Annotated in this window: 43 protein-coding genes (1 of these 43 running past the window's edge); 26 read left to right on the top strand and 17 right to left on the bottom strand. The window is 43.1% G+C overall.

Translation table 11 applies throughout. The features are described 5' to 3' along the window. Nucleotides 1–2,024, bottom strand: the 5' portion of a protein-coding gene (locus G563_RS0128305) for a hypothetical protein (protein ID WP_037328440.1). 112 nt of this gene lie to the left of the window's left edge; the window shows 2,024 of its 2,136 coding nt (coding positions 1–2,024); its start codon is at nt 2,022–2,024; the stop codon falls past the left edge of the window. 31 nt (nt 2,025–2,055) lie between these two features. Further along, the gene (locus G563_RS0128300; RefSeq protein WP_028668296.1) at nt 2,056–2,859 is read right to left on the bottom strand and encodes an HpcH/HpaI aldolase family protein; all 804 of its coding nucleotides are present in this window, start codon (nt 2,857–2,859) and stop codon (nt 2,056–2,058) included. 353 nt (nt 2,860–3,212) lie between these two features. Here G563_RS0128300 and G563_RS0128295 point away from each other — a divergent pair, with 353 nt between their 5' ends. The 9 genes from G563_RS0128295 to G563_RS36095 all read left to right on the top strand — a co-directional run bounded on the left by G563_RS0128295 (nt 3,213) and on the right by G563_RS36095 (nt 15,330). Beyond that, complete coding sequence (locus tag G563_RS0128295; protein WP_028668295.1) at nt 3,213–4,184, top strand: glycosyltransferase family 2 protein; 972 nt, start codon at nt 3,213–3,215, stop codon at nt 4,182–4,184. A 146-nt stretch (nt 4,185–4,330) separates the two neighbouring features. Beyond that, entirely contained in the window at nt 4,331–5,149 is an 819-nt protein-coding gene (locus tag G563_RS0128290; protein WP_028668294.1) for a helix-turn-helix domain-containing protein, read from the top strand. Between the two features lie 120 nt (nt 5,150–5,269). Further along, nucleotides 5,270–7,732, top strand: a complete 2,463-nt coding sequence (locus tag G563_RS0128285; protein WP_028668293.1) for a TonB-dependent receptor — start codon at nt 5,270–5,272, stop codon at nt 7,730–7,732. A gap of 151 nt (nt 7,733–7,883) precedes the next feature. After that, nucleotides 7,884–8,258: a hypothetical protein gene (locus G563_RS0128280; RefSeq protein WP_028668292.1), complete on the top strand. Its 375-nt coding sequence runs from the start codon at nt 7,884–7,886 to the stop codon at nt 8,256–8,258. A gap of 50 nt (nt 8,259–8,308) precedes the next feature. Continuing rightward, nucleotides 8,309–8,926, top strand: a complete 618-nt coding sequence (locus tag G563_RS0128275) for a 3-keto-disaccharide hydrolase (RefSeq protein WP_028668291.1) — start codon at nt 8,309–8,311, stop codon at nt 8,924–8,926. A 30-nt stretch (nt 8,927–8,956) separates the two neighbouring features. Next, nucleotides 8,957–10,066, top strand: coding sequence for an acyltransferase family protein (locus tag G563_RS0128270; RefSeq protein ID WP_028668290.1), 1,110 nt, complete (start codon nt 8,957–8,959; stop codon nt 10,064–10,066). Between the two features lie 66 nt (nt 10,067–10,132). After that, entirely contained in the window at nt 10,133–12,013 is a 1,881-nt protein-coding gene (locus G563_RS0128265) for a hypothetical protein (RefSeq protein WP_028668289.1), read from the top strand. 171 nt (nt 12,014–12,184) lie between these two features. Beyond that, nucleotides 12,185–13,633 (top strand): Gfo/Idh/MocA family protein, encoded by a 1,449-nt coding sequence (locus G563_RS0128260; protein WP_028668288.1) that lies wholly within the window; start codon nt 12,185–12,187, stop codon nt 13,631–13,633. Nucleotides 13,634–13,725: 92 nt separating this feature from the next. Beyond that, nucleotides 13,726–15,330, top strand: a complete 1,605-nt coding sequence (locus tag G563_RS36095; protein WP_051211259.1) for a glycoside hydrolase family 28 protein — start codon at nt 13,726–13,728, stop codon at nt 15,328–15,330. 56 nt (nt 15,331–15,386) lie between these two features. Here G563_RS36095 and kdgD read toward each other — a convergent pair whose 3' ends face one another. From kdgD to G563_RS0128235, 4 genes are all read right to left on the bottom strand, one after another. Then, nucleotides 15,387–16,292, bottom strand: a complete 906-nt coding sequence (gene kdgD, locus G563_RS0128250; RefSeq protein WP_028668287.1) for a 5-dehydro-4-deoxyglucarate dehydratase — start codon at nt 16,290–16,292, stop codon at nt 15,387–15,389. A 42-nt stretch (nt 16,293–16,334) separates the two neighbouring features. Continuing rightward, nucleotides 16,335–17,237 carry an NAD(P)-dependent oxidoreductase gene (locus G563_RS0128245; protein ID WP_028668286.1) on the bottom strand — a complete coding sequence of 301 codons (903 nt, stop codon included), beginning with the start codon at nt 17,235–17,237 and terminating at the stop codon, nt 16,335–16,337. A gap of 132 nt (nt 17,238–17,369) precedes the next feature. Next, nucleotides 17,370–18,902, bottom strand: a complete 1,533-nt coding sequence (gene garD / locus G563_RS0128240) for a galactarate dehydratase (RefSeq protein WP_028668285.1) — start codon at nt 18,900–18,902, stop codon at nt 17,370–17,372. Between the two features lie 20 nt (nt 18,903–18,922). Beyond that, a complete protein-coding gene (locus G563_RS0128235) occupies nt 18,923–20,368 on the bottom strand; it encodes a GntP family permease (RefSeq protein ID WP_028668284.1) in 1,446 nt (481 codons plus the stop codon). Nucleotides 20,369–20,960: 592 nt separating this feature from the next. Between G563_RS0128235 and G563_RS0128230 the strand changes: the two genes are divergently transcribed. After that, nucleotides 20,961–21,989, top strand: coding sequence for a zinc-binding dehydrogenase (locus G563_RS0128230; protein WP_229598579.1), 1,029 nt, complete (start codon nt 20,961–20,963; stop codon nt 21,987–21,989). Nucleotides 21,990–21,998: 9 nt separating this feature from the next. Then, nucleotides 21,999–23,231: an MFS transporter gene (locus G563_RS0128225; RefSeq protein ID WP_028668282.1), complete on the top strand. Its 1,233-nt coding sequence runs from the start codon at nt 21,999–22,001 to the stop codon at nt 23,229–23,231. A 71-nt stretch (nt 23,232–23,302) separates the two neighbouring features. On the opposite strand, the gene G563_RS0128220 is transcribed toward G563_RS0128225, so the two are convergent. Both G563_RS0128220 and G563_RS0128215 read right to left on the bottom strand, forming a co-directional pair. After that, entirely contained in the window at nt 23,303–25,537 is a 2,235-nt protein-coding gene (locus G563_RS0128220) for a ligand-binding sensor domain-containing protein (RefSeq protein ID WP_028668281.1), read from the bottom strand. Nucleotides 25,538–25,591: 54 nt separating this feature from the next. Next, nucleotides 25,592–27,841, bottom strand: coding sequence for a ligand-binding sensor domain-containing protein (locus G563_RS0128215; RefSeq protein WP_229598578.1), 2,250 nt, complete (start codon nt 27,839–27,841; stop codon nt 25,592–25,594). A gap of 280 nt (nt 27,842–28,121) precedes the next feature. Between G563_RS0128215 and G563_RS0128210 the strand changes: the two genes are divergently transcribed. The 9 genes from G563_RS0128210 (at nt 28,122) to G563_RS0128170 (ending at nt 47,399) form a co-directional block, all read left to right on the top strand. After that, entirely contained in the window at nt 28,122–28,664 is a 543-nt protein-coding gene (locus G563_RS0128210; protein WP_028668279.1) for an RNA polymerase sigma factor, read from the top strand. Between the two features lie 255 nt (nt 28,665–28,919). Beyond that, nucleotides 28,920–32,315, top strand: a complete 3,396-nt coding sequence (locus G563_RS0128205; RefSeq protein WP_028668278.1) for a SusC/RagA family TonB-linked outer membrane protein — start codon at nt 28,920–28,922, stop codon at nt 32,313–32,315. Between the two features lie 24 nt (nt 32,316–32,339). Then, nucleotides 32,340–33,980 (top strand): SusD/RagB family nutrient-binding outer membrane lipoprotein, encoded by a 1,641-nt coding sequence (locus G563_RS0128200; protein ID WP_028668277.1) that lies wholly within the window; start codon nt 32,340–32,342, stop codon nt 33,978–33,980. A 205-nt stretch (nt 33,981–34,185) separates the two neighbouring features. Beyond that, the gene (locus G563_RS0128195; RefSeq protein ID WP_028668276.1) at nt 34,186–37,467 is read left to right on the top strand and encodes a SusC/RagA family TonB-linked outer membrane protein; all 3,282 of its coding nucleotides are present in this window, start codon (nt 34,186–34,188) and stop codon (nt 37,465–37,467) included. 29 nt (nt 37,468–37,496) lie between these two features. Continuing rightward, entirely contained in the window at nt 37,497–39,185 is a 1,689-nt protein-coding gene (locus tag G563_RS0128190) for a SusD/RagB family nutrient-binding outer membrane lipoprotein (RefSeq protein WP_211235320.1), read from the top strand. 317 nt (nt 39,186–39,502) lie between these two features. Next, nucleotides 39,503–42,916, top strand: a complete 3,414-nt coding sequence (locus G563_RS0128185; RefSeq protein ID WP_028668274.1) for a SusC/RagA family TonB-linked outer membrane protein — start codon at nt 39,503–39,505, stop codon at nt 42,914–42,916. 38 nt (nt 42,917–42,954) lie between these two features. Continuing rightward, nucleotides 42,955–44,592: a SusD/RagB family nutrient-binding outer membrane lipoprotein gene (locus G563_RS0128180; protein ID WP_028668273.1), complete on the top strand. Its 1,638-nt coding sequence runs from the start codon at nt 42,955–42,957 to the stop codon at nt 44,590–44,592. Nucleotides 44,593–44,698: 106 nt separating this feature from the next. Next, nucleotides 44,699–45,943 carry a hypothetical protein gene (locus G563_RS0128175; RefSeq protein WP_028668272.1) on the top strand — a complete coding sequence of 415 codons (1,245 nt, stop codon included), beginning with the start codon at nt 44,699–44,701 and terminating at the stop codon, nt 45,941–45,943. 109 nt (nt 45,944–46,052) lie between these two features. Continuing rightward, entirely contained in the window at nt 46,053–47,399 is a 1,347-nt protein-coding gene (locus G563_RS0128170; protein WP_028668271.1) for a PhoPQ-activated pathogenicity-related family protein, read from the top strand. A gap of 115 nt (nt 47,400–47,514) precedes the next feature. Here G563_RS0128170 and G563_RS39320 read toward each other — a convergent pair whose 3' ends face one another. From G563_RS39320 to G563_RS0128160, 3 genes are all read right to left on the bottom strand, one after another. Further along, nucleotides 47,515–47,625, bottom strand: a complete 111-nt coding sequence (locus G563_RS39320) for a T9SS type A sorting domain-containing protein (protein WP_510186888.1) — start codon at nt 47,623–47,625, stop codon at nt 47,515–47,517. A 167-nt stretch (nt 47,626–47,792) separates the two neighbouring features. Then, entirely contained in the window at nt 47,793–48,026 is a 234-nt protein-coding gene (locus G563_RS0128165; protein WP_157585680.1) for a hypothetical protein, read from the bottom strand. A 13-nt stretch (nt 48,027–48,039) separates the two neighbouring features. Further along, a complete protein-coding gene (locus tag G563_RS0128160; protein ID WP_028668269.1) occupies nt 48,040–48,507 on the bottom strand; it encodes a hypothetical protein in 468 nt (155 codons plus the stop codon). Between the two features lie 368 nt (nt 48,508–48,875). Here G563_RS0128160 and G563_RS36090 point away from each other — a divergent pair, with 368 nt between their 5' ends. The 3 genes from G563_RS36090 (at nt 48,876) to G563_RS0128145 (ending at nt 51,948) form a co-directional block, all read left to right on the top strand. Further along, nucleotides 48,876–49,724, top strand: coding sequence for a glycerophosphodiester phosphodiesterase family protein (locus G563_RS36090; protein ID WP_037328436.1), 849 nt, complete (start codon nt 48,876–48,878; stop codon nt 49,722–49,724). Between the two features lie 212 nt (nt 49,725–49,936). Further along, complete coding sequence (locus G563_RS0128150; protein WP_028668268.1) at nt 49,937–50,128, top strand: hypothetical protein; 192 nt, start codon at nt 49,937–49,939, stop codon at nt 50,126–50,128. Nucleotides 50,129–50,151: 23 nt separating this feature from the next. Next, complete coding sequence (locus tag G563_RS0128145; RefSeq protein ID WP_028668267.1) at nt 50,152–51,948, top strand: purple acid phosphatase family protein; 1,797 nt, start codon at nt 50,152–50,154, stop codon at nt 51,946–51,948. Nucleotides 51,949–52,092: 144 nt separating this feature from the next. Here G563_RS0128145 and G563_RS0128140 read toward each other — a convergent pair whose 3' ends face one another. After that, nucleotides 52,093–53,313, bottom strand: a complete 1,221-nt coding sequence (locus tag G563_RS0128140) for a DUF4272 domain-containing protein (RefSeq protein ID WP_028668266.1) — start codon at nt 53,311–53,313, stop codon at nt 52,093–52,095. A gap of 6 nt (nt 53,314–53,319) precedes the next feature. Between G563_RS0128140 and G563_RS39095 the strand changes: the two genes are divergently transcribed. Continuing rightward, nucleotides 53,320–53,442 carry a hypothetical protein gene (locus G563_RS39095; RefSeq protein WP_262506133.1) on the top strand — a complete coding sequence of 41 codons (123 nt, stop codon included), beginning with the start codon at nt 53,320–53,322 and terminating at the stop codon, nt 53,440–53,442. Between the two features lie 10 nt (nt 53,443–53,452). Here G563_RS39095 and G563_RS37320 read toward each other — a convergent pair whose 3' ends face one another. From G563_RS37320 to G563_RS0128120, 4 genes are all read right to left on the bottom strand, one after another. Then, entirely contained in the window at nt 53,453–54,112 is a 660-nt protein-coding gene (locus G563_RS37320; protein ID WP_051211256.1) for a hypothetical protein, read from the bottom strand. A gap of 141 nt (nt 54,113–54,253) precedes the next feature. Next, nucleotides 54,254–54,652 (bottom strand): VOC family protein, encoded by a 399-nt coding sequence (locus tag G563_RS0128130; RefSeq protein WP_028668265.1) that lies wholly within the window; start codon nt 54,650–54,652, stop codon nt 54,254–54,256. Between the two features lie 190 nt (nt 54,653–54,842). After that, entirely contained in the window at nt 54,843–55,157 is a 315-nt protein-coding gene (locus G563_RS0128125) for a hypothetical protein (protein WP_028668264.1), read from the bottom strand. 20 nt (nt 55,158–55,177) lie between these two features. Further along, nucleotides 55,178–55,963 carry an SDR family oxidoreductase gene (locus G563_RS0128120; protein ID WP_028668263.1) on the bottom strand — a complete coding sequence of 262 codons (786 nt, stop codon included), beginning with the start codon at nt 55,961–55,963 and terminating at the stop codon, nt 55,178–55,180. A gap of 124 nt (nt 55,964–56,087) precedes the next feature. Between G563_RS0128120 and G563_RS0128115 the strand changes: the two genes are divergently transcribed. Further along, entirely contained in the window at nt 56,088–56,456 is a 369-nt protein-coding gene (locus tag G563_RS0128115; protein ID WP_028668262.1) for a winged helix-turn-helix transcriptional regulator, read from the top strand. Between the two features lie 214 nt (nt 56,457–56,670). Here G563_RS0128115 and G563_RS0128110 read toward each other — a convergent pair whose 3' ends face one another. Next, nucleotides 56,671–57,381, bottom strand: a complete 711-nt coding sequence (locus tag G563_RS0128110) for a HEPN domain-containing protein (protein WP_028668261.1) — start codon at nt 57,379–57,381, stop codon at nt 56,671–56,673. A gap of 45 nt (nt 57,382–57,426) precedes the next feature. Between G563_RS0128110 and G563_RS38740 the strand changes: the two genes are divergently transcribed. Beyond that, nucleotides 57,427–57,671: hypothetical protein (locus G563_RS38740; protein WP_037328433.1), on the top strand; the 245-nt coding region annotated here is incomplete at its 3' end.

Genomic DNA, 57,671 nt, shown 5'->3' with positions numbered 1-57,671 from the left:
AGAGCGCGATTGGTCAACAAGAAAAAAGTACTTGCCGCTACAACCGTAGCAAGCGTAACAAACCACGTCTTTTTGTATAAAGCCTGAAAAGACATCGTACTACCAATCTTGACGGTTTCTTTTTCGTGAGGTAAAGTCAATACTAAAAGAGTTGCCACGATGGCATTGAAAGTAATGACCCATTCGGTCAATAAACGTTCGGGACTCCAACCTACCAAAGCGCGTTCAAAATTCCCGATGATCATCACCCACAACAACACCAAAAACACAAGCTGCCCTTTGCCCAACCAAGTAGAAGGAATCAGCGCTAAGGGTTCCTTAAAATGCCGCCGTATGATTAGAATAGCCATTGTTAACAATAAAATCCAAGTTAGATTAAACCATCCTTCGGGGGTCAGATGCAAGAAATCTATTTGGGGCAACCTTCCTACATACGGCACATCCCACTGGGCAGACGCAACTATTTTTTCGCCGTTTGCACCGAAAGTAGTCTGAGTCCATACCTCAGGATTGAGTCTTTCGCCCCATTCTTTGACATTTTTAAAAAGGTTGACATAAGGAATTCCCAACAACACAAAAACGGACATTATTCCCAAAGCCCAGCGGTCGGTAGACGTCTTGGGCGAAGGGGGAGTATTATCTAGCGGCACTCGCCGACTCAACACCGCCAACGCCACCGCAATCGCTATTCCATTGACAAACCCATAGCTTTGTTCTAGAAAACTATGCCAATTTTGCTGCTGCCAATGACTCCAAAAAGCTACACTACTTTCATAAGCTTCGGAGCCAGGCAGTAAGCCTTTTGAGATAAGAACCCGAGGATTGCCCGGCATCATCAAGAGTTGTTTAATCCACTGAATCCCCGAAAATCCTAATCCCCCTATCAACCCGCTAAGCAGAGACGCATAGGCGACGGCCCAATAGCCTTTGTGGCGCATCCAAAGACTCATTCCTACAAAAGCACCCGTGATACCCGCCCAATCGTCAGACCTCGGGGGAGTCATACGAAGACCTCCAAATTTTGTAAAAAACAAGCTTCCCAATACTGGAAATAACAAAAAAACGATGAGCCATCCCGCCGCCATGTACACAATCAAAGAAGCCCCATCACGAAATTTTCCAAAACGTACAAAGTAGGCCGAGATACCCAACACAGCTCCCACTACCCAACCTACATGCTGAGGGTAATCGCCAAACCATTGAGGCCAATTGTTGAGGAAGTTGTGGGCTTCAAAAGCCGCTTTATCCGTGGCGGGGTCAATATAAGTGGCATCGCCCAAAGAGTAGGTGAGTAAAGAAGCCAAGGGCGTTTCTAAACTTGTGACACGAAGAACACTTTGTACACTCCACCCCAAACCTGCGCCTATTGCCAAATAAACCAATAGCCAAACGGCATTTTTTTCTTTTCTTTCCCAAATGTCATACAGGCCTGCTGCGAGTAAAGCAAAAAAAGCCGGAAGATAATCTGCATCAAACCAATACAAGGGGCTTTTGTGCCTAGACCATGTATGGTCAAAACCGACGCCCGATTGGAGCCAATTGGCGATGGGGTCTTCGATTAAATCCAACACAAACCACACTCCAAACAGCCAAGCAATGGGCCTAGTGATACGATTGAGGAGTTTTATATCTCCTACCGCTGCCAAAGCCGTACCCGCTCCGCCAAGACCAGCCCACAAAAAACCAATATAAAAAAGAGCAACATACCCATACCATTGCGAAGCCAAATGGCCGCTTTCGGTAGCCGAGATGACTTGCATATACGAAATAGAGCCTCCAAATCCCCAACCTATGGCTCCCAAAAAACCAAAGTGAAGTACCCTACTACGCCAATCTGCCCTGCCAGACAATAAACAGGCCGTGAGCGCCGCCAAACAGCCCGCAAAAGCAGCCCCGTATTCATGTCCAAAGTTTCCTCTAATACCCCAACCAATCGACAATGAAACCCCCACCAAAAAGTAAGTGCTCAGTCGCATACTTGGTGATTTTGGAAGAATCACAAAAGAAGAATTGTCGGCAGTCATAAAAGAGGAAAGATTTGGGATAGAATAATACTTAGACAATCAAATTTTCGACGGTGTTAGAGGCAACTACCTCCCCCGCCGCTTGTTTGATAATAGAAAGGTCATGTTTTAAACGTTGAGTAAAGAGTGCTATATCAAAACTGTGAACCACTATGTTGGCTCCTTCTTTCATCCATTGAATTTGGCGTTCGGGTTCGAGCGAAAAGTGAATTCCAATCGACAAACCATGCCGACGCGTTTTGTGAATAATCTCACGCACTACTTTCTCAAATTCGGGATGGTCGTATTGCTCTGGCAAACCTAAACTGACCGACAAGTCATGCGGCCCAATAAAAACCGCATCCAATCCCTGCACCGACAACAAATCATCTAAACGCTCTACGGCGGGCACACTTTCGATGTTGGCAATACAGATATTTTGAGCGTTGAAATTCGTAATATACTGCGCCAATTCAGCGGGCATTTCTTCGTGTCCGTACAGGTACTGATGGAGCTTTTCGCCTTTGAGAGGACGAAACTTGGTAGCCCCTACTAGCTCCCGTATTTGCGCCACCGACTCCAAATAGGGAGCCACTACTCCTAGCGCCCCTCCGTCTATCACCTGACAAGCCACGAAAGGGTCAGGACTCGGAATACGCACGATAGGCGTAATCTCTAATGCCCGAAAAATCTGACACAACTTGGCCAACTCCGACCTGTCTAACGGAATATGCTCAGTATCAATAAACACAAAATTTACTCCCGTTCGCTTTATGGCTGCGGGCCACATAGGAGAAATAGAGGTGATACATGTACCATACACATTCTGTCCGTTTTTTAATTTTTGGAGGAACATTGAGATCGTTTTTCGGATTAATTGTATTTTCTTTTGGGTATAAAATATTACTCTTTTAAGCTCCAATAGGGCTATTTGTTTCTTCATATTTTATGGACAACACAAAAAAATGTAAGCTATCGGTATAGCCTACAGGTTCGTATTCATTTCAAAACTCTTCAAAGGCAAAAGGAGGCATCTGAGAAGATAAAACTCAGTTGGCTGAGAAAGCGAAGGTTTCTTGAAATTTATTGAACCTTTGGCACGTTTGTTGAGCAGGGGTTTTTACATCGTACCCTAATCCGCAAAATACCATGGAAGCACCAAAAGAATTTGTAGCTTTGCTGCGCGATACGCAATTGATTTTGGATACTATGCCCGGCGAAGCTCTCGATATATCAGTCGTTATACCTCTCTTCAATGAAGAAGAGTCATTGCCCGAACTAACCGCTTGGATAAAGCGTGTTATGGATGAGCATCAGTTTAGTTATGAAGTACTTCTTATTGATGACGGAAGCAACGACGACTCTTGGAAAGTCATTCAAAAACTTGCCGTAAGCGACCCTCACATCAAAGGCATTCGATTTAATCGTAACTATGGCAAAACCCCTGCCTTACAGACAGGTTTTCAGGTAGTAAGAGGAAGTGTGGTGATTACGATGGATGCCGACTTACAAGACAGTCCCGACGAAATCCCCGAACTCTACCGCATGATAGTCGAAGACGGCTACGATTTGGTGTCGGGCTGGAAACAAAAACGCTACGACCCTCTCAGCAAAACCTTACCCACGAAGCTTTTCAACGCCGTTACTCGCAGTATCTCGGGAGTGCATTTGCATGATTTCAACTGTGGTCTCAAAGCGTACAAGCAGCGTGTGGTCAAAAATATCACCCTTTACGGCGAAATGCACCGCTACATCCCCGTCGTAGCCAAATGGAATGGTTTTCAGAAAATCGGCGAAAAGATAGTCCAACACCAAGCCCGCAAATACGGTAGCTCTAAATTTGGACTTGAGCGTTTTGTCAATGGTTTTCTTGATTTGCTTTCGATTACGTTTGTACACCGTTTTAGCAAAGCACCCATGCACTTTTTTGGGCTTTGGGGTACGCTTTCTTTCTTAGTGGGTTTTGCGATTACGTTCTCATTGATTATCAAGAAAGTCTATCTCATCTACGTCAACGAGCCCTACCGTAATGTCACCGAAAATCCTCTTTTCTATATGGCATTGGTGGCAATTATTCTGGGCGTACAACTATTTTTAGCGGGATTTTTGGGCGAAATGATGGTCAAACAGCATACGGTCAAACAAGCCGATTATTTGGTTACGGAAAAAATAGGAGTTTAATTCAAAAAGCCCTATCAAAAAGCGCTCCTTGAGTCACTGACTTGAGGAGCGCTTTTTTTTGATACAAGCACCATAGGTAAAATTAAAGAAGCCACCACTTTGAATAGCGTTCTGAAATAAAATCGAAAGCGAGAATAGTCGTACCAATGAACACTTCTATCCAAACAAAAAACAAACTCGAACCTCACCTTTTATTTAAGATAGCTCGTTTTCGCAAAGAAATTAGAAAAACCAACCCTCATAAGCACAACAGTTATTTTGAGATCATCTATCTCTCCAAAGGAAGTGGCACCCACGCGATTGACCATCAATCTTATGCAGTAAAGCCTTTTACGCTATTTACAGTGAGGAAAGAGCAAGTTCATCACTGGGAACTCAACGATGAACCCGACGGGTTTGTATTGATTTTCAAAAAAGGGCTCGTAGATAATAGTTTGGATAAAGACCTCAAAAAACTACTGGGTCAAGTCAGTGCTTATCCTTGTATCTATCTCGAAAGCGACGAAGCCGTCGAGCCATTCTTTGAATTATTGCTTCGTGAATACCGCCCCGAGACTATGCCTAATCTTTTGGTAGTTGAAGGACTCCTAAAGGCATTATTGGCTAAAATCCAAGAAAATGCCCACTCCATTACACATGTACACAGAAATAAATCAGACTTATACGAATCGTTTTGCGAATTGCTCAGTACCTCACTCAAAAACAACGTTGCTCATTACGCCTCTTTACTTCATACTTCTCCCCAAAACTTAAATGCCGCTTGCCGTAAAGCCAACAATCAATCGGCGGCCGAAATCCTTGCCGAATTTATCATCAGCGAGGCCAAACGCCTGCTGATTTATACTGATATGACCATTTCAGAAATCGCCATTACGCTCGATTTTAAAGATAATTCTCATTTTGTGAAATACTTCAAACGCCACACTACCTCTACTCCTTCTGTCTTTCGGGCGTTGCATCATTAATACCATACTATTTTCAAATAGACCATAAATTATCAAGGGGCTTGCCGCAATTTTGCAGAAATCTTCAACCATTCTCTCAATAGTTGGTTGATACATTATCGTGCTTGTTACCCCATTCTTATGAAAAAGTTGCTTTTTACCTTATTGGCTTTGCCCCTTACAATTCTGAGCTATGCCCAATCGGGAAATTTTATCAAAGGCCAATTGGTAGATTCGCTCACCACCGAGCCGCTCGCCTTTGCCACTATCCGCTTAGAATCAAAAAGTCAAGGTAGTTTGATAAAAGGCGAAATCGCTGATGATAAAGGCTCTTTTCAATTTGTAGGTCTGAAGGATGACAAATACGTCATCAAGGTGGAGTACGTGGGTTATAAAACAAAATATATCGAAGTAAGCTACGACAAAGCCCGCCAAAGGCTTGATTTAGGTTCGATTGGGCTTATCCCTACTAGCCAACAACTTGAGGTAGTGACCGTAACAGGCATCAAACCCAATATGATAGCAACGCTCGAAAAACAAGTATTTAAAGCCGAAGAGTTTGAAGTAGCCAAAGGGGGAACCGCCACGGATGTGCTGAGGAATATTCCTTCGGTCATGGTCAATGCTGAAGGTGAGATTACGATAAGAGGCTCTAAAGGTTTTTTGATTTTGGTAAATGGCAAACCTACCCAAATTGATGCCACCACAATTTTGTCCCAAATTCCGGCCAATACCATTGAAAAAATCGAGATGATAACGGCTCCTTCCGCCAAATACGATGCTGACGGTAAGGCGGGTATTATCAACATTGTGACCAAAACAGGTACCAACGACGGAGTGTCGCTTACCACCAACCTCCAATATGGCCTTCCAAGGCTCCGAGCCTACGAAAATGCCACCGAGCCACTCCGCCACGGACTCGATGCCACACTCAACTATCGCAAAGGCAAATGGGATGTAAGCATTTCGGGAAATTATCTCAAAAACGATATTGCGGGTAGAAGAGAAGGAGATGTCAACACTACTATCAACAATATATTTACGAGTTTTCCGAGCGACGGCGAGCGGAGTATGAAACGCGAAAATTATGGTTTTCGGGCGTCGGCAATATATGCCCTTTCCAAAGCCGATGAACTTTCGGCGGGGGTATATTTGGGAGGTAGAGACCAGTATCGCACTGCCAATATTTATTATCGAAACAATACCAAAACCAACCTACTGACCAATCAAACAGTGGGACGTGCCCAATATTATAATCCCAACTTGGTACTCAAATCCGGTGATTTTAAGGTGTTTAATCTCGATTATAGCCACAAATTTAAAAATGCTTCTACCCTAAGCTTTTCGGGATTGTACGAAAATGCCGTCATAGATGGTTTCACCAAAAACAGCAACATTCATATCAATAACATAAGAGATACGCTCCAATATACGCTCAATACAGGCTCTAATCCATTGAACGCCCTTCGTCTCAAAGCCGACTATGAATACCAAATCGGGGTCGGGAAACTATCTATGGGGTATCAATTTCGTCAGCAAAATCAGGATGGAATGTTTGTATACTCTGAAAAAAATGGAAATAATCAACCCCTTATTCTCAATCCTGCTTTTACGGCCAACGTCACCGTCTACAATCGCATTCATGGCCTTTACACGCAATACTCAGGTAAATTCAAAAAACTAGAGTTTTCGTCGGGTCTACGATACGAAAACGCCCTCAGAACATTTAGTGACAATCGTACCAATCGCCCCAACGAATTGAAATTATCCAATCTTTTTCCGTCTGTCAATCTGCTGTATGACATGGGCAAAGACTTGCGCTTGAAAGTAGCCTACAGTCGCCGAGTGCAACGCTCCACCAACAATGAATTAAATCCCTACCCCGAACGCGAACACAGCGAAACCCTCGAACAAGGTGACCCCAACATCCGACCAGAGTTTGTGGGTATTTATGAAATAGGAATTACTAAAGATTTAAAAAAGGCATCGTTTTACTGGAATGTATATCGCCAACAAATCACGGATATTGTCAATCGCGTCAATAGCGTCTATAACGATACCATTTTGAATCGGATTTATACCAATGCTGGCAATGCTCGTTTGATAGGCTCAGAAATGGGTCTCACAATCGCCCCCATCAAAAAACTTAAATTCTTCATCGGGGGCAATGTATATAATCTAAAAATCAATGGAAGTTTGTTTGATAAATCAGTGATTGTCAGCAGCCAAGGTTGGGTATACTCCCTCAACTCAAACCTGAATTTTCAAATCACTCCTACTTTGAGTACTCAATTGAACCTTTCGTACCTATCAGCTCGCAATACCGCCCAAGGAATGGATTCGAGGTTTTATCAACCCAACTTATCTCTAAAAAAAGCCTTTTTGCAAAATAAAATGAGCGTTTCATTGCTTTGGCAAAACACTTCTTTTGGGGGCATGAAAGTAAACGAGCAACGCATCACCACCTATGGTTCAAACTTCTACACCACCACCAATTACATCCAAGAAACCAACATTTTCTTATTGAACCTTTCCTATAGTTTCAACAAAACTGACCGCAAAACGAAGCTACCCTCAAGTGAGTTTGGCGAAAGAGAATTTTAATGGATAAGCAAGACATATTTTAGTGAAAGTACATGAGCAAAAACGCGTTTCAAATCGTTAACTTGAAGCGCGTTTTTTTATTGTTTTCACTTTTTCTCTTCAATAATTACTATTTTCCACCTTTCAAATAACCAATCAAAATTTACAGAAGATGAATCGTTTTTTACCTTTTAGCATGATGATGATACTGCTCCTGACAAGCTGCGGCGATGCTGCCGAATTGGAGCGTTTACAAAAAGAAAATGCCGACTTGAAAGCCCAATTACAAGCCTTAACTGCCAATGCCAAACCTAAGTATATCTTAAAAATACGTCTAAAGCAGTCTAATTTTTCGCTTAGTATCAAAAAACACATCAAAAACGCCATCAATGCAGTTGATTTTGAACTACCCGTTGACAAAGATTTTTATGACAGTGTATCGGAAGGAACCGAGATTGTCGACAAATTTCGTTTTGGCTCCTTTGTATTGTACGGAAGTTTTGGGGATTGGGAAATGACCGTCCGTGGCAAAGAAATTAGACAGTAACTCGTAGGTAGAGAGTAGGTTGTCGGTGCCTTTTAGGGTCAAAAAAGGCTATGTTTTACGCTACTCTCTCCCTCTTCTTACATTTGTTATTGCCACCTACTCAAGCGCCGATTTCTCTTTTCGACGGACGTACTTTCAACGGGTGGGAAGGCGATACGCTCCATACTTGGCAAATCAAAGACGGCGCCCTCACGGGTGGTTCGCTGACCACGACCGTTCCGCACAACGAATTTTTACGAACGCGCCGTAGCTATTCTGATTTTGTACTGGAATTAGACTTCAAACTTACTGGTACCGAAGGTTTTATCAATGGTGGTGTTCAGTTTCGCAGCACACGGCATACCTCACCTGATTATGAGATGATTGGCTATCAAGCCGATATTGGCAAAGACTATTGGGGATGCCTCTACGACGAATCGAGACGCAACAAAGTCCTCGTACATGCCGATGCCGCTCCCCTCGCCAAAGTACTCAAACTCAACGATTGGAATCAGTATAAAATCCAATGCAAGGGCAATCATATTCAGCTCTGGATCAATGGTTTGAAAACGGTAGACTATACCGAACCAGATGCTTCTATCCCAAAATCTGGCCTCATTGGGCTTCAAATTCATGGTGGAGGCAAGGCCCTTATCCAATACAAAAATATTAAAATCACGGAGCTATAAACGCTCGCGCTTCCTCTACCTAAACCTACTATGAACCAACCACTTCCCTCAAGCCGATTGGCTTCTTTAGACGCACTACGTGGCTTTGATATGCTCATGATTTCGGGCGGCGGCGCTTTTATCCACTCTCTAGGAGGTAAAACCAATATATCGTTCATCGACGCTATTGCAGCACAATTCCACCATCCTGATTGGAATGGCTTTACTTTCTATGATTTTATCTTTCCGCTGTTTTTGTTTATGGCAGGAGTGTCTTTAGCGTTTAGTCTCAAGAGTGCCTTAGAAAAAGGCGTATCTCAAGCCGAGCTTCGCAAAAAACTATTCAAAAGAATGCTCATTCTGTTCTTTTTTGGCCTCCTCGACAAAAACGCCCCTCTCGACATTTTTGACCCTGCGCATATCCGTTATGGGACCGTATTGGGACGTATCGGAATCGCCACTTTTTTGGTGGCGTTGCTTTATATGAATACCAACTGGAAACAACAACTCTATACAGCGATTGGTATTTTGGTACTTTATTATGCAGGACTTATGTTGATTTCGGTGGGTGGCTACGGCGGTGGTGACCTTACTTTTGAAGGTAATTTAGCAGGTTGGGTTGATCGCACATTCATGCCGGGACGTTTGAAACAAAAAACTTACGACGAGCTTGCCCTTTCTACCCAACTACCCGCCACTTGTCTTACTATTTTTGGGTGTTTGATAGGACAACTGTTGCAAACTCCCAGTACTTCTTCTTTCAAACTTCAACGATTGATGGCATTTGGCGGCGTCGGAATCGCCACAGGGCTGGTTTGGGGAGTGGTGTTTCCTGTCAACAAGCACCTTTGGTCTAGCTCATTTATCTTGCTTACGGGTGGTATGGCTTGCCTGATGATTGCGCTCTTTTATTGGTTGATTGACGTACGCAATTATACCCGTTGGGCTTTTTTCTTCAAGGTGATTGGGATGAACTCCCTCGTGATTTATCTAGCGTGTCGGTTTGTGAATTTTGGCGAAACATCTCGTTTACTTTTTGCGGGTCTTTACTCACATACTGCCGAAAAATGGCACGAAGTTTTCAATGCCCTTGGGGGACTGATATTGGTCTGGCTCGTGCTGTATGTCATGTACCGTCACAAAATCTTTGTCAAAGTCTAACTTCTTTTACGATAGCCCAAATCCCCGCCGTACCAGTATTTTCTTTAATCACATCTTATTTCAAAAATGAAAAATAGAGTTTACTGGTACGGGGGAATATTGGCTCTTGCGAGTCATCTGGTCATTGCTCAAACAGGTAGTGTACATGAACCCGTACGATATGTAGGAGGCATTAGTGCCGACCCCCAAGTCCATGAAGGAAGGCTTCGCTACGCGATTGGGGTTGAAAGTCGTCAAACGGTGCGTGTCAATCGTACGCATCCTGAGCTGGGAGACGGTTCAGGATGGACCTATAGTCATGCTTCCAATATTTGTTATTGGAACGATACTTTCTACCAACAATACCTCAGCAATCCTGTCGATGAACACATTGCCCCTGGCCAAACCCTCGTTTTGACCTCCAAAGACGGGCGGGCATGGAACAAACCCCAGGTAGTATTTCCGCCTTATGTAGCACCCAAAGGGGTCAAAGTGCCTAAGGGTTCAAAGGGCTACATGATGCACCAACGCATGGGGTTTTATATAGCCCCTAACGGGCGTTTACTGGTATTAGGATTTTATGCCCATGCCGAAGACCCTTTTAAAGAAGGCGGCATTGGGCGAGTAGTACGCGAAGCTTACAAAGACGGCACCTATGGCCCTATTTATTTTATCAGGTACAGTAGCCATAAAGCCACCAATGGCACCCAATGGACGGAGAAAAATACCGCTTTTTCTTTCTTTGAAAAATCATCTGATGCGGGTTTTGTGGATGCCTGTCGCGCGCTTTTGAACGATAAACTCATGACCCTCCAATGGCGCGAAGAAGACAATGGGCTCGACGGATTTTATAAAAACAATCTCGACAAATCCCTTGACATTCAAGCCCTTTCTTACTACCACCGCAAAGATGGCAAAGTAGTTGCCCTCTGGAAACGTTCCAAAACCGCTCTTTCGGATGATGAAGGTACCACTTTTTCAGCTCCTGTTAAGGTACCAACTTTGACGATGGCGGGTGGTAAACAATGGGGCCAACGCACCGACGACGGTCGCTACGCGATTTGTTATAATCCTATCGAAATGGATGAACACCGTTTTCCGCTGGTTATTATCACGGGCGATGATGGGGCGATTTTCGACAATATGCTTTTGGTACAGGGCGAAGTGCCACCGCGTCGTTTTTTTGGACGCTGGAAAGACTTTGGGCCATGCTATATGCGCGGTATCGAAGAAGGCAATGGCAATCCCCCCGGCAATGACATGTGGCTGTCGTATAGCATGAACAAAGAAGACATCTGGCTCAGCCGCATTCCTACACCTGTACGCTATGAAATCAAAGGCGCTGTGGAAGATAATTTTGATGCGTTAGCCCTTAACGGTTCGGTGCCAGATTGGAACATCTACGCTCCTCAATGGGCTCCTATCACGGTGGTAAATACGCCTCAATCCACTGGTAAATGCCTCGAACTTTCGGACCAAGACCCTTATGATTATGCAAGAGCAATCAGGGTATTTGAAGAAGGAAACAACGTAGAATGCTCACTGAAAATACAAGCGGCTCAGGCGCAAAATGGCACCCTCGAACTCGACCTTACCGACCGCTATGGAAACCGTCCTGTCAGGATTCGATTTGATGACAAAGGCAATATCGTGGCTTTTAATGGAGGTGTTGAAAAAATCTTACAAACCTATCAAGCTGGGCAATGGTACGAGTTAAAATTGAAAGTAGACGCTCGCTTGCAGGGAAGTTTTGATTTGAGCATCAATGGCAACAAAGTACTCGAAAAAGCAGCACTGACCGAAGCCGTAAAATCCATAGAACGTCTTTCGCTACGTACAGGGCCTTATCGTGACCTGCCCAATCGCAAAACCCCCAACGAAGACCCTCATCCGCCATTGGTTGGAGCCGATGAGCCATTGACAAAGGCTATTTTTTACGTAGATGATGTGAAAGTAAAAGGATATTAATTTTTTCGGTAAAGTCATAGGTACGATTGGCTTCTTTGGCAGTATTATACAAAGCCTCAGGCTAATTGTCATTTCCAAAAATCAATTCACAAACCTTAGGTTCTTTCCCTTATAAACTTATCAAGTTGCACGATTCGATTTCACTAAACTACCAACCTTTTTACTATTATCATGGAAGAAAACAAACCAGAACAACACTCTGATAGTCGTCGTCAATTCATCAAAGCCTCATCGGTAGCGGCTACTTCTTTTTTCATTGTGCCTCGCCACGTACTAGGCAAGGGCTTCGTTGCTCCTAGCGATAAGCTCAATATTGCGGGGATTGGCGTCGGTGGAAAAGGGAAAAGCGATTTGTCGTCGTTTGCGGCAAGTCCCAATGTCAATATCGTAGCTCTTTGCGACGTAGACGACCGCCAAGCCGTCGAATCTCGTAATCGTTTTCCCAAAGCCACTTACTACAAAGATTTTCGGGAAATGCTCTCAAAAGAGCGCAAAAACATTGATGCTTGCTCGATTTCGACCCCTGACAATACCCACGCCGTAGCAACGCTCGCAGCGATGCAATTGGGCAAACACGTATATACCCAAAAACCCCTCACCCACGACATCTACGAAGCGCGGATTTTGGGACAAGCCGCCAAAAAATATAAAGTAATCACCCAAATGGGAAACCAAGGTGGCTCGGGCAATGGGGTTCGCCGGATGAAAGAAATCTATGATTCGGGAATCATCGGGGATGTCCATAAAGTACTGACATGGACCAACCGCCCCGTGTGGCCACAAGCCATTCCTACCGACAAAACATATGATATTCCAAAAGAATTAGATTTTGACTTGTGGCTAGGGCCTGCCAAAAAAGTACCTTACAATGAAGCCTACTTGCCTTGGAACTGGCGCGGATGGTGGCCTTATGGTACGGGTGCACTTGGCGATATGGCTTGTCATATCATGGATCCTGTCTATCGGATTTTACCTATTGACTACCCGACTTCGGTCGAATGTAGCGTAGCTGGCACATGGACTTTCACCCTTCGCCCCCAAGATGACAATCCTGATTGGACGCCATTTTCTACCTCCATTCACTTAGATTATCCACGCAAAGACGGCAAAGGAAACATCAAAGTAAGCTGGTACGACGGTGGTATTTTACCTGAGCTTCCCGAAGAACTACTGCCAGGCGAAAGTTTTGGAAACTCCGACGGCGGTGTTCTGTTTATCGGCACCAAAGGAAAACTCATGGCCGATTGCTACGGTGCCAAGCCACGCTTGTTGCCCTTGAAAGCCAATGAATCTTTGAACATCCCCGAAACCATCGAGCGCGTACCCAACGAAGACCACTATCTACAATGGGTCAATGCTTGTATCGCAGGTTACGGCAAAGGGGTTACAAGTTCGCCGTTTGAATATGCCGCTCCATTTACCGAAAGTATTTTGATTGGAAACTTGGCGATTCGTAGTTGGATGCTCCGCGACAATCCTTCGGCCAAACGTACCGTTGATAAATACAATGGTCGCAAAAAGCTTTATTATGATGCGCCAAACATGAAAATCACCAATTATGATTTGGCCAATCAGTTTGTGAAACGTGACTATCGCGAAGGCTGGAGTCTGACGCTGTAGATTCTAAAATCTCAAACTATAAGACCTTCTAAGTTTTTAAAAACTTGGAAGGTCTTATTATATCTTCTTAGTGACAGTTCGTAATTTTTATCATGAATCGATTCTTAATTATTGTTTTTCTTTTTTCAAAATGTACCCTGTGGGCCAATGAAACTTATGTTTTGAATGTAAAAACATATGGTGCCAAAGGTGACGGTAAAACTTTAGACACCAAAGCCATTCAAAAAGCGGTAGATCGCTGTGCCGCCCAAGGTGGCGGTACCGTTTGGTTTCCGGCAGGTCGCTATCTTACTTCTACTATTTTTCTAAAAAACAATGTAACACTCGACATTCCAGCGGGTACCACTATTTTGGGGGCTACCGATATTACACTTTATCCAGTCATCACCCCAAAAGTGGAATATTACAGCAGTGAAAATATTCACTTTTCGCTTTTTTATGCTGAAAATCAACAAAATATCACCTTAAAAGGAGGTGGTACAATCGATGGGCAAGGCAGTTTTTTTACAGAAAATGTAGCTTCTTTACCTAAAAACTACAACCAACGCCCCTTTGTATTGTGGTTTGTCGAAGTCAAAGGCTTGACCGTCAAAGAGCTACATTTGCGCAATTCGGGTTTTTGGATGCAGCATTATCTCAATTGTGAAAACATTTTGATTGACGGCATCAATGTCTTCAATCATAGCAATAAAAACAATGACATGATGGACATCGATGGCTGCAAAAATGTGCGGATTGTCAATTGCCTTGGCGACAGCGACGACGATGGTATCACTCTCAAAAGCATGAATGCAAAACCCGTCGAAAACGTAGTGATTAGCAACTGTATTTTGAGTAGCCATTGCAATGCTATCAAATGCGGCACCGAATCGTCGGGCGGGTTTAAAAATATCGCTATCATCAATTGTGTCGTGCGCCCTTCTGCCGTAGCTGACCGGGCTATTTATGGCAATCCTACGGGCAACTCGGGTATTACGCTTGCAACCGTCGATGGCGGTCAGCTAGATGGTGTGGTGATTGACAACATTCATATTTCGGGGCCTCAGGTTCCTATTTTTTTGCGATTGGGCAACCGAGCACGCCCTTTCTCAAAAAACCAAGGAGAAGTCCCCATAGGTACTTTACGAAATGTACAGATTTCTAATATTGTGGCTACAGGTGCGTCCAAACTCGGCTGCTTGTTGGCAGGGCTACCCGACCACCCGCTCGAAAATATTTATCTGTCTAATATTTCCATTACATTTTCGGGAGGAGGTACCCTAGCCGATGCCCAAAAACTCTTGCCCGAAAACGAAAAAAAATACCCTGATGCCGAACAGTTTGGAATCAATAATGCCTACGGATTTCAGCTACGCCACGCTCGTAATGTGTCCTTACAAAACATCAGATTGTACTTCAATGCCCCCGAACAACGCCCAGCCATGGTACTCAATCATGTACAAGACGTCGTCGTAAAGGATATTTCGGCGATGATAGCGGTGCAAAGCGAATCGTATATCAAACTCACTAATAGTACAAAAGTGACCGTTGCCGACTGCGCACCCTTTGTCCAAGAAAAGACCCGCTTTTTCTTGCAAGCAGACGATACTTCGGCCAAAACACTCATTCTCAAAGGCAATGACTTCCGTTCTTTTTTACAAATAAGCAATCTACCTCAAAATCAAGCGCTTACACTTTGGGGAAATGTAATGCCCTAAATCAAAAAATTCCGTTGAAGAGATATAATTTCAACGGAATTTTTTGAGGAAAAACCTTATTTACTCTGCTCAATAATCTGCTGTAACTCCGCTATTTCTGCCTCCGTAGGCATCGTAAGTGGTGGACGCACATCGCCCGCACTACGTCCAATGAGCTTGGCACCTGCTTTGATGAGACTTACGGCGTAGCCACTTTTTTTGCTACGCAAACGCACCAACGGAATATAAAATTTTTGGGTGATTTCGGTCACGGTGGCTGTGTCACCTGCCCGGAGACTCGCATAAAATTTGTTGGCCAACTCAGGTACAAAATTGAATGCAGCCGAAGAATACGTATTGACCCCAATCGACAAATAAGCCTCCGCAATAATCTCCGCAGTGGGTACGCCTCCGATGTAAGAGAGACGCTTGCCGACGGTCTTGATGGTATCATTTAGGTCTTGCATGTTGCCTGTACCATCTTTCAGTCCGATAAAGTTAGGGCAAGCATCCGCTAGTTTTTTGATATAAGTAGCCGACAAGACGCCATTGCCGCGATTGTAATAAATCACGGGCAAGGAAGTATTTTGGATGATGGTTTTGGCATATTCATATACACCGTCTTGGGGGCATTCGGTGAGGTAAGGCGGAAACAACAGCAAGGCATTGATACCTGCTTTTTCGGCTATTTTGGCAAATGCAATCGCTTCTGGAATACTCCTCCCGACACTCGAAATCACGGGCACGCGCTCCGCTACCGTTTGAGCGGCAATGCTGACAATTTGCTCATATTCCGCCGCCGAAAGCGAAAAAAACTCCCCCGTACCACCGGCTACAAACACCGATGATACATTATGACTGACAAACCATTCGAGACGGTCGGTATAGGTGGTAGGGTTGAATTCCCCTTTTTCATCAAAATCGGTGATGGGAAAAGACAGCAATCCGTCTTCGAGCGATGATTTTATTTTCGACAATTCCATGTTTTGTAGTTGAGGGGTTTTAGTGATTTATCAATTGTGATTTTATTCAGAAAGATATGCTTCGATGTTAGCGAGCACTTTTTGGGAGAGACGTTCAAAGGCCGCATCGGTCATACCAGTAGTTTTAGGAGTGTAAAGCACAGACGGATGATTGACTAAATCTTCGGAAACACTAAATGCGCCATCCGCATCAAAAATGGCAAAATGACCAGCTTGAGCAAGCCAAGTAAGCAAGGGTTCTGACTCAAAAGTAGGACCGACCGAGGTGTTTATAAACACAGAATTGGGTTTCATCAACCCAAATTCATGAGCACTCATGAGCTTGGTATGACGAGGAAGGTGGGTACTCACTACGTCGCTTTCTTTCAGCAACTGCTCCAAATCTGCATATTTAATCTGCTCACTTTCAAGCGAAATCTTGCGAGTACGGCTGTAATAAAGGATTTTCATCCCAAAAGCCAAAGCGGTTTTAGCGAGCATTTGTCCCACTGTCCCAAATCCAACAATGCCTAGTGTCTTTCCTTTCAATTCGGTTTGCTGAGGCTTCCACTGATGCGTACCCAAGCCTTTGGCAAGTGAAATTAGCTGCGCCAATATAAACTCTACCACTCCTTCATCGCCATAATCTCGAACTCCTTTTACGATTATGTCTTGCTGCTCGGCGGCATCTATTGAGACATTGGCCGACTTTTTATCAATCAAACTGCAACACATTCCGATATACTTTAGATTTTTAGCAGCAGCTATCACCTCAGCATCTATACGCGTTTTCCAGCTTACCAGTACTGCGTCGGCATCGTTTATTCTATCTATAATTTCTTGATTATTAGAAGGGTAATCATGAAAGACACGAACTTGTTGCTGCGAATATCCTGATAGTTTTTCTAAAGCCTCTTGGGTGAGTCTCGTATTATCCACACAAACAAGCTGTTCAAATTTTTTCATGTATGTTTACGCTGTAACAAATTTTGGAATCCATATTTACTAGACAAGTAAAGCCCTATACATACCTTACAAGCTCCGCAAACTTGCCAAGTTTTGATAACCAACAATTGCGTAAACTTAGCAAGAAAAGCCTCAGGTCAAAGGGCCGGGATTAAAGAGTACTAAATCATTGTAAAGCCCTAGCTTATCGGTCGCGACTTCTTTAGTACCACTCGCTACCTCCAAAATCAACTTAAACAGCTCCCACCCCATATCTTCGATGGTCTTGAGGCCAAAAGCCACTGGCCCTGCATCAAAATCTATCAAATCGTGCCAACGCGCACTCAGTTTTGAGTTAGAACTTACCTTGATTACAGGCACCATATTTAAGCCATAAGGTGTACCACGCCCCGTGATAAATACGTGCATATTCATACCCGCTGCCAACTGCAAAGTACCACATACAAAATCGCTGGCGGGCGTAGCTACAAAGTTCAAGCCTTTTTTACGGATTTTGTCCCCCGGTGAAATCACATCCACAATCGGGCTTGTTCCTGATTTGGCTACCGAACCAAGTGATTTTTCAACAATCGTACTCAATCCCCCGCTTTTGTTGCCGGGCGTAGTATTGGCGCTGCGGTCAGCTTTGCCTCGCTCTAAATAATCATCATACCAAGCCATTTCATCTTTCAGGGCTTGGGCTACCGACTCATCTATCGCCCTTGGCACAAGCAAGTGGATAGCATCGCGTACTTCGGTTACTTCCGAAAAAAACACCGTACCTCCTGCTCTCACAATCAAGTCAGCCGCGAACCCGGACACAGGATTGCCTGTGAGACCAGAAAAAGCATCACTCCCTCCACATTGCATTCCCACTACCAAATCCGAAGCAGGACAAGTAGTACGTTGACGTCGATTAAGCTTTTGGAGGTGTTTCTCGGCTAGCTCCATGATGCCCTCTACCATACTCTCAAATCCTTCAAAGGCTTCGTCTTGTAGATACAAAATCGACGCCTCAGTTGAGTTTTGGGGTAATAACCTTTCGGGGCGCAGTTTTTCGCAACCTAAGCCAATAATCATGATTTCACCACCAAAATTGGGATTTTGGGCAATGTTTTGAATCGTCCGAATGGGAACAATCGCCGCAGGGGCATCAATCGCAATGCCACAGCCATAGCTATGATTGAAAGCCACTACATCATCTACATTAGGATAAAGCGGCAATAGTTCGCGCCTGATTTTTTGACAGATATAATCGGTCATTCCGGCTACGCACTGCACACTTGTCGTGATGCCCAATACGTTTTTGGTACCCACACTACCGTCGGGGTTTTTGTAACCTTCAAAAGTGTAGCCTTCAAGTGGTTTGGGAGTAGTCCATTCGGGCTTGATATAGGCGATATCTTGGAGCGCTGGAGGTCGAGGCAAACTAATATTGGTTTCATTGACCCAGCCACCTCTGGGAATTTCTTCGCCTGCATAAGCAATCACCTGCCCATATCGTATGACAGGCTCACCTATCAACAGGTTTTTGAGGGCTACTTTATGCCCCATCGGAATGTCTTGCACCAGCATTAGGTTTTCCCACACTACCGTCCCTTTTTTAAGCCCTGATGGGTTGGCTACAATACCCACGTTATCATTAGGATGGGTACGAATCACAATATTTTGCGCCGTTTGAATCATCCGATTTTTTTGTTAACTCATTAAACCAAAGGAAAAAGCTGTGCTGCTATCATGGTCAAAATCAACCCTGTCAGCCCCATTAGGCTCTGCATAGGTGCGATGGTTTTGAGGGCTTCTTGCTCGGTGAGATTACTGGTTTTGCACATAATCCAAAATCCAGCGTCGTTCATCCAAGGAATAAGCTTGGCGCCACTTCCAATCGCCAAACATAGGTACACAGGATGAAAACCAAGGTTGGCATTTTGGGCCATTCCTGCCAAAATCCCCGAAGCCGTAATCAGCGCTACCGTAGCCGAACCTTGGGCCGTACGCACTACCGCCGTGATAAAAAATGCCAAGGGAATTAGTGCCATTTGGTAGTCTTTGGTCAGTTCAGCGATGCGTTGGCTAATGCCCGACTGCTGAAGCATTCCCCCAAAAGCTCCACCCGCCGCTGTAATAAGAATGATACCGCCGCCACTCATCAGGGCAGTTTGTACAAAACCCGTCACGGCTTGTTTCGCCATTTTTTTTTGATACACAAGTACCAAAAGGGCAAAAATCGCGCCCGTAAGCAAAGCGATATTTTTATCCCCAAAAAACAAAACCACCTCCATGATTCCGTTCAAAACAGGAGAAGAGGTAAGCGGAGTGTGGTGAGAAGCGAAAGCCTCTACTGCCGACCGAATGCAAATCGTTACTAAGGGAAATACGGCGGGCAATAGCGCCAATCCCAGAGAAGGCAAGTCTTTGTCGTCTTTGTTGGCAATCGCCGCGATATCTTCCAAACGCGCATCTGGAGCATCGCGTAGCGGAGTAGGGTATTTTTTGTTGAGCCAAATGGCAATAAAGTACCCTACCGTAATGGTACAAAGCCCCAAAATAGAACCACAGACCATCATCAGTCCAATGGGAACATTGAGCGCTCCTACCAAAAACAAAGGGCCGGGCGAAGGAGGTACGTAGGAGTTGGCCATGACCGCCCCCGCAATGACCGACAAGGCAAGCAAAAGGTAGTTTTTACCCAAACGCATCCCCATCGCTTTGGCCAAGGGCATCATAAGGAAGATGACCGTATCCACAAAAACCGGAATGGTTAGAAAAAAACTACTTAACACAAACCCAATAGGCGCGTTTTTGACGCCTGTTACTTTGAGCATGGCCCGAATGATTTTTTCGGCTGCACCACTATCGAGCATGGCTTTTCCGATGATGGCAGCCATCGCAATGAGAATTCCTATTTTGGTGCAGGTATTCCCAAATTCGGTGCCGATACGCTCGCCGATGCTTTTGTGAGAAAGTTTGATGGCCTCGGCGGCGGTGCTTCCTTTTGATAAGTAAAACTGCTCAACCGATGCCGTAGGCGTGAGCAACGCTACCGCCAAAGCCGCTAGCAACAGTGCCAAAAAAGGATGTAATTTAAAACCAATAATGCCACCAACGACAATGACTACACCAACGATGAGAATAAGGATAGGATCGCCCATTTGAGAGAGGTTTTGATGCTTAGAAAAGGAGGTTGTTTTGGAATGTAATATAAACTAAGCCCCTGCTTAACAATTCAATATCGCAAAAGAGACTTTTATACAAGGAAAAAGCTTTTAATGGGTTTTATACTTAAAAAAAATACAATATCGTCCTCTACCTTCCAGCCAATTATCCTCCTTGATTTGGGATAGTTATAGTTTTTCGCCTGCTAAGATTAGGTCAAATATTATAAATAAAAAAAGGAAATTTTGTCTTTTTTCACGCAAACGTTCCCGACAACGTTTGCAATTAATCACAAGGATTGTAGGGAAAGAGCTTATAGGTTTGACAAAGCGGTTTACATATAAATTGAAGCACATGAATCTTTTAGTCGCTCATTTATTTGATAATCAGAACATTGATTTGAATTGTCACTTCATTTTATTTACAAAAAACAATCATTTAATATATTAATAAACATATGTTTAAAATAAGTAAACAAAATATTTATCATCTTTGCACCCTTAGCTTTTCAAACAAATAATTTCATAGCGCATTCATTTCATGACAGGTTCTGGCACCTTACTCGTCTTCAATGGCACTGGCCAAAAAATGCAATTACAACAAACTACCCTGCCCCCTTTACGCTCAGGAGAAATACTCGTTCGGAACCTCTACACCACGATTTGTGGCAGTGATTTGCATACTTTTTGTGGAATAAGACAGGAAAAAACGCCGACGGTGCTAGGGCACGAGATAGTGGGTAGGATTGTAGAAATCGACAACAATCATTCGGGGAAAGACCATGCCGGAAACCCTCTAAATGCAGGTGATACCGTAACTTGGAGTATATTCTCAGCCGACCCTACTTCCGAAATGTCGGCCAAAGGAATGCCCCAAAAATCAGAAAATGTTTTTAAGTACGGTCATGCCATGATTACGGAGGAAGATTGTTTTCACGGAGGTCTTGCCGAATATACCATTCTGAAACCTTACACTGCTATTTTAAAAATCGACGCTAGTGTCCCGATTCCCGTGGCTGCCACTATCAACTGCGCCGTGGCTACGGTAGCGGGGGCATTGAGGCTAGCGGGAGAGCTCAAAGATAAAAAAGTACTCATTACGGGTATGGGACTATTGGGTGTCATGTGTGCGGCTATGTGCCGAGATGCGGGAGCTGAGAGCATTGTGGCGGCTGATGTAGATGCTTCGCGTTTGGCTCAAGCACAGGCATTTGGCGCGGATAGTGGCTACTTGATAAACATCGATTCGCTGCCTTCCGCTATTGACGTAGTATTTGATATGAGTGGTTCACCTAGCGCTATGGAGGCGGGCATCGAGGCCTTGGGAATTGGCGGCATAGCAGTGTGGATTGGGGCAGTGTTTCATAACCGCAAGATTATGATTGATGCCGAGCAGATTATTCGCCGACTGATTACCATCAAAGGCCTTCACAATTACAACTACGAAGACTTTAGCTATGCCGTAGATTTTATTAGTCGCAATCATCAAAAATTTCCTTTTGGGCAAATCGTCGGGAAAGAGTTCACCTTAGCCAACGCCCACGAAGCTTTTGAGTATGCACTCACGCACAAGCCTTTAAGAGTAGGAATCCGCATCGATTCATCTCATTTATTCTAAACCCTTCTCATGGAAAAATCTTTCCGAAGTCAACAATGGAGGATGTTGCTCGTCACCATGCTCTGTTATTTGTTTTTCTACACAGGCCGTCACAATTTTGGCTGGGCCGCCAAAGGCATGGCGACTGCATTAAATATTCCTTATACTTCTATTGGTTGGGTAAGTTTTGCGATGCTTTTGGGATATGCATTTGGGCAGCTTATCAATGGCAATTTGGCCGACCGTTTTAGCGCACGGGTGATGGTCACTACGGGTGCTTACTTGTCGGTACTTACCAATGTAGCCATTAGTTATTCCAATTCGTTTTCGGTCATTTTAGCACTATGGGCGCTTAATGGATACTTCCAATCGATGGCTTGGGCACCGGGAAGTAAGCTTATCAGCAATTGGTGGAATGGCCCCGAACTCGGCAAAGCCTTTGGCTTTTATACCATGGCCGCAGGACTGTCGTCGGCGGTTACTTATTTGCTATCGATTGTATTGCTTCAGCAAGGGATGGAGTGGCGGATGCTATTTCGCATTCCTGTGTTGCTGCTGTTGGTAGCAGCTACGATTTTTGTGATAGTAGCCCGCGACAAGCCCAATGCATCCCTTCAAAATGACCCACATTCGCCTATCCCTAATCGCGAAGACACTTGGCTTTCGCGTTACAAAGTAGTGGTATCTCACCCCCATTTTCTATTTACATCTTTAGCCTTTGGCTTCGAAAGCATGGCCCGCTATGGGCTTATTTTTTGGGTACCGGTACATTATTTAGGTCAAAACTGGAAAGACAATCCTGGCAATCTGTGGGTAACGTTTTTATTGCCCGTAGGAATGGCCGCAGGTGCTCTGTCGTTTGGGATGCTGTCGGATACGCTTTTTCAAAGAAACCGTATCCATTCTATTCGTTTTGGGATGTTGATGAGTGCCTTGATGGCATTGTTGGTATTCGTGGTTGCAGTTACCAATCTCGTCTTAGGCGGAATCCTGATGCTATTGATAGGTTTTTTTGTATATGGGCCACAGTCGTGTTTTTGGCCTCTTAGCCCCGAAATGTTGGGCACGTCCTATACTGGTACAGGCATCGGATTTATGAATATGTTTGGGTATGTTTTTGCGGCTTTAGGCGAGCCTTTGTTTGGGTATGTGATTGACAAAACAGGCCATAGCAGTACCATATTTATTTTTATTTCGGGGATTTGTCTGCTCTCAGTACTGATGATTACTTTGGCAAAGAAATCTTGGAAAGTTACTTCCTAAAAAATCTCCGTTTCTCAGTAGTTGTTAATAAAACCACTGAAAAACGGAGAAACACACAATCTAAGAATAGGTTACTGTTTTGGTGCGCTGATTACACCTAAATACCGCCCCATCCAATAAGGCAACAGCCAAATATCACCCGCGCTATGTTCGGAGGTACCATTGCTGCCTGTGCGGTCGAGGTGAAACATATTGCCATTGTGACGCTGTACGGGTCGCTCATCAGGGGGCAATACTTCCTTGATGGTTTGGTTACGGAAATTAGGCTGCATTTTCTCAATGTCTTTGCGATGACTGTTTGAAATCGCCCAATCGATAAGGTCGAGCGGGTGCTCTTTGAGATACCATACGGCCTCGTTTAAGTCAAAATCAGGCGTACCCACCAAAGCCGTAAAAATATTCCAAGCCCCTTCTTTCTCAGGGCGTTCGATTTCCCAGTGATCAATGATAGCTTCTTTGTACTTGGCTTTGAGGGTATCGTTGAAAGCATAGCGATACAGCCCCCAATAGCTCACAAAGTACATTTCGTCGTCGGAGTGGTTCCAACCATCAGATAGTTCTTTGCTAAGGGCATCGGCTTCGCCGGGGGCAGGGCCAATCTCTTTCATAGGTCTCATCAAGTTTTCCAAATAACCATGCTTTTGCATGAGTTCAAAAGCTTTTTCTTTATAAAGCTCTTTTTTGGTAAAATGATAAGCCGTTTGGAGCATCGCTACGATATTTGACGAAGTAATCTTGCGGTCTCCTACATTTTTAGGAAAAGCGTTGACGTATTCGGGGCTCCAACGTCCCCAAGTAGTAGGCTTGCCGTCATAATCAACCAAATAGAAATTGTTTTTGACAATATGCCCCATCAAAGTATCAATCAAAGCAACCGCACGGCTTTTCATGTTGGGGTCATCGATAAGCTCCGCCATTGCGCCAAACGCAAAGATATGCCCTACTGCCTCGTCACTACTTGTGGTAGCCTTCCAGTCCCAATTAGGGTCAGGAGCATGCTGCCAACGATCAGGATCGGCTAGTTGGGAGATATACCCAGCTCTTTCGAAAGAGCGTGAAGGAAAACCGGGCACGGGATTGATGGTATAGAGACGCTCCATCGCATCGAGCGATTCGCGGCAGTTTTGGAGTGCGTCTTCTTCTTTGGTAGTGGCGTATCGAAAAATCTCCCCCGCCAAATACATCGAAGTCCAAAGACCATCGTTGTCAGAATCGGCAAGGTAGCCAGAAGCGATATTGCCTTTTTCCATGTTGTCGAGCGAAGCATTGAAACCATTGCGAATATGACGCTTACGTACCTGCTCTTCGTAGTAGACTGCTTTGTCGTGTAGGGTCATTTTTTTGAAACAAATTTGACCTAAACCAGCAGTAGTTAGTACCAAAACTGAATTTTGGGGACCTTCTGAAATATGCACAACGCCATTGCTTGGCAGCCAACGTTCCCCGTTATAATAATCTACTTTTCCGTCGGTACGCAAAGCAAAGGCGCCATTGGTAGTACCAAACCATACTTTATCGCCAATGACTTCAATAGCGGTGATGTCGGTCCAAGGAAGTTTTTGATGAAGAGCGCCTACGGGTTTTTGGGTGGTGATGTCCCATTCGAGATAACCGTCGTTGGTACCGAGGTAGATTTTTTTGTTATCTGCCGCAATGGCAAAAGCCGAAAGATTGCTTCCTTGATACACATTTTTTAGTTGTGGGCTAGCCAAAGTGACCGTGTAAAGACCTTTTTTACCCAACACCCAAAAAGTATTTCCTTCTTCTTGATAGCGTACGGATAAGATTTCATCTTCCACCGTAGCTTTCCAAAGAGAAGTCGAATCTTTGACTAATTCCAACGATTTTCCGTCCGATACCAAAAAAGTAAAATCTTTCCCTCCCGCCACTAGCTTGGCATTAGGAAGTTGGTGTTTGGCGTAGAGTTTGCCAGCCCAAGCATCACTCAAGACAGCTTTGTTGTCAAGCATTACAAATTGCTTCTCATAGGCAATGACGGCCGTGATTTTTTTGTCTTTGATAGGACGATATTTACCATCGGCTTGAAGTTTGCCATGATAGAGAAAATGTCCATTGTAAGGTTGGAACAGACCTACCGAAGAAAGCACTTTGATGACGCCATTGCGATCGCTCGCCGCCGAAAGAAGCGTACCATTTGAGGGCTCAGCATAATATTTGACACTATAGTCTTGCCAATAAGGGACATCTTCATAAACGGGCTGATTGGTCGTAGCCTTGCGGTCACAAGCCACGAATAAGCCACCCGCAGAAAGCACAAATAATACTAGAAATTTGACGAAACGCATGAGAAATTGTTTGAGAGGTATATGAATAAAAAATATATAAAGGTTTGGAGAAGCTTAGCGAATCATTCCCAAATATCTTCCCATCCAATATGGAAGTTGCCAAAAGACAGGTTCGCGCTCGCGATGAGGGTCGCCACCGGCGGCAGTCCAAGGGTTTTTGTCCCAACGCACCGTCATCCGAATACTAGGGGGCTGTAAAACATTTACTTGTTCATCTTCCAACACGGGTGTCCTTACAATCTTGATATCTTCACGTATGGTGTGGTCGATAGGCCAATCAATGAGGTCGAGTGGGGTATCTACCAAAAAATCAACCGAGTTTTGGAGTTCTACTTTTTTGTGGCGAGCGTAGCAGTAAATAAAATTGATAAGAGGATTGTGGTCGCCTTTGCGTTTTTCAAACCAATCGTCCATGTGTTTTTGATAAAAAACCAGCCGTTGAGGGTCGGTTTCAGCTTTCAACAAAATAGGATATACATAGGCTTGTAGCATTACATCAAAATAAATAAACCAAGCGGGGTTTTGATTAGGAATGTTGGCCATGTTTTCGAGATAATGTTCCTTTTCAATCAAGTGCAAATACGCCTTTTGGTATTTCTCATTTTGGGTCATATAGTGCGCCAACTTCAAAAAAGCGAGCATTTCCATGGAGTTTTGGCTTTTGTCGGGAGCCCATTCGGGGTCGCGGTTGAGTTGGTCAGGCGACCATACCGACCAGCGCGTATGCTTTCCGTCTATATCCACAAAATTGAAATTATGGGCGATAAGGTAGTCCACAATCCGGGCTACGTGCTTTCTTACTACGGCTTTTTCGGCTTCGTCGGCTACGAGTTCATAGTAAAAAAAATACCCAAACATATGTCCACACATTTCATCGCTGCTTGTGTCGCCTTTCCAGAGCCATTTGCCATCTTTGGATTTATGCCATCTCATTTCTACGGGCTTAAAACGCGGCTCTTTCACTAATTCATCGGCCAGTTGCTGAGGCGTATAAGTTAGGTTGCCATCGTGCACTTCCGTCCAATCAGCAGGTACAATCGTACGGGCAAAAAAACCTTCGGTGTCGGTGACTTCTTGTAGAAGTTTTAAAAACCCAAACGCTTTTTTTGCATTTTGTTTAGCGTCAGGGCTTTTGGTGGTAGCATATCGAAAACTCTCCATCGCTAGATAATTGCCCGTATATTCGCCGTCATTGTCGTCGTCTTCAGGTTCCCAAGTGCTAAGGTCACCTGCTGTTTTGAGGCGGCATTGCCCTGCTATCCAAGGCGCGCGAATGTGGCGTTTGAGCAATACATCTTGGAAATAATCTTGTTTTTGAGCCAACGTCATTTTCTGACGTTTGATGACACTTACCCCTCCTATCGTAGCAATCCAAGCATTGCCATTGGCATCAAAATCAAGGTCTGTGACATAATCATGTACAAGCCACCGCCTGCTAAAGCGCAACGAATGGCTCCCGTCTGTCGCATAGCGTACTACTCCTTTTTCGGTACCGACCCACACTGTACCATCAGGGGCGGTTTTGAGAGCGGTCACATACACCGTCGGGAGGTCATCGGCGGTGGTAATAGACTTTATTTTTTTGCCTTCTTGAAGGATACTTACTCCGCCTAATCCTCCCGCCCAAAGATGGTGCTGGGTATCAAAATCGACACCTTTGATATACCCACTTTGAACCTCATTTGGCTGCCGAAAAATCTGCGTTTTCCCATCCTTATTTATATTATATAATCCGACATCACTTGCGAGCCAAATCCCGCCCTTTTTATCGAAAGATATATCTCTTAGCGAACGTGGTATTTCGTAGTTTTTTTTGACAAAATTTTCTCCTTCTTTTTTCCAAATTCCCTTGGGGCCTAGTGCCCATATTGCTGTATCGTTGCATCCGATAACGGAGATAGGAGTTTCAATCTCTTTAAAGAATAATGGGGTTTGATTTTTGAATCGATAAACGCCTTTCCAAGTACTTGCCCATACGTCTCCTTGACTATCCAATGCTACCGAAAAAGCGGGGCCTTGTTCGGCAGTAGACAAGGCGGCTTGCCATTGTGAAGATTCAGCCGTTTTCCTAAATACACCAGTAGAAGTAGCAATCCACGCATTACCAGTTTTATCAAGCACAATACTCCTGACAGTATTACCTGGCATGGGATATGCCTCGTGGGTTTCTTGCCAAAAAGCAAGATCTTGATAAGGTGTAAAGTCAGCTGTTTGTGCCCTTGTATCATTTCTATGAACTGATACTACCAACATCAACAGAGCAACAACTGTCTTTTTTAGATAGTCAATAACTGAATAATGCATAAGTTACGAATGGGATTGATAGTAGTAATACTTGTTTAAGAGGCCACAGGGCTATTATTTAAGTATTAAATTTTGAGGCAAGCGGATGAAGAAATCGTGTATAGATATAATACAGTATTATGTTTTTATTATCACATTTTAAGTTTGCGCAATTTGAGGATATATTTACGCAATTTGATACGGTTTGTTGCGTAAAAGAGCGTAAATTTACTTTCGCAAATCCATCATCATGGATATGTGAAATATTCCCAACCAACCTTATTTCACCTCTTTTATTATCATGGCTTGTATCAGCGAATATACCCTCAGGAAAGTAATCCAAGGTGATCAATCAGCTTTCGCGGAGTTGTATAATTTCTACAAAACTCCCGCTATCAAGTTTTGCGTATCTCTCGTCAAAGACGAAGAAGAAGCAGAGAATATGATGCATGAGGTTTTTATTAAAATATGGGAGAAGAGAGCACAAATCAATCCTACTCTGAATTTTAATTCTTATCTCTTTACCTGCCTGCGTAATTTGGCTTTTGATTATTTTAAGAAAATGGAAAAAAGCCAGCTCATCAAACAGCAATACATAGAGAGAATGGAGCATTTTGACGATGAAGAGCTGGAAGTAGAAGAAGCAAAGTTTAGCAACTTACGTACTGCTATCGATGCTTTGTCCGAAAAACGTAAGTTGATTCTAAAACTCAACGTTGAAGAAGGGAAGTCTTACCAAGAAATTGCGGAGTTGATGCGCATTTCAAAAAATACTGTTAAAAACCAACTTGTGAAAGCCAAGCAATTTTTGAGAGAAAGAGTTGATATGGCCGCCGCTTTCTAAGAGGAGGGGTAGGGATTGTAACTTGCTGATATTCACAGTCTATATTTAGCCAACTTATCGCACACTATTATACTCGACGAGGTTAGTCAAATCACCACATTTGGCTAACCTCGTTTTTTATTTTCCATATTCTCCCAAATTAGTCACTTTAGAAAGACATCCTTTTTAATCGGAATTTAATCCCCTCTTTTTAGTCCATCCCTCAAATGAGAAGTATTTATGGGTATACAAACCAGTTTTAAATACTCTAATCAAATGAACAACAACTTTACAATGGGAAGGGCTCTGAAGCGCCTTTTACTCACAACGCTCATTGTGAGTGGATGCTTCATGATGGCCTGGTCTCAGACCAGAACCATCACGGGGAAAATCACTTCTAAAGAAGACGGAAACCCCATGCCGGGCGTAAACATTATCTTGAAGGGAACTCAAAGAGGCTCAAGTACCAACGCAGCAGGTAGTTATACAATCGAAGTGCCTAACAACAATGCCGTATTGGTTTACTCTTTTGTTGGTTATAAAACCCAAGAGATTCCGGTCGCCAATCGCAGTGCCATTGATGTGACGCTCGAAGCCGGAGTTGAAAGTCTACAAGAAGTGGTAGTGACGGCCTTGGGTATCAATCGCGAAAAGCGCTCTCTAGCATATTCGGTAGGTGAGCTAAAGTCGGAAGACATCGTCAAAGCAGCCAATCCTAACCTCCTCAAATCATTGGACGGTAAAATCAGCGGCGTCAACCTCACCAACCTCAGTAGCGACCCTACTTCGTCGGTTTTGGTAAATATCCGAGGCTCTTCGGCTATGCCTACTCTTAGCGATGCCAACGTCTCCTTGAAAAGCCAACCCTTGTACGTGATCAATGGCGTACCCGTAGGTACCCAATCATTTACCAACAAAGACGGGGTAGATTTTGGGAATATTCTTTCGCAGCTCAACCCCGAAGATATTGCATCAGTCACCATCCTAAAAGGTGGAAGTGCAGGAGCACTTTATGGGGCCGAAGGTGGCAATGGCGTCATTATGATTACTACAAAGTCGGGAGCCGGTATGAAAAAAGGAATTGGTGTAAGCTACACTTCTTCTGCTACCGCCGACCGTGCTTATCAGTTTTTTCCTGAACAACAGCTATTTGGACAAGGGGAAAGAGCCTACGAGTGGCAGTACGACAATACCGACACTTGGGGACCTATTCTTGACGGGTCATTTTCGGCTGATTATTGGGATGTGGCCGCTAAACAATGGAAAAATGGTCCTATGCGGTCTTCGGGCGAAAATCGTATGAAATCCTATTTGCAAACAGGGAGCACATTTACTAATACCATCGGAGTAACAGGCAATTATGACAAAGGTTCGTTTCGCTTTTCGGTGTCTGACATGAACAACAAAGGAGTAATGCCAAACACAAAAACCGATCAAAAATCTTTTACGTTGAATACTACTTACAATTTGACGCAAGACGTAAGAGTAACAGTAAGTGGTAGCTACATCAAAACATTTACGCCTAACAAAGCCAACGTAACGGGTTCTAATAGTGTTTTGAATGATTTGTTGTTTAACCTCCCTACCAATCTTCAACCTTTGTCACAAATGCGCGATTACTGGTTGACTGGCTTTGAAGGAGTACGCCAAAACGGCGCTATCATGAAAGACAATGGCATAGACGTAGCCCAAAACAACCCTTGGTGGATTACCTACGAAAAAATCCACAAGTTTGCCCGTGACAACTATTTTGGAAAGGCACAGTTGGATTGGCAGCTCTCTAAGCCATTTTCTTTGATGCTACGTACAGGTATGCAAAATGTGAAAGAAAATTATGAATTGCGCCAATCTTGGGGAGCAAAAGGTGACCCTTACGGCCAATACGTAGTGGGTAGCAACAACAGCATGGAGGCCAACACTGATGCGATTTTGACTTACAACAATACCTTCGGAAAAACCTCTGTTACGGTATCAGGCGGGGGTAACTATCGATTCACCAATGCTAGTTCGCTCGAAGTGGTGGGAGGTGATTTGAGTTCTCCCAACTTATTTACTTTGGCCAACATCAAAGCCGGAACTTTGACCGTGAATGGTACTAGTACAAACTTAGGCACCAACGTAGGAGCACCTTATTTCAACGGCAAATCAGTAAGTGCGTATGGTACGGCTAATATCAGTTATGACAACAAATTGTTTTTGGAAGTAACAGGCCGTAACGATTGGAAAGGTGCGTATGCACAAGAAAAAATCAGTTATTTCTATCCTTCTGCGTCTTTGAGTTGGGTAGCTTCTGAGACTTTTAAACTACCACAAGTCATCAACTATCTCAAAGCACGCTTAAATTATGCTGATGTGGGCAACGGTCTAGTACGTCGCCGCTCCATCGACACCTACAGCTTTGATGCCAGTCCTTGGGGATCTATCAATACTGTAAGTTTGAATGCTACCATTGTAGACCCTGACTTAAAAGCCCAACATTCGGTTTCTAAAGAAGTAGGATTGGATCTTTGGATGCTAAGCAATCGATTGAAGCTGGACTTTACTTATTTTGTGAAAGACCAAAAAGACCAAATTGATAACATTCCTTTGGTACAAGGCACAGGTTATACAGGTTTGTTGACCAACATTGGTGATGTTCGCAATAAAGGCTATGAATGGGGACTAAACTTTACTGCTCTAAAAACCAAAGATTTTACTTGGGATATTTCAACCAGTTTTACTCACTATAAAGCAAAAATCACGCGTTTGTCTGACAAGTTTGCGCCAGCGGGTTATGTATTTGCGAGCTATGACGGTAAAACAAAAGTAAAACTAGCCGAAGGCGAAATCATCGGAAGTATCTACGAAGAAAACCCAATCTTACGAGTTAAAACTGGTAAGTATGCCGGAATGCCTTTGTTGGATAGCAACGAAGGTAAAATCCAAAAATCAAGTGATGAGCGCGACCGTGGTAAACTCGGCAACTTCAATCCTGATTTTATATTGGGTCTAAACACTACCCTCAAATACAAACAATTTACGCTTGGTTTGGTAGGAAGCTTGCGCAAAGGAGGTAAATATGTATCAGTAAATCAGCAATATGCCGAATCTAATGGCCGTGCTATCACTACTTTAGGAGCTGATGCCAACAACCTTTGGTGGGTAGGTGGACGCGACGCCGCTCACGGGGGACTGCCTTGGCCAGCAGAAGGCTCAAGTGAATATGCCGCTATCAACAGCAACAACGACGACAAACGCTCTAACTTCCAAGATGCTAGCTACGTAAAAGGGGTCTTCTTGAATCCAAACTATACTGGAGATCCGTCTAAAGCGACCGACGCCGATTACATCGTCAATGGTGCTAACCCAAAAAATACATTCTATGATTTTCCTTATAATGGCTACGGAGACATCATCTGGAACTTCTCCGCTACCAGAACCTACGATGCAACCAACTTCAAGATGAGAGAAATTTCATTGGCCTACACGCTGCCTAGAGCCCTTACCAACAAATACAAACTCAACAACGTAAGCTTGGCGTTTATTGGTCGTAACTTGTTTCAATGGAATGCTTCTGGCCGCAACGAAGACCCTGAATCGGCCTTTTCGGGCGTAGGTACCAACCAAGGAATTTTGAGAGCTACCCTCCCAAGTATTCGTTCGTATGGATTTAAACTCTCCTTGGATTTTTAAGTAATCACTCTTAAAGCAAAAACGATGAAATCATATATCAAAATACTTTCCGTAGCCCTGCTAACCACCGTAGCTACTTCTTGTAGCAAGGATGAGTTGAGGATTTACGACACCACCCAGCAACTCGATGCTGTAGAGTCAGTCAATGACCCATTTTTGTTGGCTTCTGTCATCAAACAAACCTCCCTCTTCTATCAAAATATGGGTTTTGATAATCGCCGCCTTCCTAGTGCTGTTCAGCATATGCAAAGCAATTATCAAAGTGGGGATAATTTTTATTCAGGATTCAAATCGCCGATTGATGATATGTATTCGGCGATGAATATCTTGAAGTTGATTGACGGTTCTATTGGGTTAGCCGAAAAAAGGGCTTCTAATGCTCACAAAGGGATTTTCATTACTTTTCGAGTATTATTGTTTTCATTCATGACCGATTTTTATGGCGACGTTTACTATACTCAGGCTTTGAAAGCAAGGGAAGGGATTCTCTATCCGAAATATGACAAACAAGCTGATACGTATGCTGGATTGTTGAAGGAGCTAGATGAAGCTACCGCTCTTATCACATCAGGTACTGAGCCTATCGATAAAAGCTATGATTTGATGTTTGGAGGAGACAAAACAAAATGGATTAAATTTGCAAATTCTCTTAAACTTCGCCTTATCATGCGGGCATCGGGCAAATTGTCAGATGCAGGTGCTCGAATGACCGCCCTCCTCAATGCCCCCCTCTTGACCGACGCTACCGACAATGCGTCTATTGCATACGTAGGAACTACCGCCGAAAACTCATGGAAAGGTGGTACTATCAACTGGGGTTCAGTAGATGAATTTAACAAAAGACGTCCTTGCAAAACCTTGGTTGATAAATTGACTGACCTCAAAGACCCACGCTTAAACGTATGGGTAGCTCCCGTAGAAAACCCTTGGACTACCGATAAAACCAAAGATGGCCAAACTGTAACTACTACTGATCCTAACGGATTTAGCTATACTTCTAAATGGGAGTACTTGGATGCCTCCAACAAAGACATCTCAGCTCAGCTTTCTAACGTTACCGACACCGATAAGCTATATGTAGGATTTATTGCGGGGATGTTGAGCGACTGGAAAAACGGCAACGGTCACTACAATACCGCTGCTGGTGGCGTAGTGGGAAATTTCAAAGTATCGCAGTTTTCACAGTTGTTCCGTCAAAACAAACATAATTTGCTCAAAGCCCAAATCATCAATAGCGACGAAGTACAATTTATTTTGGCAGAAGCAGCCGCCAAAGGCCTGATTTCGGGAAGTGCGGATACTTATTACCGCAAAGGTATCACCAATTCGATGTTGCGCTGGGGCATAAAACAAGCTGATATTGACAAATATTTAGCCCAAGCAAGCGTGGCACTTCCTTCTGATAAAGCCGGACAGCTTGCCAAAATTGCTGACCAAAAATGGTTGGCATTGTTTACGGTATCTACAGAAGCCTACTTGGATTTGCGCCGCACGGGATTACCCAATATTTTCAGTAATGGTCGCTTGAGTGGTTATACTTTCCCACTGAGGTATCGTTATCCAGGTAATGAACTCGGACAAAACAGAAATGCCTATGACCAAGGAGTGAGTACATTGTCGCCAGCTACAGACAATGAATTTTCAAAAATTTGGTTGTTGCAGTAGGTCTTTTATTTAAAATGGGAGAAGAAACGCTAGGTTTCTCCTCCCATTTACTCTACTGAACCAAAAAAATCAAAGACTTTGCCTTACTTCAGCCTCCTTCTGGAATACTGAAGTTAACAATTTCTTAAAAAAAAATAACATTCTATCAATAGTCTGTTTGTTTAGTTATTTCGTACCATAGGTACTAACTAAACAAACAGACTATATGAGACACTTTTTTCTATTACAAAAAGCAGTCAAACGATTGTGTGTAGTAGTTCTAGTATTTGGTATCTGCTGTACTTCGGTGTATGCCCAAGTCAGAACCATTACTGGAAAGGTCACTACGAACGAAGATGGCTCTGGCATGCCCGGAGTAAACGTTGTCATTAAAGGTACGCAAAAAGGAACCAGCACCAACGCCACAGGTAACTATTCCATTGAAGTAAATGGTAGCAATCCTGTACTTGTTTTTTCATTTGTGGGCTATGAAGCCAACGAAGTATCGGTTGGAAGCCGCAGCGTAGTAGACGTAAGTCTTACACCAGGTGCTGAAAATCTAAACGAAGTAGTAGTAACCGCCTTGGGTATCAAAAGAGAGAAACGCTCTTTGGGCTATTCGGTAGGCGAAGTATCAGGAAAAGACATCGTAAATGTACCTCAAGAAAACGTTCTCAATGCCCTTTCTGGCCGGGTGGCAGGGGTGACAATCAATCAAACAAGTGGCGCTGGTTCATCGGTTAGCGTCATCATCCGTGGAGCTACTTCATTAAGCAACGACAACCAGCCTCTTTTTGTAATCGATGGGGTACCTGTAGCCAACAGCCTCAACAACATCCGTTCGATGGGTGATCGTAACAACGTTGACTATGGTAATGCCATTTCGGATATCAACCCCGACGATGTAGAGAGTATTTCGGTGTTGAAAGGCCCAAGTGCCGCTGCGCTCTATGGCTCACGCGCTGGTAATGGGGTGATTTTGATTACCACCAAATCTGGTAAAAAAGGTAAAGGACTAGGCGTATCCTTCTCTACTAGCAACGTCTTCGAAACGCCTTACCGCTATTTAGATCTTCATTACAAATACGGAAATGGTGACCGCAACGCTCGTCTTGATGAGACTTCGGCTTATTGGGGAGGGCCAGAACTAGATAAGGGAATTTTGGCTCCACAGTGGAATAGCCCGTTGGATGCCAATGGTAACAAAGTCCCTACCGAATTGCGCTCATACAAAGACAATATGAAGAATTTCCTCCAAACTGGAATTACTTCTACAAACAACATCGCTATTTCGGGTTCAACTGACAAAACCACTTACCGGGTGTCTTACAACCTGATGACCAACCAAGGTCTTATTCCAAATTCAGACCTTAATCGTCACTCTTTATCTGCTTCTGGAACTTACGACATTCATCAAAAGGTAAAACTAACTACCAACTTAAATTTCGTACGTTCACAGTCTGACAACCGCCCTTCTACTGCCAACCGTGGTGCTAACCCGCTAGAGGCCGTTTATCAATGGTCACATATTGATGTAAGAGAGTTGCAAAACTACTGGGTACCTGGAAATGAGCAAATCAAGCAATTTTCACCTACAAATGGCGATAACCCTTACTTTTTGGCATATGCCATCAACAATGGCTTCAACCGCGACCGTATTTATGGTAATATGAAGCTTGATTATGCGATTACTTCTAATTTGTCAGCTTTTGCTCGTATCTCTCATGATATGTTTGTAGAAGATCGCGAAACCAAAATCCCCTGGAGCTATAGCCGTGGTCGTAATGGAGGATATTATCTTCAAGGTCTAGGTCGCAAAGAAACCAACGCAGATTTCTTATTGACCTACAAGAAAAATATCAATGCTTTCGACTTTAGCGTATCGGGCGGTGGAAACTACATGGTCCAAAACTACAAAGAAGACTTTATGGGAGGCGCTATCTTGACCGTACCAGGTCTTTATAGAGTTTCAAACATTCCTTTGGCTTCCCTTCAAGTAAGCAATAGCAGCGCAAAAAAAGCAATCTATAGTCTTTATGGAATGGCTTCTTTAGGTTATAAAAACATGCTCTATTTAGACTTGACAGCTCGTAACGACTGGTCGAGTACATTACCTGCCGAAAACCGCTCTTATTTCTATCCTTCCGCTTCTTTGAGCTGGCTTGCTAACTATGCTTTCAGTTTGCCTAAGTCGATTTCGCTTTTGAAGTTAAGAGCTGGATGGGCACAAGTTGGTAACGACGCTAACCCTTATCAGTTGATGCCTACCTTAGGAACAGGAAGCTGGGGAAGCTTAATTACTACCAACGTACCCCAAACATTGTTGAACGCTCAGTTGAAACCTGAAATCGCAACTTCTACCGAATTCGGGGTGGATTTAGGCTTGTTCGAAAACCGACTTCGTCTTGAAGCGACCTACTATTATCTTGAAAACAAAAACCAAATCTTGGGTATTACTACCCCTTCTTCTTCAGGCTTTAATAGTAAGCTTATCAACGCCGGTTTGTTAGCTAGTAAAGGTTGGGAAATCAACTTAGGAGGTACGCCTATTCGTGACAAAAACGGTTGGAATCTTGACCTCAACATGAACTTCACTCGCAACCGTACTACTATCAAGGAGTTGACAGAAGGAATGGATTTCTATACGCTTTGGGACGATAACAACGGAGGGGCATTTACATTTGTAGGAGAAGAAATCGGAAACATCTACAGCCGTGGCTATGCTACCGTAAAAGACCCAGCGTCGCCTTACTATCGTTGGCCCATCCTCAACAACAACGGGGAGTGGATTGCAGTAAACGACCGTAATGCCCGCGAAAAAGTAGGTAACTTTAACCCTCGTTTTATCATGGGTATGCAGGCTACGCTTTCTTACAAACGCTTCTCATTGGCCGCTAGCTTTGATGCCCGTGTCGGTGGAAACTTCCAATCTTATACTTATCGCTATGGCGAATCTGACTGGAAATCTCAACGTCAGTTAAATCAACTTATTCCGGGTGGATTGTACTCAGAAGCAGAATTGGTAGCCCTTTTGAAATCAGATCCTGAAAAATACATCATCCCTACCAACGGTAATTTCCCACGGGTAGGTGGACACACCAAAGCTACTGGCGGAATGGGTGCTGACGGAGACGGTGGATTCATCCCTGGGGTAATTTTACAGTCTGACGGTACTTACAAAGAACACTTAGGTGGCGCTGGTACCAATATCTACCCTATCACTGATACCTATCCTTGGAGCTTCAATAAGCAAATCACTTTTGATGCCTCTTTCCTTAAATTGAGAGAGTTGTCTTTCTCTTACAATATTCCAAACATTGGTGGCTTCCGCAATGCTAGTGTTTCATTGTTTACCAGAAACATCATGATTTGGACTGCCTCCAAAATTGGTATTGACCCTGAAAGAGCTTTCCAAGCAGATGGTGGCCGCTTCCGTCAAGGAATCGAACTCCAAAACGTAATGCCTTGGACGGTACCTGTAGGTTTCAAATTGAACTTTAGTTTGTAATAACTAACATTTAAATCAATACGATGAACATGTTAAAACTCATATCAAAATCACTTTTGGTACTCGCCGTAATGGTTATCGCTTCTTGTAGCGACAAACTCAGCGAGATCAACGAAAACCCCAACGGGATTGATCCTGCCACCGCCAATCCCAACTTAATGATGCCCGAAATCATGAATTCTGTAGGGCGTGCTTATTTGGAACTAGGCTACGGCGATGTAGCGGGTGTAGCTCAGCACATCCAACACGACGGTTGGTTTAGTGGAGTCAATCACTATGATTGGGGTCCACAAGATTGGAGCGGTTGGTACAATATCCTTCGTAACAACGAGTTTCTGTACAAACGTTCGGTAGCTCTTAACTACAAATTCCACCAAGGAGTGGCACTTACTATGCGCTCGTTTATTTTTGGGGTGATTACAGATTTGTGGGGTGATGCTCCTTATACTTCAGCCGTGAAAGGCGACCAATCAAACGAATTTTTGAAGCCCGCCTTTGATAGTCAAGAAGTAATCTACAAAGGAATAATTGCTGATTTGAAAACCGCTTCTGAGTTATTTGCTTCTAAAGATGCTACAGGCTATACCGCAGGCTATGATATTTATTACAACGGAAACCCTATCTCTTGGCAAAAATTCGCTAACACTCTTTTGTTGCGCTATTACATGAGAGTCTCCGAAAAAATGTCGGCGGAGGCTAAAGCAGGGATTGAAGCTGTATATGCTTCTGGTGTGTATATCAAAACCCCAAGTGAAGACGCTACTATGAGCTACATTGGAGCTACTTCTGGCAACTCTTGGCCAGGTGCAACTGCTTTTGACCAAGAGCAATCAAACTTTAGAAGGAAAAAACCTGCTCAAACTTTGATAAATACTCTGCTTACCAACAAAGACCCTCGCCTAAAAGTATGGATTGCTCCCGTGCATGTGCAGTGGGTAGCTGACCCTACTCTTGCTACAGCGGTTGATCCTTTTATCAGAAAAGACGGGGTTCTCATGCCAGGTACTCCTTACTTGACGGATCAAGTACTGAATGTAGAAGTGAAAAAAGGAATTAAATTCACTCGCCGCTATAATCCGAACCTCTACACAGGAACACTTGACACGAATGAGTACGTAGGGGTGCCTCCTGGATTAAGACAACCAGATTATTACAACAACAACCCAACTCCCGGTCAAACGGTTCAGAATCAACACGTATCACAGCTAGCAGATGTATATCGTGGTAGCAGTGGTGGTTTGCTAAGAGCCCGTTTGGCATCATCAGCCGAAACAGCATTCATTTTGGCTGAAGCGGCTCAAAAGGGCTGGTCTGTAGGTTCGGCTGCTACGCACTACAATGCAGGTGTGAAAAACTCACTCGAAACTTGGGGCGTTGGATCTCAATATGATGCTTACATCGCCCAGCCGGGTGTGGCTTTCAACAATACCTTGGGTCGCATCATGGAGCAAAAATGGATTGCTAGCTGGACTGCCGCTACTGAAGCTTGGTTTGATTATAGAAGAACAGGCCTTCCTGCTTTGAAAGCAGGTCCTGCTTCTGCCGAGCCAGTACTACCTGTTCGTTTCAACTATGGCGACAATGAAGTAAACTTCAACCGCACCAACGCAGATGCGGCAATCAATAAACTCGAAACCACTACTCATTCAGGTTTGAGAGGAAAAAATAGCCAATGGTCTAAGCCTTGGATTGTACAAGGAACCAATAAACCTTGGTAAATGATAAGTTTAGATAAGATAGGATTAATGTACAATTGGTAGTTTGCTCAGAGGCGGAGGATTATCTTCCGCCTCTAGTTTTTTTATCAATCTATAGGAATTTTTCTATTGTCAATATTTTGCCCTCCCAAACACAACCTTCTGAAAATCAACCAAAAGCTATTATTCTATTTTTTTAAAGTATTACGTTTATATTATAAAATTTTTAATTTATCATTAAATAATACATTTTTTAAAAAAAATTCGTCATGCAGAGTAGTCTATTTCATAACCCTTGAGGTATTGGTTCTATAGAACTTTTTTAATCAACAGGAACCATGAATGAAAACTCTATTCTGCGAAGAAACCTTAGGTACTTGCTTACTTTAACGGTGGTGGTGATTCTGTGCTTTTCGGAAGCTTGGGCGCAAACCCGAACTATCTCCGGCAAAATCACTTCAAGCGAAGACGGCACCGGAATGCCCGGCGTCAATATTATCATAAAAGGAACCCAAAAAGGTACTACCACCAATGCTTCTGGTGCTTATTCGCTAGAAGTAAGTGGCAGTAATCCCGTCCTTATTATCTCCTTTGTGGGATATACAGCCCAAGAAATTGCCGTCGGAAATCGCAACGTAATAGACGTATCGCTTGCTCCCAGTGCCGAAAACCTCAAAGAGGTGGTCGTAACTGCCCTCGGTATCAAACGCGAAGAAAAATCACTAGGATATTCCGTAGGAAAAGTCGATGGAAAAGAACTCAATCGAGTAGCCCAAGAAAACGTACTCAATGCCATGGCAGGAAAAGTAGCGGGGGTTAGCATTAGTTCTACAGGAGGTACAGGCTCATCAGTAAGCATGATTATCAGGGGGGCTACTTCTCTCAGCAGCGACAATCAACCTCTTTTTGTGGTAGATGGCGTGCCTCTTGCCAATACACTCAACAATATCAGCCAAGTAGGAAACGATAATAAAGCTGATTTTGGAAATTCAATCTCTAACCTCAATCCAGACGATATTGAAAATATTTCTATTTTGAAGGGGCCAAGTGCCGCCGCCCTCTATGGCTCACGGGCGGGAAATGGGGTGGTACTTATTACCACTAAAAATGGTTCTAAAGCAAAAAAAATGACGGTTTCGATTACTTCTAATACCGTTTTTGATAAACCCTTCAAATTTTTGAAATGGCAAACGCAATTTGGTCCAGGCCAATTTTCAGCTATTCCTCCCTCCGTAAGTGGAAATCCTCTCACCAATCCCTTCGGTAAGCTCATCCAAGAAGAAGTAGGAGCTACTTACGGAGCAGCCCTCGACAAAGGCTACTCTGAAGTACAATGGAATAGCCCCCTTGATGCCAATGGCAAGCCGATGCCGATGCCTCTGGTATCACACCCCAATAATGTAAAGAATTTTGTTCAAACGGGTATCACTACGACCAACGGCGTATCAGTCGCCAATAGCAACGATACTTACAGCTACCGCCTCTCTTATTCTAATATGCAAAATAGAGGGATTGTTCCTAATTCAGATTTGTTTAGGAACTCCTTGAATCTCAATACCTCTATTAAAGTAAGTGAGAAAGTACGGCTTAGTACCAACATGGACATTAGCCGCTCCAACTCCAACAATCGCCCTGCCGGAAACCGGGGTACCAATCCCCTTCAGTGGGCCTATGCGGTATCGCCTCATATCAATATTACGGATATGAAGGACTATTGGGTACCCGGCCAAGAAGGGCTTCAACAACGTTCGCAAGCAAAAGGTATCTACAACAACCCTTATTTCCTAGCTTATGAAGTCAACAATGGTTTTAACCGTGACCGTATTTTTGGGAATGTACGCGCAGATTGGCAAATCACGTCCGATTTGAGTTTGATGGGAAGATACGCCGTTGATACGTATAATGAGCGCCGTGAACTCAAAGTAGCCAATAGCTATACCAGCGACCCTCGCGGTGCGTACGGTATTATCAATTTGGCTAATTTTGAAAGTAACGCTGACTTTTTGGCTACTTACAAAAAAGACTTGAAAGACTTTAGCTTGTCGATTTCGGCGGGAGGCAATGCCCGTTACCAAAAAGGTTCTAACGTCACCAACGCTACTAAATCTGGTACAGGACTTATCGTACCTGGTGTATATACCATCCAAAACATCGCTCCTGCCAACCTAGATTATAACAGTACTTGGTTCCAACGTGCCATTTACAGCGTGTATGGCTTAGCCAATATCGGCTTCAAAGACATGATTTTCTTGGACGTGACAGCCCGCAACGACTGGTCGAGCACCCTTCCAGCGGCCAACCGCTCCTATTTCTATCCTTCGGCTTCTTTGAGTGTTTTGGTCAATGAAATGCTGCCTTTGTCAAACCAAATCAGCTTGTTGAAACTTCGTACGGGCTTTGCACAAGTAGGTAACGATGCCAATCCTTACCAACTCCTAGGAACCTTGGGCAATGCAGGTGCTTGGGATGGTGTTCCGCGTCTTAGCACTCCTGGTACGTTGCTTATTTCTGATTTGAAACCCGAAATTGTGACTTCATTTGAAAGTGGTATCGACCTCAATTTGTTTAAAAACCGCTTACGCTTCTCGGGTACTTACTATACTGTCGAAAACCGTAACCAAATATTAAGTACCAAATTACCTCCTTCGTCGGGTTATTCTCTCAAAAACATCAACGCTGGTTTGCTCGTAAGCAAAGGATTTGAGCTGAGCTTGGGCGGTACGCCTCTCGACAAAAACAACTGGCGTTGGGACATCAATGCCAACTGGACCCGCAACCGTACCACTATCAAAGAACTTTCGGACGATCTTCCTTATTACACTCTCTGGACGGATGCCAAAGGAGGAGCGTGGACTTACGTAGGCGAACAAATTGGGGATATTTATGATGCTAAAATCGTAACTGTCGAAAACAAGGAATCGCCTTATTATGGCTATCCTATCTTGGATCAAACCGGAAAATGGCAATCTATCGACGCTATCAATACCCGCAACAAAATCGGGAATTTCAATTCCAAATTCAATATGGGATTGCAAACCTCTATTGCCTATAAAGGCTTCAGCCTCAACCTTTCATTTGACTGGCGACATGGAGGCGATTTTGTTTCACAGACGTATCGCTATGGTGAAGAAAATGGTCAATCTCAACTTTTCTTAGACAAACTCATCAACCCCAATGGCCTCACGGGACAAGCATTGAGGGATTATTTGGTAGCTAATCAAGACGAACTCATTCGTATTCATGGCAACTATTTCCCACTCGTGGGAGGGCCTACACCTGATTATGGCGGCTATCCTTTCAAGTACGGCCCCTACACTTTGCCACATGGTGGGGTGTTTATTCCGGGGGTGATTGCCACAGGGTATGATGCCAACGGCAACCCAACAGGCTTCAAAGAAAACCTCGGCGGGCCGGGTACTACTATCTTGCCTTTTGCGGGTAGTACCGCTTGGTCTTTCACAAGAGCCTTCCTTTACGATGCTTCTTACCTCAAACTAAGAGAGGTTTCGTTGGGCTATGATTTGCCGCAAAATTGGATTAAAAAAGTAGGTCTCCAAAATGCTAACTTCTCGGTTTATAGTCGCAACATCATCTTGTGGACCGCTGCCAAAATCAACATCGACCCCGAAACTGCTTTCCAAATGGAGGCTGGCGTACAGGGCGGTGGTAGTCAGTTCAAACAGGGTATTGAGCGCTACAATGTCAACCCTTGGGTGATACCTGTCGGATTTAAACTTGGACTTACATTTTAAGAAAACATAAACGACCGTTTAGGCGGTTAAGAAAGATGATGAAAATGAACAAATTCAAATCTATATGCTTGGTGGTTTTGTTTTCTTGTACGGTATTTTCTTGTAAAGATTTAACCGTACTCAACGAAAACCCCAACGGCGTCAACCCCGAAACTGCCAATCCCAACTTGGTGTTGTCAACGGTATTGACCGAAACAGGCAAAGCATTTGTAAACTTAGGTTATCAGGATATTGCAGGGGTAATGCAACACACCCAAAAAGACGGCTGGAGTGGCGGACACAATGAATACGACTGGGGAGGTAGCCAAAGCTGGGCTTCTTATTATGACATCCTGCGCAACAATCAGTATGTATATGACCGTGGCGTAGCTATCAATTCTGAACTGCATCAGGGAATTGCCCTAGTGATGAAATCAATGATGTTTGGTTTGATTACGGATTTGTGGGGAGATGCTCCTTATACCAATGCCCTCAAAGGAGCAGTAGGTGGAGCCGAAAACACTTTCCCTGCTTTCGATTCGCAAGAAACGATTTATACGGGTATTTTGGCTGACCTTGAAAAAGCCAATACGCTACTCTCCAAAAATGCATCTGAATATACCACTACCGTAGGTACGGCTGATGTGTATTATCAGGGAGCACCTGCCAAATGGCGCAAATTGGCCAATTCGCTGGCATTGCGCTATTTGATGCGCATCTCCGCCAAAAAACCAGATGTAGCCAAAGCGGGCATCGAAAAAATAGTAGCTAATGCCACCCAATATCCTATCATCACGGCTATCGCTGATGATGCCGCTATGGCCTTTGCCGGAAACAGCAACGACGACTCTTGGCCTGCCAATGCTATCTATGATGCGAGTGAGAGCAATTATCGCCGTATCAAAATGGCAGCTACTTTTGTGGACAAACTCCTTGCCCTCAAAGACCCACGCTTAGGAGTATGGGCCAACAAAGTCAAAATCCAATTGGTAGTAGACCCTTCTCTTCCTGCTGGAACAGATAAAATCGACGGCAACAAACGCTATCTCTCTCCCGACAAAGTGGCTGGAAAAGAGTACAATACCAATGAATACGTAGGTCTTCCTACGGCTATGTTGGGTGGTCCGACCTACAATCTTAGCCCTACTGCTGAGCAAGGTGCCAACAACCCTCACGTATCGTGGCTCAACGACATCTACCGCCAAGCCAAGGGGCCTTTGCTCAAATCTCGCCTGATGTCGGCGGCAGAAGTGCGGTTTATTTTGGCCGAGGCGGCCCTCAAAGGCTGGGCAGTAGGCGATGCCAAAACACACTATGAAGCAGGCGTAAAAGCATCTCTCGACACGTGGGGACTTACTAGTAGCTATGCCACTTATATCGCGGGAGCCGATGCTAAATACAACGGAACGCTGAAACAAATCATCGAACAAAAATGGATTGCTAGCTGGACTGCTGCTACCGAAGCATGGTTTGACTATCGCCGTACTGGCTTCCCAGAGCTGAAACCTGGCCCACAAGCCAAACGTAAAGTATTGCCAGTGCGCTTTTATTATATGCTAGATGAGCGCAATCTCAATAAAACAAATGCCGAGGCTGCTATGAGCAAACTTGAAACTACCAACTATTCGGAGGCCGATGGCAAAAATAGCCCTTGGTCGAAGCCGTGGGTACTGCAAGGAACGGGTAAGCCTTGGTAATTTTTTTGGGTTAGTTAATTGAAAAAAAGGTGGATATTCTCCACCCTTTTTTTATTTTTTTGAATACATTATTTATGAACAAAACCTCTCTATGTCTATCTAAACCATGAAATTCTTTGCTTATTTATTATCTTTTTTAGCGACTTTCAACGCATTGGCACAGGACTTTAGGGCCGCTGCTACTTTACGAAACATTACCCCCAATCCGCTACTTCCTGCTTCGGGCGGGATAGGAGTGCCGAAAAAAACAACCGAAAAAAAAGGAGAGTTGTTTGCAAGGGTATTGGTCTTAGAAAAAGGTACAACACGCGTAGCCATCGTAAGTGTCGATAATTTAGGTTGGTCGTCCGTTTTGGGGAATCGTTCGCGGGCATTAATCAAAGGTATTCCTCCCGAAAATGTTTTGATTGGCTGTACCCACACCCACAGTGGCCCCGATGCTTATGCTTTTCCTGACCAAAACGGCAAAACTTCTGCCGACCTCAATTACCTTGAGGATTGCGTAAAAAAAATCGCCGAAGCCGTAAACGAAGCTGTTTCAAAATTGGAACCTGCCACTCTCAAAATTGCGGTAGGAGAAGCGAAGGGGAAAATTGCCTACAACTACTACGCCGACCAACTATACGATCCTCGCTGTGGGGTGATTCAGGCTATTTCAAAAACCGGAAAACCCATTGCTACATTGGTAAACTATGCGATTCATCCTGAGGTGATTGGCTCAGGAAGAGGCATCATGAGCCCTGACTTGTGCGGGCCTCTTTACGACCGTATCGAAGCTAAAGGAGGTGGAATGGCTATTTTTGTGAATGGTGCCCAAGGAGGAATGGTAACTGCCGACACTCGCCGCGAAGCAGGTACCGAAGCCAATACTTGGGAAGAATGCATTCGGATTGGGGAACTACTGGCCGACGAAGCCCTGCGTATCGTACAAGACGCTCCGACTTTGCCAAACCCTGCCCTCTACTCCACTGCCCGCACGATTACATTTCCGGTAGATTCTGATTTGATGAAGTATATCCTTCAAAATTCACCACTCAAACACCCCAACGCCAAACCCAACGAAGTATCGACTCAGCTCAATCTATTGAACATTGGCCCCGCTCAGATATTGACGATTCCGGGGGAAGCATTACCCAATATTGGCTTTTATCTCAAAAGAAATATGAATACCAAGTACCCATTTCTATTTGGGCTTACCAACGACGCCTTTGGCTATATGCTTACCAAAGTGGATTTCAATAGCTTTAAAAGATACGATTACGTAAGCCGCACGAGTTTGGGCGAAATGACGGGCGAAATCTACATAGACCAAGCTCTTAAACTAATCAAAGAAAGTCCCAAACCTCAGTAATTTGAAAATGTTGAATATAGGTGCCTTCAGTGGTATAATTGTCAAATCTCAACCAAGTTGCCCCTGATATTTTCAAATTGTCACATTAATCATAACTTCCTTAATTCCCATGTACAAATCATTTTTAGTTTTAATAATCGTTAGCTTGGTGAGTATTTCTCATCCCAAAGCCCAAGACACCATTACTCCCGAAACTGCCCTTAAAAGTTATATCAACAATGGTGATAATACTTTCACTTGGGAATTAAAAGATTCTTTTACGCAAGGCGACATCACGGGCTATAATCTTCTACTGACTTCTCAAAAATGGCGTGGTATCACTTGGCGACACCAACTGACTCTTTTGGTTCCCAAAGAAAATACCCACGATGGCGCTATGCTTTTCATCACGGGCGGTTCTAACAAAGACGAACAACCCAACTGGAGCAAAAGTGACAAGCTGTGGCCTACTTTAGCAGGAGTTGCCTCTAAAAATAAAGCCATCGTGGCATTGCTCAAACAAGCTCCTAATCAGCCACTTTATGGCAATCTTACCGAAGACGCACTCATCTCTTATACTTTACACAACTTCAAAAAAGACGGAGATTACAGCTGGCCTTTGCTCTTTCCGATGGTCAAATCGGCCGTAAAAGCAATGGATGCCGTGCAGGCTTTCGCCAAACAGAAGCTCAATCATGACGTCAAAAACTTTGTGATTTCGGGAGCTTCCAAACGAGGCTGGACTACTTGGCTTTCGGCGACGATTGATGATAGTCGTGTGAAGGCGATTGGCCCGATGGTCATCGATATGCTCAATATGCCTGCCACGCTCGATTATCAGCTCAAAACCTACGGTGCTTACAGCGAACAAATCGAAGATTATGTAAAACTAGAAATTCCTCAAACCGCCAATACTCCCCAAGGCAATGCCATCACTACGATGGTGGATCCCTACTCTTACCGCGCCAAATTGACCGTTCCGAAGATAATCTTCATCGGTACCAATGATGAATACTGGACCGTCGATGCTATCAAGCATTATTACGACCAAATTCCCGGTCAAAATATGATTCACTACGTACCCAATGCCGGCCACGACTTAGGCGGCGGAAAACAGGCCATAGAAGCACTGAGTGCGTTTTTTGGCACTACTATCAACAATCAAGCTTACCCCACTCCTACTTGGAATGCAAAAGCCAGTAAAAAAGGGGTAAAAGTAAACATCAAAACCGCCCCTGCTGACCTAGTAGATGCCATTGTATGGTCGGCTACTTCTACCGACAAGGATTTTAGAAACGAAAAGTGGAGTAGCCGCAGTCTAGGAGTTTCCAACACGTCCAATATCAAATTGACCGAATCTTACGCTGACAGTGGTTACAAAGCTTTTTATGTGGATTTGAAATACAAAGACCCTAACGGTGGTACCTATACCGTAAGTACGAGAGTATTTTTGACTGAACCAAAGAAAATACTTTAGGTAATATTGCAACACCTTCGCCCAACTTTGATTCCCCGACATTGATTGTCGGGGAATTTTTTTGAATGTACCTTTCCAAGGCTATGCACCTTGGAAAGGTTGTTTTAAACGCTTATTATTTCACGATTAGTAGTTTTTTAGTTACTTGCTTACCTTCAGACTGCCAACGTAAAGTATAAGTTCCGCTTGGTACTTTGGATAGATCTGTTTTATCTTCCTTATAGATTAAAAAAGTAAATTTTTATTGTAAGTTATAAAATATGGGTCATTCCTGCGTAAAAGCATGACACCCTCAATATTTGAATAACTTACCCTATATTCGGAGCTTAAAAAAAACATGCCTTCAACAGGGATATTTTATAGTATAATTGAAATCGCTGGTGCCGATTTTGTCTAATCCTGTCCTAGTTCTAAACTATTAGCATAGTCTTTGAAGAAAGTATTGGGATTGATACGGGCTTCCTTCTTGAACTCAATCCAGCCGTCGGGAGTAGCGGTTTTGGTAAGGGCTTTGAAAGACCTGTTGTCTTCGCGGAGGTACTTAGGGTTAAATTTCTGTGCCAAAGCAGGCAAAATACCCCCCCCCATTACTATATATATACAATAGATTAACGTTCTCGTTTTCATAAGTGTTGGTTGGTTATGGAATTTTTTCGATGCGTTCAAGACTGAAATCAAAATCAGGATAGACAAATGGGCGCGCATCCACATTTTCATAGACCTTACCCCATACGCGATAGTTATACTCTACAGAGTCTTCGTGAGCGTAATAATACGCCGACAGCCCTTTCACCAAATGCTCAGTCACGGGACAAATACTGATTATTCGTACCCATGCTGTTTTCTCAAACGGCAGATCGTCAAGTCTGGGTTCTCTAATTTTGTCTTTAAAAATTAGGACTATATCTACATTACCCCTTGATAAAGCGGCCAATGCTCCTTCCAAGGTACGTATGTGGCGGTAACGCATCCCCACAAATTCGGGGTTACAGCAAGAACCGTCATCACATACAAAGCCTTCAATTTGTGGCTCGGTTTCTTTCTTACAACTCACGCTCATCAGCAGCACAGCGGCGGTGTAGAGCAGGGGTTTTAATAACCGTTTCATGTTCGTACATTAGTTAAATAGTGGATAACTCAGTTTCATGTTTGAGGGGGTTTCTTAGGCAGAAATGGGGAATAGAGGTGGTAGGGGCAGATAAAATTAAAAAGGTTGTAGTATAGATTGAAACCTAACGAGTGAAGCAGGATAGAAAAAGGAGGGATTTTTAAGAGCCTCTTGGTAAGGGCAAAAGTAGGACATTGCCCTTTGCATTGTCAATACTGGATTTCCAGTATTTTTTATGGTTTTCCTATAAAAAAATAAAGTAGAGTGATAGGTGATTGATTGGTGATGATATGTATTTTTTTTCTCAAGGATTAGCCTGTTTTGTGTTTTGGGTCGTACTATTTCAAACATCGCTTTAGCAACAAAGTATGAAAAAACAAGTTTTGGCATTGGCGGTGATAGCGTGCGCCCTCAGTGCGTCTATCACTCCCCGTAAGGTGAAAGATATCAAAAAAGATTTTCTTAATAGTGCTTCTCCTACGGTATTGGTGGCGTCTCATCGAGCCGTGCATCATATCCTACCCGAAAACTCCATCCCGGCGGTAGAGGAGGCGATTCGCCTTGGGATTGACATCATCGAAATCGACGTCAAAGTTACTACCGACGGCGTGCCTGTACTGATGCACGACGGAAAAATCAACCGCACTACCGACGGTCAAGGCAACCCCGAAGAAATGTCGTTTGCGCAGTTACAACAATACAATTTGGTAGTAAAAGGCGAAAAAACGCCTCATAAAATCCCCACTTTAGAGCAGATTTTGCGCTTGGCCAAAGGCAAGATTCTAGTGGATTTGGATTTAAAAACCGACCGTCTCGGGCCGGTGATGGATATTGTCAAAAAAACAGGAACCGAAGACATCGTTTTTTTCTTCGATAGTGACTACAATTCGCTCAAATATGTGGACAACATCAGCAAAAAATACATGCTCATGCCCCGTGCCCACTCCCTAGCCATGGCCGACTCCGCCCTCACGCTTTTTAAACCAGAAGTAGTACACATCGATTTTTCTTTTTATACGCCCGAAGTAACCCAACTCATCAAAAAACGCGGCGCTAGAATCTGGATTAATGCTTTAGGTAAAATAGATGTTTTATTACGAAATGGTCAACACGAAGAAGCCCTTCAGCAATTGCTCCAACACGGTGCTAATGTCATCCAAACCGATGAGCCTGAGCTACTAATGAAGCTTTTGAAAGAAAAAAAATTGCATATCTGACAATTTTGAAAAGCTACTCTGAGGAGCCCTCCCAAAACCAATTACCCATTGAATACCAATGACTTACAATTCTTGGAAAGTTTTTTTCAAGAAGAAAAACACCACTTTCTTACCCCAATATTAACAAATTGTAAAATTATGCAAAAAGCTCCTGAATGGATAGCCTTTTCTGAACAACACTAAGTATATAGGTATATGACCAAGACAACGTAATGAATCAGAATCGCTCCGAATATTTGATTGGAAAGCTCTTGAGCAATGAGCTGTCGATAGACGAGCTAGATGAGTTTTTGGAGGGTCTTGGTGCCAAAGAGATGTCAGACGAATACACGCATGTTTTTGAGCAATACTTCAATCAATTGCTCACCCAAAACAATAATAAAAGCACACCCCATACCAAGTAGGTGTCTTTCTCCCAAAAGTTAGTATGAACTATAAACTATTGTCTTCACTATTATTAGGATTGTCGGGTGGAGTTGCGGGGCTTCTTTCCTGTAAAAGTACCGCCAACTTCCCCACCACTGTGCCTACTGTCGAAAATGTGATGGATGGAGCCGTAACTCGTCTGTACGACAAACTCACCCCCGCCCAGCTTGACACCGTTTCGCAGCCTTATTTATTAAATTTTTTGGACGAAACCGAAAAAAACTCCCTTGCTACTCAGTATTGGACTTTTGACGTCAATGTGCCAGTAGTTGTGTCGCTCATGCGTCACCAAGACCAAAAAGTAGTTCCATTTTGGCTCGAAAAAAGTGGTTTTAAGAAAACCTCACTCCTCGTCAAAAACGAAGAATACACTTACGAAGTATGGCAAAAAAAATACGACAAGGGCAGAGTGGAGCTAGGAGTCAATGGATTTGACAAACATCGTCCGGTGTATTTTTTGAGTGTAGGTGCCCAAAAAGACGGTGATAAAGTCGAAATCACTAACGTATTTCCCGAAAACCAAACCTTCGCCGAAACCAAAGTAGGTGCTTTCACTTACCACGATTGGGATGATTTGGTACTTACGGAAGTTCCCAACGAACTCGCGGGCGAAATTCTTTTCCAAACCATCCGTGGCCGTGCCCGCGAAGCGCACATGGTGGGGGCTTTCCGACAAACGCCCTACCCTTCGAGTACCAAACCCGATCAAGTGCTTCTTACTTGGAGCAACGACCCCGCCACAAGCGTAAGCATTCAATGGCGTACACAGCCGACGGTAGCTAGTAGTCAAGTACAGTACTGGTCAGCAGCTTCGGCCGATACGCTCAAAACCGCCGCCGAGGTGTTTAAGATGGAAGACCGATTGCTGCGCAACGACCGTTATATTCATCGTTTTACGGCCAAACTTAGCGGCCTTACCCCTGCTACCACTTACTATTACCGCGTAGGTTCGCCCGAGAAGGGCTGGTCAGAGGTAGCTTCGTTCAAAACGCAAGCTACTTCGCCCGAAGCATTTTCTTTTATTTGGTTTGGAGATACGCACAAATCGCCCGATTGGGGCAATATGGCCCGTCAGACGCTTACGCGCCACCCCGAAGTTTCGTTTTATTCCATCATCGGCGATTTGGTAAGTACTGGTCTAAATCGCGACGAATGGGATGAATTTTTTCATCATTCTGGCTCGATTTTTAGCCAAAAGCCATTGATGCCCATTCCCGGCAATCACGATAGTCAAGATGGCTTAGGAGCAGCGATGTACCAAAATACGTTTGATTTGCCTACCAATGGCCCCGATAAACTTCCCGGCGAAAGAACCTACTCGTTTCAATACCAAAATGCGCAGTTTTTGATGATAGACGGGACTTTCCCGATTGATGCCCAAACCAAATGGATAGAACAACAGCTTGCCAATTCGAAAGCCAAGTGGAAATTTGTAATGGTACATTTCCCTCCTTACAATTTTGAAGAAGACTATGCCCAAATCCGCAAAGAATGGGGAGTACTATTTGACAAATACCACGTGGATATGGTCATGAGTGGTCACGTTCACTACTATATGCGGAGCAAACCCATGCGCGCCGAAAGAGCGGTCGAAAGCCCGGCTCAAGGCACGATTTATACCATTTCGATTAGTATTCCGAGCAAGCACACTTACTGGCCCGAAGAGCCTTATGCGGCTGCCCGCTTTCAGAGCGGCCCCGTGTATCAACACCTCAAAATCGACAACAATCAGCTTATCTATCGATGCTTAGATACCAATGGCAAAGTAAAAGATGAGCTAAAAATCACAAAAGAATAACCTCCTCTATCTGTTTATAATTTCTAAATGCCAAGGCCGCCCTGACAAGGCGGCCTTACTTCAATTAAGAATCAAATCCTGCCCCCTCCTACTCAACACCTCCAAGCGATAGTTTTCTGACGATGTCGGGGCTTATTGCGGTTGTTATGTATTTGTAGTTATGTCGTCCCATTCTTGATTCTGGTGTTGTATTAACCAATTCAGTGCATAGTGTCTTTCATAGATTACGCTTGGGTTAAGTCCACTTGGGGCTGATTCGTTTTTAACCCTTGCATTTACACAAGCCCAATTTAATCGCAAAATCAAATCTGCTTGGTCTAATATTTCTTCCTTTGTTTTTAGTCTCGCGATATTTCTAAATTCTTGTTCTGTTTTTGAGAATAAGTGCCCAACATCTTCTCCGATATTACAAAGCTTGGTAGGCCATTCTAGGCTATCAATTATTGACAATGACCAAAGCAAAGTATGGTAACTTTCTGCTCTCCAATTTGCATTTGCTATTTCTTGTTGGGTTGGATTTTCCTTTTCATCAAATACTCTTTCAGCAGGACTAAGTTTAGACTTTACGCTATATTTTTTCGCAAATCCATCTAACAATACCTTTTCAGTCCCTTCACTTTTTAGTTCTACATAACATAAAGCAATTGCTCTATCGACAACTTCGTCTTTTGACCTAATTTTTACTGTTGTCTCAGACTCAACAAAAAGCGAGTTAGGGTTTTTATAAATGGGGATATTATTTTCACTACAAACCATTTCGGATTTTTGTCGTCTTCTTCTTTGGTCTTCCAAAATAGTCAATTGTTGGTCTTCAAAATATTTAGATTCAACTTTTATGTCTAAGTCTGCTATCTCACAATTGCCTTGTCCGTCAATGATTAGTTTTAAATTTTTATCTAAAAAATGCTGTCCGTTTGATCTACTAATGATAGTGTTTGGTTGAACAAAAAGAAAAGCATCAAATGACTGTGCCATAGTGTATATCAATTCTTTCAAATCTTTTGTCTGACCTTTTAGCTGTATAACCGAAAACTCACAATTTATGGTTGTAATCTTTTGCAAAAGCCGTTGTTTTATGTCTTCATTTGAGGTGGGCAATGATGATATGAACCCATACAGCCCTTTCAAGTTTTGAGATAATGGGCAAACATCCCCCTGCAAAAGTTGATAGGAAGGTTTCTGCCTTTGTCTATAACCAATCTTGAATTTGCTTGAAGAACTAAAAAGTCCTCCTTTAATTTCTAATTCAGCGGTATGAAATTCGTCTTGATTTCCAATTGTCAAATTTGCTTTCGGATATGTCTGTTTCAGCATATCAACAATGCTATCAAATCCGAGGTAGTGAGAATAAATTGTACAAATCATTTATTGTTGTTAAATTTTAGTGAACTGTCTGTTAGCCTTACCACAGTGCTTTACGACTTGGCGATGATAGGGGTTTTTGGCAGCTGGCACGGGCCTCCCGCCGCTTTGGACAATGCCTTGCTAGGATAGTACTCGTCTCTCAACTTTCTTGGTCGTCTATTGAATTGTAGTCCCAGTCCAAATTTAGTTCCGCGTTAATATTTTTTAGTCCAATTTGAGTTTTAGCTGCAACAAAAAGGTCTATTTGAGTATCTGATTTTAAAAATGCTAATACTTCGTTATAACTATTTTGAAAAAACTCTGCGTTCCAAATTTTTATACTTATGTCTGATTTTTTCCAAGTGCTTCTCACTGTTTTCTCTGTCTCATATGAAATGTCAATAGCATTTGCATTAAATGGGAAAGCAAAAATTGATTGTAAATAGGCCATTGAAGTTAAAAATTTGTCAAGATTGTCTTCAAGTGTCCAACTGCCTTCTTCGAATGAGATAAAAACAGGTGGATTTTCTAAATATAAGTCATGCCGATCAATTCCCCATATTACATTTCCTTGATTTTCAATATAAAAAATAAGTTTTTCTCCTTGTTTAAAGTACAGGTTCTGGGGTGCAATCGGTTTGTCCTGTGTCTGATTAAGCTTTTTATGGTTTCCGAATTGCAAATAATATTCTTTAAGCAATCTTGGAAGTTTTATCGAAAGTCGAGTTTCACACAAGGCTATTTCATTGTCTGAAACTCCAAATGAATTGTCCCAAATGTCATACAGTTCTCTTATTTTTTTAAAGTCCACAGTCGTCATGTTTCAGTTTTTTAAAATAGCTGCCAAACGTTTTTACGCTTTGTATTCGGGCGGAGATTTTTAGCATCCCGACTGCATTCTGGGATTCAATCGAAAAACGAAGCGCTTTGGACAATGCCTTGCTAGGATAGTACTCGTCTCTCAACTTTCTTGGTCAACAAAGGGTTCTGTCTCACTTGGGTCAGTACCAAATCTTAAAACATGCCCATCCGGGTCTTCAATTTGCATCTCATAAGCCCAAGAAAAATTTGTGGGTGGCAGTTTAATTGTCACTCCTTTTAATTGAAGACTTTTATACAATGAAACCATGTCTCCGTCAAAACCTATCCATATCCACATCCCAGGAAAGCCTTGTCCCCCCTTGCACAAATACAGTCCCGTGTTGTCACGACTAACGCTTGTAAAGTTGTCGTCGCCCCAGTCAGCATTTTTAAAACCTAAAATATTTTCGTAAAACAATAAACTCCGAGCCATGTCTTTTACATAAAGAATGGGAGATACATTTTCAATACGAAAACTTGAATGTTCGATATTTGTCATATATAAACTGTTGTAGCAAGAGGTTAAAACTACGGTTTTTCGTATCAACGGTTTGGATATGGGCCAAGGCAGGGCAAATGAAGCACTACCTTTCAGCGAATATACAAAAGTTTAATAGAAGCACAAAAGCTGAAGTTTGCACTTCAGCCCTACTTTTGCAAATACCTTTTTGGCGGCTGTCACATCGGTTTTATACGATTTTTAATGATTGAATTAATCCGTCTTCAAACTCATAATGATACGTCAATACAAGCGGACTTCCCGGAAAATTTCCTGACACTTCTGCCTTCAATTCCCTTTTAGCTGCTGAGTATTCGAGAGGTTTCATCGTTACTTGGTATTCCGTATTGGCTTTTTCTATCCAATTTTTTATCTCCTTTTTGCCGTTATATGTTTTTCCTTCGTCAAAAACTATGGCTGTGTCGGTGAAACAATTACTGTAAGCTGTGCTGTCAAAATTGTCTTGTGCATTCACTAAGTGTGTGATTACTTTTGGTAAGTTCATTGTTTTTATTTTTATGATTATTAAATAGTAGGAATGGTTCCACCATCAATTACAAATTCTGTTCCGGTCAAATAGGCTGCTCTTGGCGACACCAAAAAGCCAACTAATTCGGCAATTTCTTCGGGTTGTGCAGGCCTGCCAAAAGGAATTCCCCCCAAAGCGTCCATCACGCTTTGGGTAGCTTCCTCTTTCGAAATATTTGAGCTTTGTGCAATTCTTTCCATCATTTTCTCGGAAGATGTTGTCATTATCCAACCTGGTGAAACCGTCAAAATTCTTACCCCTTTGGGTGCAACTTCGTTCGACAAACTTTTACTGTAATTGATTAGACCTGCTTTTGCGGCTGCATATGGCAGGGTAGAATCGTACAGCGGCAACTTGCCCTGTATGGAAGCGATATGAATAATAACCCCACTTTTTTGTTCAATCATTTTCGGCAAAAAAACTCTGTCTAAACGAACAGGGGCAAGTAAATTGATTTGAATGGTACGTTCCCACTCTTCATCGTTCAAGACCGCAAAACCACCAGCTTTTGTTTCAGAACCACCTAAGTTGTTGACCAAAATATCCAAGCTGCCAAATTTCCCAAAAACTTCTTCCGCCACTTTTTGAGTTCCTGTTGGGGTACTTAAATCTGCTGAAATGAAATAATGGTTTTCGTTAGCTATTTCAGGTTTGTTTCTTGCTGTTATGATTACTTGAGCACCTGCATTTGAAAGTCGCTCTGCAATAGCCCTTCCTGCTCCTTTTGTTCCTCCTGTTACCAAGGCAATTTTACCTGATAACTCATTAAAAGTCTGTTTCATTGTTAAAATATTTAGGGCAAATTTCAGACTTATGTACCCTTCTCACAAGTACGGAAATACGATTCAAATAGGGATAAAATTTTCCCCTATTGTACTTTTTGGAACATGGGTTTAACTTTGCGCTATGTATGAAAGAAAAATTATACCGAACCTAAATTGTGGTTTGGATTTGATAGGCGAAGTATTGTACGGCAAATGGAAAATTCGTTTGTTGTGGTTTATCAATGAAGGGCATTTGCGACCGAGCGAATTGCAACGCAAAATACCCGATGCCACAAGGCGAGTATTGAACATTCAACTGAAAGAACTCGAAGAACACGACTTAATTTCCAAGAAAATATATCCGGTAGTACCACCCAAAGTAGAATACAGCCTTACCGAATTAGGAAAAACGCTGATTCCTATAATTTCTGCGTTGGGAGATTGGGGCGACAAAAATGAAGCGTTTTTACGTTCCGTTATTTTAAAGCGTTTGAAGTCCGAAAGTCAGTAGGTTGATGTTGGAAGGTAACCATGAACTCTGCTAATACCTTCTGTCAAACCAAATTGTACAAGTTCTTCAGTAATTTTACCATTGTCGTTTGTATGGTGTGTTTCTAAAATTACTACCAAACGGTTTGGGTGTTGCTGAAGGTGGGGATTTTTAGCACAAAAGTTCGATCGAAGTACGAATATTGAACCTTACACAAATGTCCAATCGAAGCCGTTCACGCAAATTTATCATTCAAATTTTCTCTTTCTTCAACTTTAGTTTTGTAATTTATTAGTAAATCAACAATAATACGTTCAAATATTTCTGTGATTTTTTTCAAAGAATCTGACTTTGTTGTCAATTCTCTTAAATTGTGTGTTACAAGGTTTCTTAAATTGTAAATTTTATCTGGAAAAGATTTTTTGTCAGATATCTTGTCAATATCCTTGAATAAAAAATCAATATCTGTTATAAACTCATCCTTGAGTTCCTTTTGAACTGTTGTTAATTCAAAAACATCATTAATGAGTTTTCTCTCAGTAGCAGAGGTATTAATACTTTCTCTGAAATCATTTTTAGATATCTTTTTAGCCTTATAGTTTTCTACATGTTCGCTATATTGTTTCTCAGATAGTTCATCTATAAAATATTCAATAATTTGATACAAAAAAATAAAGCGAACCAAATAATGATCAGATTGCAACAAATGTTCTATAAACAGGGAATTTGTAAAGTCGTTTGCTTTAATATCAAATTTTGAAGGTTGTATAGTAATTCTTTTGTTTTTTCTTTTATTTTCAACAAATGCTATTCTATCATATGTTGTTTTTGCTTTTGGACTTCCCGAATACAACAAATAACCGTCCTTATAAAAGGAAAGAATGTATTTATTAAATTGAAAATTGTTAATTTTTTGTATTAGACTTGTTCTTTTGCTGATAATCAATATTTTATGATATATTTGCGGTAATTAACATTTTAATAAGTTATTATGAAATCACAAAGAATTAGTATATTTAGTAATATAAAATCTGATAGAGATTTTCGAGCTACAACAGGCCTTAGTAAAGAGGAGTTTAATAGGTTATCTGAAAAGTTTTCTTGTTATTATACTCCAACAGTTCTATCAGGATTTCCTAATGGGTTTGGTAACAATAGTATATTTCAAAACTCAAAAGAAGCTTTGTTTTTTTTATTATATCATTATAAAGTAGCGACTACTTATGATGTTCTTGC

It is taken from the genome of Runella zeae DSM 19591, assembly GCF_000423565.1.
Classification (GTDB): domain Bacteria; phylum Bacteroidota; class Bacteroidia; order Cytophagales; family Spirosomataceae; genus Runella; species Runella zeae.
Note: the sequence above shows the minus strand (reverse complement) of the source record. Positions and strands in the feature narration are given on the sequence as shown.

What these genes read in the sequence shown, in the direction of transcription:
- G563_RS0128300 (WP_028668296.1), bottom strand. Translation starts at nt 2,859, where the DNA reads ATGTTCCTCCAAAAATTAAAAAACGGACAGAATGTGTATGGTACATGT.
- G563_RS0128295 (WP_028668295.1), top strand. Translation starts at nt 3,213, where the DNA reads ATGCCCGGCGAAGCTCTCGATATATCAGTCGTTATACCTCTCTTCAAT.
- G563_RS0128290 (WP_028668294.1), top strand. Translation starts at nt 4,331, where the DNA reads ATGAACACTTCTATCCAAACAAAAAACAAACTCGAACCTCACCTTTTA.
- G563_RS0128285 (WP_028668293.1), top strand. Translation starts at nt 5,270, where the DNA reads ATGAAAAAGTTGCTTTTTACCTTATTGGCTTTGCCCCTTACAATTCTG.
- G563_RS0128280 (WP_028668292.1), top strand. Translation starts at nt 7,884, where the DNA reads ATGAATCGTTTTTTACCTTTTAGCATGATGATGATACTGCTCCTGACA.
- G563_RS0128275 (WP_028668291.1), top strand. Translation starts at nt 8,309, where the DNA reads ATGTTTTACGCTACTCTCTCCCTCTTCTTACATTTGTTATTGCCACCT.
- G563_RS0128270 (WP_028668290.1), top strand. Translation starts at nt 8,957, where the DNA reads ATGAACCAACCACTTCCCTCAAGCCGATTGGCTTCTTTAGACGCACTA.
- G563_RS0128265 (WP_028668289.1), top strand. Translation starts at nt 10,133, where the DNA reads ATGAAAAATAGAGTTTACTGGTACGGGGGAATATTGGCTCTTGCGAGT.
- G563_RS0128260 (WP_028668288.1), top strand. Translation starts at nt 12,185, where the DNA reads ATGGAAGAAAACAAACCAGAACAACACTCTGATAGTCGTCGTCAATTC.
- G563_RS36095 (WP_051211259.1), top strand. Translation starts at nt 13,726, where the DNA reads ATGAATCGATTCTTAATTATTGTTTTTCTTTTTTCAAAATGTACCCTG.
- kdgD (WP_028668287.1), bottom strand. Translation starts at nt 16,292, where the DNA reads ATGGAATTGTCGAAAATAAAATCATCGCTCGAAGACGGATTGCTGTCT.
- G563_RS0128245 (WP_028668286.1), bottom strand. Translation starts at nt 17,237, where the DNA reads ATGAAAAAATTTGAACAGCTTGTTTGTGTGGATAATACGAGACTCACC.
- garD (WP_028668285.1), bottom strand. Translation starts at nt 18,902, where the DNA reads ATGATTCAAACGGCGCAAAATATTGTGATTCGTACCCATCCTAATGAT.
- G563_RS0128235 (WP_028668284.1), bottom strand. Translation starts at nt 20,368, where the DNA reads ATGGGCGATCCTATCCTTATTCTCATCGTTGGTGTAGTCATTGTCGTT.
- G563_RS0128230 (WP_229598579.1), top strand. Translation starts at nt 20,961, where the DNA reads ATGCAATTACAACAAACTACCCTGCCCCCTTTACGCTCAGGAGAAATA.
- G563_RS0128225 (WP_028668282.1), top strand. Translation starts at nt 21,999, where the DNA reads ATGGAAAAATCTTTCCGAAGTCAACAATGGAGGATGTTGCTCGTCACC.
- G563_RS0128220 (WP_028668281.1), bottom strand. Translation starts at nt 25,537, where the DNA reads ATGCGTTTCGTCAAATTTCTAGTATTATTTGTGCTTTCTGCGGGTGGC.
- G563_RS0128215 (WP_229598578.1), bottom strand. Translation starts at nt 27,841, where the DNA reads ATGCATTATTCAGTTATTGACTATCTAAAAAAGACAGTTGTTGCTCTG.
- G563_RS0128210 (WP_028668279.1), top strand. Translation starts at nt 28,122, where the DNA reads ATGGCTTGTATCAGCGAATATACCCTCAGGAAAGTAATCCAAGGTGAT.
- G563_RS0128205 (WP_028668278.1), top strand. Translation starts at nt 28,920, where the DNA reads ATGAACAACAACTTTACAATGGGAAGGGCTCTGAAGCGCCTTTTACTC.
- G563_RS0128200 (WP_028668277.1), top strand. Translation starts at nt 32,340, where the DNA reads ATGAAATCATATATCAAAATACTTTCCGTAGCCCTGCTAACCACCGTA.
- G563_RS0128195 (WP_028668276.1), top strand. Translation starts at nt 34,186, where the DNA reads ATGAGACACTTTTTTCTATTACAAAAAGCAGTCAAACGATTGTGTGTA.
- G563_RS0128190 (WP_211235320.1), top strand. Translation starts at nt 37,497, where the DNA reads ATGTTAAAACTCATATCAAAATCACTTTTGGTACTCGCCGTAATGGTT.
- G563_RS0128185 (WP_028668274.1), top strand. Translation starts at nt 39,503, where the DNA reads ATGAATGAAAACTCTATTCTGCGAAGAAACCTTAGGTACTTGCTTACT.
- G563_RS0128180 (WP_028668273.1), top strand. Translation starts at nt 42,955, where the DNA reads ATGAAAATGAACAAATTCAAATCTATATGCTTGGTGGTTTTGTTTTCT.
- G563_RS0128175 (WP_028668272.1), top strand. Translation starts at nt 44,699, where the DNA reads ATGAAATTCTTTGCTTATTTATTATCTTTTTTAGCGACTTTCAACGCA.
- G563_RS0128170 (WP_028668271.1), top strand. Translation starts at nt 46,053, where the DNA reads ATGTACAAATCATTTTTAGTTTTAATAATCGTTAGCTTGGTGAGTATT.
- G563_RS0128165 (WP_157585680.1), bottom strand. Translation starts at nt 48,026, where the DNA reads ATGAAAACGAGAACGTTAATCTATTGTATATATATAGTAATGGGGGGG.
- G563_RS0128160 (WP_028668269.1), bottom strand. Translation starts at nt 48,507, where the DNA reads ATGAAACGGTTATTAAAACCCCTGCTCTACACCGCCGCTGTGCTGCTG.
- G563_RS36090 (WP_037328436.1), top strand. Translation starts at nt 48,876, where the DNA reads ATGAAAAAACAAGTTTTGGCATTGGCGGTGATAGCGTGCGCCCTCAGT.
- G563_RS0128150 (WP_028668268.1), top strand. Translation starts at nt 49,937, where the DNA reads ATGAATCAGAATCGCTCCGAATATTTGATTGGAAAGCTCTTGAGCAAT.
- G563_RS0128145 (WP_028668267.1), top strand. Translation starts at nt 50,152, where the DNA reads ATGAACTATAAACTATTGTCTTCACTATTATTAGGATTGTCGGGTGGA.
- G563_RS0128140 (WP_028668266.1), bottom strand. Translation starts at nt 53,313, where the DNA reads ATGATTTGTACAATTTATTCTCACTACCTCGGATTTGATAGCATTGTT.
- G563_RS37320 (WP_051211256.1), bottom strand. Translation starts at nt 54,112, where the DNA reads ATGACGACTGTGGACTTTAAAAAAATAAGAGAACTGTATGACATTTGG.
- G563_RS0128130 (WP_028668265.1), bottom strand. Translation starts at nt 54,652, where the DNA reads ATGACAAATATCGAACATTCAAGTTTTCGTATTGAAAATGTATCTCCC.
- G563_RS0128125 (WP_028668264.1), bottom strand. Translation starts at nt 55,157, where the DNA reads ATGAACTTACCAAAAGTAATCACACACTTAGTGAATGCACAAGACAAT.
- G563_RS0128120 (WP_028668263.1), bottom strand. Translation starts at nt 55,963, where the DNA reads ATGAAACAGACTTTTAATGAGTTATCAGGTAAAATTGCCTTGGTAACA.
- G563_RS0128115 (WP_028668262.1), top strand. Translation starts at nt 56,088, where the DNA reads ATGTATGAAAGAAAAATTATACCGAACCTAAATTGTGGTTTGGATTTG.